At 69.3% G+C, this 56,850-nt stretch carries 52 protein-coding genes (2 of these 52 cut by a window edge); 25 read left to right on the forward strand and 27 right to left on the reverse strand.

Translation table 11 applies throughout. The features are described from left to right. The 5 genes from rsmA to lptF all read right to left on the reverse strand — a co-directional run. Positions 1–64 carry the 5' portion of a 16S rRNA (adenine(1518)-N(6)/adenine(1519)-N(6))-dimethyltransferase RsmA gene (rsmA, locus tag ABE438_RS03775; protein ID WP_346501197.1) on the reverse strand. It extends 806 nt beyond the left edge of the window, so only the first 64 of its 870 coding nucleotides appear in the window; it begins with the start codon at positions 62–64; its stop codon lies off the left edge, out of view. Then, complete coding sequence (gene pdxA / locus ABE438_RS03780; protein WP_346501198.1) at positions 61–1,092, reverse strand: 4-hydroxythreonine-4-phosphate dehydrogenase PdxA; 1,032 nt, start codon at positions 1,090–1,092, stop codon at positions 61–63. Before pdxA ends, rsmA begins: the two co-directional genes overlap by 4 nt. Positions 1,093–1,137: 45 nt before the next feature. Further along, positions 1,138–3,585, reverse strand: a complete 2,448-nt coding sequence (locus tag ABE438_RS03785; RefSeq protein ID WP_346501199.1) for an LPS-assembly protein LptD — start codon at positions 3,583–3,585, stop codon at positions 1,138–1,140. A 117-nt stretch (positions 3,586–3,702) separates the two neighbouring features. Further along, positions 3,703–4,791, reverse strand: coding sequence for an LPS export ABC transporter permease LptG (gene lptG / locus ABE438_RS03790; protein WP_346501200.1), 1,089 nt, complete (start codon positions 4,789–4,791; stop codon positions 3,703–3,705). Further along, positions 4,791–5,981, reverse strand: coding sequence for an LPS export ABC transporter permease LptF (gene lptF / locus ABE438_RS03795; RefSeq protein ID WP_346501201.1), 1,191 nt, complete (start codon positions 5,979–5,981; stop codon positions 4,791–4,793). Before lptF ends, lptG begins: the two co-directional genes overlap by 1 nt. A gap of 174 nt (positions 5,982–6,155) precedes the next feature. On the opposite strand from lptF, the gene ABE438_RS03800 reads away from it, so the two are divergent. From ABE438_RS03800 to ABE438_RS03815, 4 genes are read left to right on the forward strand one after another with little or no spacing between them, the layout of a single operon-like run. Next, entirely contained in the window at positions 6,156–7,649 is a 1,494-nt protein-coding gene (locus ABE438_RS03800) for a leucyl aminopeptidase (protein ID WP_346501202.1), read from the forward strand. 60 nt (positions 7,650–7,709) lie between these two features. Next, entirely contained in the window at positions 7,710–8,162 is a 453-nt protein-coding gene (locus ABE438_RS03805) for a DNA polymerase III subunit chi (RefSeq protein ID WP_346501203.1), read from the forward strand. After that, positions 8,159–8,569, forward strand: a complete 411-nt coding sequence (locus ABE438_RS03810) for a hypothetical protein (protein WP_346501204.1) — start codon at positions 8,159–8,161, stop codon at positions 8,567–8,569. The genes ABE438_RS03805 and ABE438_RS03810 overlap by 4 nt, the downstream gene beginning before the upstream one ends. A gap of 16 nt (positions 8,570–8,585) precedes the next feature. Next, complete coding sequence (locus ABE438_RS03815; RefSeq protein ID WP_346501205.1) at positions 8,586–9,074, forward strand: YegJ family protein; 489 nt, start codon at positions 8,586–8,588, stop codon at positions 9,072–9,074. A gap of 91 nt (positions 9,075–9,165) precedes the next feature. On the opposite strand, the gene ABE438_RS03820 is transcribed toward ABE438_RS03815, so the two are convergent. Further along, positions 9,166–11,025, reverse strand: a complete 1,860-nt coding sequence (locus ABE438_RS03820) for an ABC-F family ATP-binding cassette domain-containing protein (RefSeq protein ID WP_346501206.1) — start codon at positions 11,023–11,025, stop codon at positions 9,166–9,168. A 155-nt stretch (positions 11,026–11,180) separates the two neighbouring features. Between ABE438_RS03820 and ABE438_RS03825 the strand changes: the two genes are divergently transcribed. The 6 genes from ABE438_RS03825 (at position 11,181) to ABE438_RS03850 (ending at position 18,445) form a co-directional block, all read left to right on the forward strand. Beyond that, entirely contained in the window at positions 11,181–11,399 is a 219-nt protein-coding gene (locus ABE438_RS03825) for a hypothetical protein (protein ID WP_346501207.1), read from the forward strand. Then, positions 11,357–11,857, forward strand: a complete 501-nt coding sequence (coaD, locus tag ABE438_RS03830; protein WP_346501208.1) for a pantetheine-phosphate adenylyltransferase — start codon at positions 11,357–11,359, stop codon at positions 11,855–11,857. The genes ABE438_RS03825 and coaD overlap by 43 nt, the downstream gene beginning before the upstream one ends. A 121-nt stretch (positions 11,858–11,978) precedes the next feature. After that, the gene (gene proS, locus ABE438_RS03835) at positions 11,979–13,310 is read left to right on the forward strand and encodes a proline--tRNA ligase (RefSeq protein WP_346501209.1); all 1,332 of its coding nucleotides are present in this window, start codon (positions 11,979–11,981) and stop codon (positions 13,308–13,310) included. A 104-nt stretch (positions 13,311–13,414) separates the two neighbouring features. Next, the gene (locus ABE438_RS03840; RefSeq protein WP_346501210.1) at positions 13,415–14,725 is read left to right on the forward strand and encodes a lipoprotein-releasing ABC transporter permease subunit; all 1,311 of its coding nucleotides are present in this window, start codon (positions 13,415–13,417) and stop codon (positions 14,723–14,725) included. An 11-nt stretch (positions 14,726–14,736) separates the two neighbouring features. After that, positions 14,737–15,426 carry an ABC transporter ATP-binding protein gene (locus tag ABE438_RS03845; protein ID WP_346501211.1) on the forward strand — a complete coding sequence of 230 codons (690 nt, stop codon included), beginning with the start codon at positions 14,737–14,739 and terminating at the stop codon, positions 15,424–15,426. A 130-nt stretch (positions 15,427–15,556) separates the two neighbouring features. Next, positions 15,557–18,445, forward strand: coding sequence for a S8 family serine peptidase (locus tag ABE438_RS03850; RefSeq protein ID WP_346501212.1), 2,889 nt, complete (start codon positions 15,557–15,559; stop codon positions 18,443–18,445). A 36-nt stretch (positions 18,446–18,481) separates the two neighbouring features. Here ABE438_RS03850 and pcaD read toward each other — a convergent pair whose 3' ends face one another. Continuing rightward, positions 18,482–19,258: a 3-oxoadipate enol-lactonase gene (gene pcaD, locus ABE438_RS03855; RefSeq protein WP_346501213.1), complete on the reverse strand. Its 777-nt coding sequence runs from the start codon at positions 19,256–19,258 to the stop codon at positions 18,482–18,484. 138 nt (positions 19,259–19,396) lie between these two features. Between pcaD and ABE438_RS03860 the strand changes: the two genes are divergently transcribed. The 8 genes from ABE438_RS03860 (at position 19,397) to ABE438_RS03895 (ending at position 27,700) form a co-directional block, all read left to right on the forward strand. Continuing rightward, positions 19,397–20,068: a TetR/AcrR family transcriptional regulator gene (locus tag ABE438_RS03860; RefSeq protein WP_346501214.1), complete on the forward strand. Its 672-nt coding sequence runs from the start codon at positions 19,397–19,399 to the stop codon at positions 20,066–20,068. Then, the gene (locus ABE438_RS03865; RefSeq protein WP_346501215.1) at positions 20,065–21,303 is read left to right on the forward strand and encodes a metal-dependent hydrolase family protein; all 1,239 of its coding nucleotides are present in this window, start codon (positions 20,065–20,067) and stop codon (positions 21,301–21,303) included. The genes ABE438_RS03860 and ABE438_RS03865 overlap by 4 nt, the downstream gene beginning before the upstream one ends. 17 nt (positions 21,304–21,320) lie before the next feature. Continuing rightward, entirely contained in the window at positions 21,321–22,541 is a 1,221-nt protein-coding gene (locus ABE438_RS03870) for an ABC transporter substrate-binding protein (protein ID WP_346501216.1), read from the forward strand. A 71-nt stretch (positions 22,542–22,612) separates the two neighbouring features. Next, positions 22,613–23,476, forward strand: coding sequence for a branched-chain amino acid ABC transporter permease (locus tag ABE438_RS03875; RefSeq protein WP_346501217.1), 864 nt, complete (start codon positions 22,613–22,615; stop codon positions 23,474–23,476). Continuing rightward, positions 23,476–24,360, forward strand: a complete 885-nt coding sequence (locus ABE438_RS03880) for a branched-chain amino acid ABC transporter permease (protein ID WP_346501218.1) — start codon at positions 23,476–23,478, stop codon at positions 24,358–24,360. Before ABE438_RS03875 ends, ABE438_RS03880 begins: the two co-directional genes overlap by 1 nt. Then, on the forward strand, positions 24,357–25,115 hold the full coding sequence (locus ABE438_RS03885) for an ABC transporter ATP-binding protein (RefSeq protein ID WP_346501219.1): 759 nt from the start codon (positions 24,357–24,359) through the stop codon (positions 25,113–25,115). Before ABE438_RS03880 ends, ABE438_RS03885 begins: the two co-directional genes overlap by 4 nt. Further along, positions 25,112–25,813 (forward strand): ABC transporter ATP-binding protein, encoded by a 702-nt coding sequence (locus ABE438_RS03890; protein WP_346501220.1) that lies wholly within the window; start codon positions 25,112–25,114, stop codon positions 25,811–25,813. The genes ABE438_RS03885 and ABE438_RS03890 overlap by 4 nt, the downstream gene beginning before the upstream one ends. Positions 25,814–25,993: 180 nt before the next feature. Beyond that, positions 25,994–27,700, forward strand: a complete 1,707-nt coding sequence (locus ABE438_RS03895; protein ID WP_346501465.1) for an alpha/beta hydrolase — start codon at positions 25,994–25,996, stop codon at positions 27,698–27,700. A gap of 9 nt (positions 27,701–27,709) precedes the next feature. Here ABE438_RS03895 and ABE438_RS03900 read toward each other — a convergent pair whose 3' ends face one another. Beyond that, the gene (locus ABE438_RS03900) at positions 27,710–28,645 is read right to left on the reverse strand and encodes a hydroxymethylglutaryl-CoA lyase (RefSeq protein WP_346501221.1); all 936 of its coding nucleotides are present in this window, start codon (positions 28,643–28,645) and stop codon (positions 27,710–27,712) included. A 79-nt stretch (positions 28,646–28,724) separates the two neighbouring features. Then, entirely contained in the window at positions 28,725–29,669 is a 945-nt protein-coding gene (locus tag ABE438_RS03905) for a LysR family transcriptional regulator (RefSeq protein ID WP_346501222.1), read from the reverse strand. 183 nt (positions 29,670–29,852) lie between these two features. On the opposite strand from ABE438_RS03905, the gene ABE438_RS03910 reads away from it, so the two are divergent. From ABE438_RS03910 to ABE438_RS03935, 6 genes are all read left to right on the forward strand, one after another. Then, on the forward strand, positions 29,853–30,812 hold the full coding sequence (locus ABE438_RS03910; protein WP_346501223.1) for an SMP-30/gluconolactonase/LRE family protein: 960 nt from the start codon (positions 29,853–29,855) through the stop codon (positions 30,810–30,812). Between the two features lie 79 nt (positions 30,813–30,891). Continuing rightward, the gene (locus tag ABE438_RS03915) at positions 30,892–31,908 is read left to right on the forward strand and encodes a TRAP transporter substrate-binding protein (RefSeq protein WP_346501224.1); all 1,017 of its coding nucleotides are present in this window, start codon (positions 30,892–30,894) and stop codon (positions 31,906–31,908) included. Beyond that, positions 31,908–32,480: a TRAP transporter small permease gene (locus ABE438_RS03920; RefSeq protein ID WP_346501225.1), complete on the forward strand. Its 573-nt coding sequence runs from the start codon at positions 31,908–31,910 to the stop codon at positions 32,478–32,480. Before ABE438_RS03915 ends, ABE438_RS03920 begins: the two co-directional genes overlap by 1 nt. Then, on the forward strand, positions 32,464–33,741 hold the full coding sequence (locus ABE438_RS03925) for a TRAP transporter large permease (protein ID WP_346501226.1): 1,278 nt from the start codon (positions 32,464–32,466) through the stop codon (positions 33,739–33,741). Before ABE438_RS03920 ends, ABE438_RS03925 begins: the two co-directional genes overlap by 17 nt. Positions 33,742–33,758: 17 nt before the next feature. Further along, positions 33,759–34,910, forward strand: coding sequence for a CaiB/BaiF CoA transferase family protein (locus ABE438_RS03930; protein ID WP_346501227.1), 1,152 nt, complete (start codon positions 33,759–33,761; stop codon positions 34,908–34,910). Between the two features lie 170 nt (positions 34,911–35,080). Then, positions 35,081–36,277, forward strand: coding sequence for a Zn-dependent hydrolase (locus ABE438_RS03935; protein ID WP_346501228.1), 1,197 nt, complete (start codon positions 35,081–35,083; stop codon positions 36,275–36,277). 57 nt (positions 36,278–36,334) lie between these two features. Here ABE438_RS03935 and ABE438_RS03940 read toward each other — a convergent pair whose 3' ends face one another. From ABE438_RS03940 to ABE438_RS04005, 14 genes are all read right to left on the reverse strand, one after another. After that, positions 36,335–36,991: an isochorismatase family protein gene (locus tag ABE438_RS03940; protein ID WP_346501229.1), complete on the reverse strand. Its 657-nt coding sequence runs from the start codon at positions 36,989–36,991 to the stop codon at positions 36,335–36,337. A 35-nt stretch (positions 36,992–37,026) separates the two neighbouring features. Then, the gene (locus tag ABE438_RS03945; protein ID WP_346501230.1) at positions 37,027–38,322 is read right to left on the reverse strand and encodes an amidase; all 1,296 of its coding nucleotides are present in this window, start codon (positions 38,320–38,322) and stop codon (positions 37,027–37,029) included. Between the two features lie 26 nt (positions 38,323–38,348). Further along, on the reverse strand, positions 38,349–39,677 hold the full coding sequence (locus ABE438_RS03950; protein ID WP_346501231.1) for an amidase: 1,329 nt from the start codon (positions 39,675–39,677) through the stop codon (positions 38,349–38,351). A gap of 1 nt (position 39,678) precedes the next feature. Further along, the gene (locus ABE438_RS03955) at positions 39,679–39,885 is read right to left on the reverse strand and encodes a hypothetical protein (RefSeq protein WP_346501232.1); all 207 of its coding nucleotides are present in this window, start codon (positions 39,883–39,885) and stop codon (positions 39,679–39,681) included. A gap of 14 nt (positions 39,886–39,899) precedes the next feature. Continuing rightward, a complete protein-coding gene (locus tag ABE438_RS03960; protein WP_346501233.1) occupies positions 39,900–41,339 on the reverse strand; it encodes an amidase in 1,440 nt (479 codons plus the stop codon). 10 nt (positions 41,340–41,349) lie between these two features. Continuing rightward, on the reverse strand, positions 41,350–42,438 hold the full coding sequence (locus ABE438_RS03965; RefSeq protein ID WP_346501234.1) for an AbrB family transcriptional regulator: 1,089 nt from the start codon (positions 42,436–42,438) through the stop codon (positions 41,350–41,352). Between the two features lie 12 nt (positions 42,439–42,450). Continuing rightward, the gene (locus ABE438_RS03970) at positions 42,451–43,473 is read right to left on the reverse strand and encodes an ABC transporter ATP-binding protein (protein ID WP_346501235.1); all 1,023 of its coding nucleotides are present in this window, start codon (positions 43,471–43,473) and stop codon (positions 42,451–42,453) included. Next, on the reverse strand, positions 43,470–44,534 hold the full coding sequence (locus ABE438_RS03975; protein ID WP_346501466.1) for an ABC transporter ATP-binding protein: 1,065 nt from the start codon (positions 44,532–44,534) through the stop codon (positions 43,470–43,472). Before ABE438_RS03975 ends, ABE438_RS03970 begins: the two co-directional genes overlap by 4 nt. Positions 44,535–44,580: 46 nt before the next feature. Continuing rightward, entirely contained in the window at positions 44,581–45,477 is an 897-nt protein-coding gene (locus tag ABE438_RS03980) for an ABC transporter permease (protein WP_346501236.1), read from the reverse strand. Positions 45,478–45,490: 13 nt separating this feature from the next. Then, positions 45,491–46,444, reverse strand: a complete 954-nt coding sequence (locus ABE438_RS03985) for an ABC transporter permease (RefSeq protein ID WP_346501237.1) — start codon at positions 46,442–46,444, stop codon at positions 45,491–45,493. Positions 46,445–46,496: 52 nt separating this feature from the next. Further along, positions 46,497–48,092, reverse strand: a complete 1,596-nt coding sequence (locus ABE438_RS03990; RefSeq protein ID WP_346501238.1) for an ABC transporter substrate-binding protein — start codon at positions 48,090–48,092, stop codon at positions 46,497–46,499. 103 nt (positions 48,093–48,195) lie between these two features. Next, positions 48,196–49,626, reverse strand: a complete 1,431-nt coding sequence (locus ABE438_RS03995) for an amidase (protein WP_346501239.1) — start codon at positions 49,624–49,626, stop codon at positions 48,196–48,198. A gap of 5 nt (positions 49,627–49,631) precedes the next feature. Beyond that, positions 49,632–49,850 (reverse strand): hypothetical protein, encoded by a 219-nt coding sequence (locus ABE438_RS04000; protein ID WP_346501240.1) that lies wholly within the window; start codon positions 49,848–49,850, stop codon positions 49,632–49,634. Positions 49,851–49,864: 14 nt separating this feature from the next. Continuing rightward, positions 49,865–51,304, reverse strand: a complete 1,440-nt coding sequence (locus ABE438_RS04005) for an amidase (RefSeq protein WP_346501241.1) — start codon at positions 51,302–51,304, stop codon at positions 49,865–49,867. A 414-nt stretch (positions 51,305–51,718) separates the two neighbouring features. Here ABE438_RS04005 and ABE438_RS04010 point away from each other — a divergent pair, with 414 nt between their 5' ends. Then, positions 51,719–52,429, forward strand: coding sequence for a GntR family transcriptional regulator (locus ABE438_RS04010; protein WP_346501242.1), 711 nt, complete (start codon positions 51,719–51,721; stop codon positions 52,427–52,429). Between the two features lie 18 nt (positions 52,430–52,447). On the opposite strand, the gene ABE438_RS04015 is transcribed toward ABE438_RS04010, so the two are convergent. The 4 genes from ABE438_RS04015 to ABE438_RS04030 form a co-directional block, all read right to left on the reverse strand. Then, the gene (locus ABE438_RS04015; protein WP_346501243.1) at positions 52,448–53,656 is read right to left on the reverse strand and encodes an MFS transporter; all 1,209 of its coding nucleotides are present in this window, start codon (positions 53,654–53,656) and stop codon (positions 52,448–52,450) included. Between the two features lie 100 nt (positions 53,657–53,756). Beyond that, positions 53,757–55,472: a Na/Pi cotransporter family protein gene (locus tag ABE438_RS04020; protein WP_346501244.1), complete on the reverse strand. Its 1,716-nt coding sequence runs from the start codon at positions 55,470–55,472 to the stop codon at positions 53,757–53,759. A 164-nt stretch (positions 55,473–55,636) separates the two neighbouring features. After that, entirely contained in the window at positions 55,637–56,707 is a 1,071-nt protein-coding gene (locus ABE438_RS04025) for an ABC transporter ATP-binding protein (protein WP_346501245.1), read from the reverse strand. 16 nt (positions 56,708–56,723) lie between these two features. Beyond that, positions 56,724–56,850, reverse strand: partial view of an ABC transporter permease gene (locus tag ABE438_RS04030; RefSeq protein WP_346501246.1) — the end only. Its footprint extends 2,057 nt past the window's final position; only the last 127 of its 2,184 coding nucleotides appear in the window; its start codon lies off the right edge, out of view; its stop codon occupies positions 56,724–56,726.

The raw sequence follows: 56,850 nt of genomic DNA on the forward strand, positions 1-56,850 counted from the left end.
GGGCCATCAGGCCATGGCGTTCGACCACCTCGCGCAGGGGCGGCAGGTCGTCTGGGGCGCTCACGAGGGGGATGCTCCGCTGCTGCTGCCGGCCGCCGCCATCCGCGACGCCAGCCGCAACGCCGCGCACAGGCTGTCCGGGCGGGCGATGCCGCGTCCGGCGATGTCGAAGGCGGTGCCGTGGTCGGGCGAGGTCCGGATGAAGGGCAGGCCGAGCGTGACGTTGACGCCCTCGTCGAAGGCGATGGTCTTGATCGGGATCAGGGCCTGGTCGTGATACATGGCGAGCGCCGCATCGTAGCCGGTGCGGGCGCGGGCATGGAACATCGTATCAGCAGGGTGAGGCCCGGTGGCGGCGATGCCGAGCCTTTCCAGTGCTGCCACCGCGGGGGCGACGACGGCGTCGTCCTCCAGCCCGAGCGCGCCACCTTCGCCGGCATGGGGGTTGAGCCCCGCCAGCGCCAACCGCGGCTGCGCGATGCCGAAATAGCGCCGGAGGTCGACGGCGACGATCCGGCCGGTCTCGACTATCAGTTCGGTGGTCAGAAGGCCGGGAACGGCCGAGAGCGGCACGTGGATGGTGACGGGCACCACCGCCAGCTCCTCGCACCAGAGCATCATCACCGGACGCGGCGCGGCGCCGCCATCGGCCGGGCGGGCGAGCTCGGCGAGGAATTCGGTATGGCCGGGATGGGTGAAGCCGGCCGCGTAGAGCACGCTCTTGGCGATCGGGTTCGTCACCACCGCCCCGGCCTCGCCGCGGCGGACGGCGGCGACGGCCTGCTCGATCGCGGCGATGACGGCGGGCGCGTTGGCCGGGTCGGGCTTGCCGGGTTCAGGGTCGCAGCCGACGCCGGTGGCGACCACCGGCAGCGCGCTGTCGAAGGTTGCGGCGACCTCAGCCCAGGACACGTCCTTGACGGGGATATCGAGGCCGAGCCGGCGCGCGGTCGCGATCAGGACGGAGGCCGGCCCGACGACGGCGAAGGGCGGCAGGCCGCGCGCACGGCGCTCGGCCCAGGCCGCCAGCGTGATCTCCGGCCCGATGCCCGCCGGATCGCCCAGGCTCAGGGCCAGCGGGGCATGTCGCAAGCGTGATCTCCCGCAAGCGGGCGGAGCAGCCTCCGCCCGTGACCGTCATTTGCTGGCGACGCCGTCGCCCGTGCTGGTCGCGCCGAGATTCTGCGAATAGCTGATCTCGCCGAGGGTGCGCAGCTCGAGACGGAACATCACCGTGCGCGTGTCCTCCTTCGCGCCGGCCTGACGGTCGGCATAGGACTGCGAATAGGCGATGTCGAAGATCGTGCACTCGTCCTGGTAGCGCAGGCCGAGCGAGAGCGAAGCCGTCTGGAACGGGCCGGTCTTCGGGTAGATCGGCGCCGTGATCGAAGCGGGGTTGGCGATATAGGTGGTGTAGGCGTCGCGATAGCGCTCGCGGTCGTACTTGAACTTGTCGAGGTCGAACAGGACGCTGCCGCGCACGCTCCAGAACTGGGCGAACTTGAAGGACTGCGAGAGCAGCAGGCCTTCGCGACGGCGCGGAATGCCGAGCTTGGGCTGCGGCTCGTAGCGGCTGTAGCCAATGCTCGTGCTGAAGACGCTGTGCGAGAACACCGCCGAGCCGTCGATGCGCTGCGCCTCGAAATTCGACTCGTCGAAGCGCGCGCCGCCCTGGAAGAGCAGCCCGGCGAAGGGCGAGTACTGGCCGCGCACGACATAGTCCGAGCGGCGGGTGTCGAGGCCGGAATCGAGGCCTGCATTGACCAGGTCGCCAGTGGCGAACGGATTGCGGCCACCGAGATGGTAGGACTGGCCGACCAGCAGGTTGGCGTAGGATTCCTTGCCGAAGGTGCCGGAGTAGCGCAGGCCGATATTGCCGCGCACGCCGCCCTCGACCCGGTCGTAGCCGGAGAACTTGTTCCACTCGAACAGATTGGTGTCGTCGAACACCGTGCTCTGCGCGTCCTCGTTGGCGACGCGGTAGCTGTTGGTCTCGTTCGGCCGGGCGACGATCTGGGCGACCGGCTCGAGGATATGGGTGCCCCAGGCGTTCGAGGCGACGAAGGGGAAGCGATAGAGCAGGCCGGCGGTCGGCATGACGCGGCCGAACACCTCGTCGGAGGCGTCCGCGATCGTGCGGACATTGGCGTTGGCGTAGTTCGTCGTGTTCGGGTTGACCGAGAAGATGTCGGCCCGCACCGAGGCGTAAGGCGTCCAGATCTGGCCGGCCGGATCGACGAAGTTGCGGCGCCAGGCCACCTCGGCGGTGGCGCGCGCCACGCTGCCGGCCAGGCCGCGGATCAGGCAGGTGTCCTTCTGGTAGACGGCGCAGCCGTCGAACAGCGAATATTGCGGCGTCGTGATCAGATAGGTCTTCTGCTGCGGCAGTTCCTTGAACGCCGCCGCCTCACGCGTCAGATGCGTGATGTTGACGTTGAACGACAGCTCGCCGCCGATCATCGACGGCTTGTGCACCCGCTTGTTGTAGTCGACCGTCGGCAGCACGACGGGCTGCTGCTTCTGCCAATCCACATAGCTGAGCGGCTGGAAGTAGTAGCCGCGCATGTCGAACCAGGCGCTGTCGCTCTGGCCGCTGAGGGCGACGGTCGAGGTCGATTCCTGCAGGTAGGTCGAGGCGGTGATGCTCTCGCTGCGGATGCGGTAGTTCTTGAAGAAGAAGCGATCGGTCGAGCCGGCGATGTCCCAGTTGAAGTTCCAGCGCGGGTTGAGGAACACCTTGCCGGAGGTCTCGATCGAGCCGCGGAACTTGTCGTCGCCCGCGCCGAACGGGCTCGACAGGAACGCCTTCTTGTCCTGCTGGAAGATGCCGGCGACGCGGATGTTGTAGGAGCCGTTCGAGAAACGATGGCGCCATTCCGCCTGGCCGAGCAGGCCCTGGCGGGTCAGATAGGTCGGCGTCAGCGTGACGTCGTAGTTCGGCGCCAGGTTGATGAAATAGGGCAGGCCGATGCCGTAGCCCAGCGCCGAGGTGTTGATGAAGACCGGCGAGAGGAAGCCGGTCTTGCGCTTCACCGTCGCGTCCGGGCCGGACATGAACGGGACATACGCGATCGGGACGCCGGCGAACTCCAGCCGGGCATCCTCGTAGTAGATCATCTGCTCGGACTTCTTGTGGATGATCCGGGCGGCGCGCACCTGCCAGAAGGGTGGCTTTTCCGGATTGTCCACGCAGGGTTCGCAGGCGGTGTAGATGCCCTTGTCGAACACGAAGACCTCACCGTCCGTGCGCTCGGCGCGCGGTGCGGAGAAGCGGGTCTTGTCGGTGTTCACGACGCGCAGGGAATCGATGAAGCCGTCGCGGAAGTCGTCGGTCAGGTTGAAACGGTCGCCGGTGATCACCGTGCCGTTCGACTCGGTGATGCGGGCGTTGCCGGTCGCCACGACGCGCTTGCTCTGGCGGTCATAGACGACGCGGTCGGCCTCGATGGTGCGGCCCTGATAGAGGATCTGGACGTCGCCGACGGCGGAGACGGTGTTCTTGTCGCGGTCGTAGACGAGTTCGCGCGCGTCGACGACCATCCGCTCCTGCGGCTTGGCAGCGTCCTGCGCGCGGACGTCGCTCATGCCAGCCAGAACCGGGGCAAGCGACGTCGCAAGCGCCGTCGCCGCTGCGAGGCGTACGAGGCGCTTCACGCGGGCCGCCATGAACTCAATCCAAAATTAACCATAGGCACCGTATTATCAGCCGTCTTCCTGATGGAGGAGGGCAAGAGCGCCGAGCAGGCTTCCCACGATTGCGGGCAGCCACGCGGCCACCGGGGCATTGACGATCCCCGATGAGCCCAGCTCCTCAGATAACTGCGTCGCCACATAGAGCACGAACCCGGCTGCTACGCCACCCACCACCAAACGGGTCACGCCACCAAATCGGAAAAATCTTAAGGAAACGGATGCGGCCACGAGGATCATCGCGACGAGCAGCATCGGGCGTGCCTTGAGGGACTCGTAGCGCAGCTCGTAGCGGGTGGTGTCGAGCCCGGCCTCGCGGGTCCGCTGGATCACCGCCGGCATCGACCAGAACCCCACGGAATCCGGCGGCGTGAAGCTCTGTCGCACCTGTTCCGGCTCCAGATTCGTGGCGACCAGATAGGTCGAATAGGTCTGCGGCTCTTCCATGACGGAGGTCACGCGCGCATCGGTGAGCTCCCAGTAGCCGCGCAACAGCACCGCCTTGCGAGCCTCGATCCGGTCCTGGAAGCCGCCATCCGCGCCGTAGGTGAAGAAGGTGACGCGGGCGAGCCCGATCTCGTCCTCCAGCGTCGCGGCAGCGCGGATCACCGCCTGGCCGTCGAGGCTGCGCTGACGGATCCAGATCTCCTTGTCGCCGACTACCTGGCCGGTGCGGGCGAAGAGCGAGGCCTCGAGCGTGGTCGCGCGCTGCTTCAGCTCGGCCGCGAGCGGATTGTAGAGGCCGACGGAGACGAGGCCGACCAGGCCCGCCACCAGCACCGCCGGCTGCAGGAACTGCCAGGCGGAGATGCCGACCGAGCGCGCCACCACGAGCTCGAGCTTCCGGCTGAGGCTGAGCAGCGCGAACATGCCGCCGAACAGCACCGCGAAGGGGAAGATCTGCTCGGCGACCGACGGCGCGCGGTAGAGCGCCAGCTGGATGATGCTCGGCGTCGTCGCCATCGGCGAGTCGCCGGCGCGCCGCATCAACTCGACGAAGTCGAGGGTGAGGATCAGGAAGAAGAAGGTGCCGAACACGCTGACGATGGCGCGCAGGAAGCGCTGCGTCAGATAGCGGCCGAAGGTCTTGAACAGGAGCATCAGGCGCGCCGGAATCTGGCCGTGAGGGCGAGCAGGGGGGCGACGAGCGGTTCGGTCAGGCGGTCGATCACCGCCCGCGCACGGGCGCCGTAGGCGATGACCAGCGCCGAGATCACGATCGTGGCGATGGGCAGGATGTAGAGCAGCATCGTCGCGAAGACCGAGCGCACGCTTGCCGTCCAGGCGGCGTAGGCCCCGATCCTGATCGCGCCGACCAGGAAGATCGCCAGCTGGATCGCGACCGCGCGTCCCTGGCGGGTGGTGCGGGCCTCGCCGAGAATGGCGAAGGCGACCAGCATGAAGGCGATCGGATAGAGCGGGGCGGAGAGCCGGTTGTGCAGCTCGGCCCGGAAGCGGCCGGCCTGGATCGTGTAGTATGGCTCGTTCGGATCCTGGTTCAGCAGGGCCCAGGTCGAGCGTTCGCGCGGCTTATAGATCACCTTGTCGCCATCGCCGCCGCCGGCGCCGTCGGCATCGCCCGACAGAGCCGAGAGGTTCAGCGCATAGCGCTCGAAGGAGATGATCGAGCTGGAGTTGCGGTCGCGGCTCTCGCGCTGAATCGTGCCCTTCTCCAGCATCAGGAAGCTGTTGCCGCCGGCCTCGGCGGTCTGCCCGCGCTCGGCGATGTAGACCGCCGGCTGGTTCGGGTCGCGCCGGTCCTGCATGAAGATGCCGAGCAGCGCCTGGCCCTGGCGCTCGCGGTAATGGAAGGTGACGCCGGAATCGAGCGTGACGAACTGGCCTTCCTTGACGACGTTGGCGACGAAATCGGCCCGGATCAGGGTGATCAGGTCGCGCAGCGCCCGGAAGCCGGCCGGCATCACCGAGATCGACATCCAGCCGACCAGCGCCGCCGTCACCAGCGTCAGCACGATGAAGGGGCGCGTGATGCGGTGCGGCGCGATTCCGGTCGCGTTCATCACGATCAGCTCGGAATCGCTGTTGAGCTTGTTCAGCGTGTAGAGCGTTGCCATGAACAGCGCGACGGGCGCGATGCCGGCGATCAGCGCCGGCAGCGAGAGCAGCGTCACGGTGAAGAAGATCACCGCCGTCTGGCCCTTGCCGGTGACGAGATCGACCTCGCGCAGCGCCTGCGTGACCCAGATCACGCTGGTCAGGCCGACGAGGAGGATGATCGCCGCCCCGGTGGCGATCTTCAGGATATAGCGATCCAGCAGTCCAAAACGCACGCGAGCCGACCCTGAACGACGGTGAGTTACCCGGGACGGGCCGCGTTGAAGGCTCGCCATACCGTTCCTATGGTATAGCTTGAAACATGGCGCAAACGGGAATCGTTTGCGGTCCTCCGGTGTCGGCCTCTGCGCCGGACCGATCCCTCGCCACAGACCATAAATGAGCTGCCAATGTCGTCGCGCCTGAAACTCGAGGTCAAAGCCCTGAACGGCGTCGGCGGGTACGACGTCGTGGTGTTCGTCTCCGACACGCTGGCCCCGGCGGCGGCGCTCGACGAGATCCTCGGCGAGGGGGCGCGCGCCCTGGTCGCACGGGCGGCGGCGGCCGAGCGTTTCAAGGGCAAGGCGCTCTCGACCCTGGCGGTGCTGGCGCCCGAAGGCGCGGGCTATGAGCGCCTGATCCTGGTCGGGCTCGGGGCCGAAACCGAGCGCGACCGGCTCGACTTCGCCATGCTGGGCGGGGCGGCGGCGGCCAAGCTCTCGGCCGGCGGCAGCGCCGACGTGCTCTGCGTCGCGCCCGACGCGGCGTTCACCGCCGACGAGGTCGCCGAGATCGGGCTGGGGCTGCGCCTGCGCAGCTATCGCTTCGACCGCTACAAGACCAAGAGCCGCGACAAGGACCAGGCCGAGCCGAAGGCGGTGACGCTGCGCGTCGAGGACCCGTCGGCGCTGCGCAAGGCGCTGAAGGCCCGCGAGGCGATCGCCGCCGGCGTCGAGCTGGCTCGCGACCTCGTGAACGAGCCGCCGAACGTGCTCTACCCCGAAGAGTTCGCCGACCGGGCCGACAAGCTCGGCAAGCTCGGTGTCGAGATCGAGATTCTCGACGAGAAGCAACTCGGCAAGATCGGCATGCGCGCGCTGCTCGGCGTCGGTCAGGGCTCGCGCCGCGAGAGCCGCGTCGTAGTGATGCGCTGGAACGGCGGCGCCAAGGGCGAGAAGCCGGTCGCCTTCGTCGGCAAGGGCGTGACCTTCGACACCGGCGGCATCTCGATCAAGCCGGCCGGCGGCATGGAGGACATGAAGGGCGACATGGCGGGTGCGGCCTGCGTCACCGGCCTGATGCACGCGCTCGCAGCCCGCAAGGCGAAGGTGAACGCGGTCGGCGTGATCGGCCTGGTCGAGAACATGCCGGACGGCAACGCCCAGCGTCCGGGCGACATCGTCACCTCGCTCTCCGGCCAGACCATCGAGATCATCAACACCGACGCCGAGGGCCGCCTCGTGCTGGCCGACGTGCTCTGGTACACGCAGGAGCGCTTCGAGCCGGTGTTCATGGTCAATCTGGCGACGCTGACAGGTGCGATCCTCGTCGCGCTCGGACAGGAGAACGCCGGCCTGTTCTCCAATGACGACACGCTGGCCGAGCGGCTGGCCGCCGCCGGCAAGGCAACCGGCGAGACGGTCTGGCACATGCCGCTCTCGGCGGCCTACGACAAGATGATCGATTCCAAGTTCGCCGACATGAAGAACTCGGCTGGCCGCCATGGCGGCTCGATCACCGCCGCCCAGTTCCTGCAGCGCCATGTCGACGACACGCCCTGGGCGCATCTCGACATCGCCGGCACCGGCATGGGCTCGCCCGCCAGCGAGATCAACCGGTCCTGGGGCTCTGGCTGGGGCGTGCGCCTGCTCGAACGGCTGGTCGCGGACCATTACGAGTCCTGATCCGGCTTGCGAGGTTCTGCCCGCAAGCTCCTGTAATCCGACTCCTTCGGCGTAGCCCCCGTGACGGAAGCCTGGTTCTACCACCTGCAGGGACGCTCGCTCGAGCAGGTCCTGCCGACGCTGCTGGAGCGCTCGCTGGCGCGCGGCTGGAAGGCGGTGGTGGAGCTCTCCAGCGCCGAGCGGCTCGCGGCGGTCGACGAGCGGCTGTGGACCTATGCCGACGAGGCCTTCCTGCCGCATGCGCCGGCTTCCGAGCCGGACGCCGGCGCCAGCCCTGTGGTGCTGGCGCTGGGGCCGGAGAACCCGAACGGGGCGCAGATCCGCTTCTGCGTCGACGGGGTTCGCATTCCGGACGCATTGGACGGTTATGACCGCGTCATCCTGATCTTCGACGGTGACGATCCGGAGGCGCTCGCCTCCGCCCGCGAGGATTGGAAGCGAATGCGCGCGCTCGGCGTCGCCGCCACGTATTGGCAGCAGGACGAGACGGGGCGCTGGGAGAAGAAAGCGTGAAGCCAATCCTCGTCATCGCCCTGGCCGCCGGCCTCGGCGCCTGCTCCGTCGATATGGGCGGATATTCCTTCGTCTCGGACGGCAACAGGACGACGACGTCGACCGCCACAGCCCGCGTCGCCACCAGCGAGGCGCTGCTGACGGCCGAGGGCGAGTGCCAGGCCAATGTCTCGCTCGATCCGTCGAGCCGGCCGCAGCCGGCCGAGATCGCCGTCGGCATGACCGAATGCGAGCTTGTCCGCGCCAAGGCCAAGCGTCCGACCGACGTGCTGATCGGCGAGAGCGGCAAGGGGCAGCGTGAGGTGCAGGTGCTCTACGCCGAGCCGGGCGGCCGCGAGATTTACATGTTCACGGACAACCGCTTGAGCCGGATCGTGAAGCCCGGTCAGGGCGAGCAGCAGAGCTGAGGCCGGGGCGGGTGCCATGACCTCCGTGATGTCGCGGCGCGCTCTCGGCGCGCTGTCTGCCGCCGCCTTCGCCGCCGCCGTGCTGGCGGCCGGCGTGGCCCGTGCGCAGGTGATCGATTACGAGAACTCCGATCGGGCGATGAACGCCGCGATCGCGCAGGCGAGGCAATCGCTGCCGCATTTCGTGAGCCAGTTCCGTGCCGGGCGCGGCGAGCGCCATGCCGTGAAGGTCGCGATCCCGCGGCCCGACAGCGGCAACGAGCACATCTGGATGAGCCTCACCGGCATCGAGGGGGATGTCTTCGTCGGGCGCATCGCAAACGAGCCGGTCTATATCGATTACGAGCAGGGCGACGTCTATAGCGCCCCGAAGGCCCAGATCAGCGACTGGACCTATCGCGAGGGCGGCCTCGACCATGGCAGCTACACCACGCGGGTGATGCTCAAGCGCTTGACGCCGGAGCAACGCCAGCAGCTCGACCTCAAGCTGGCGCCGCTGCCCTGAGCCCTGCCTCCGCGCCGGCCTCGCAGTGAAACCATCCGGGCTGGGCCCGGATGGTTTTTCGTTTGCGCTTCAGGGTGAAGGGGCGGGTGGCTCAGCTGTTTTCGAGCTCGGCGCCGAGCGCCAGCCATTCCTCCTCGGCGGCGGTCAGCGCGCCCGCCAGCTCGGCCCGCTGGCGCGAGAGCAGCAGCGCCTTGTCCGGCTCGCGCGCAAAGGCGCCGTTGGCCAGCGCCGCGTCGACCTTGCCGATCAGCCCTTCGAGCTTGGCGATGCGGGCTTCCGCCAGGTTGAGCTTCTGGCGCAGCGGCCCTTGCGACTGGCGCTTGCTCGCCGCTTCCTTGCGGGCGCCCTGGGCCGGCTCGGCCGCGGCCTTCTCGCGCCTGGCCGGCTTGTCGCGCCCGAGCACGTAGTCGCGATAGTCGTCCATGTCGCCGTCGAAGCGCTTCACCGTACCGTCGCCGACTAGCCAGAGATCGTCGGCGCAGGCCTCGATCAGGAAGCGGTCATGGCTCACCAGGATGACGGCGCCCGGATACTCGTTGATCGCCTTGACCAGCGCGGTGCGGCTGTCGATGTCGAGATGGTTGGTCGGCTCGTCGAGGATGAGCAGATGCGGGCCGCCGAAGGTGGCGATGCCGAGCATGAGCCGCGCCTTTTCGCCGCCGGAGAGGTTCTTCACCGGCGTGTCGGCCTTGTTGGCCGGGAAGCCGACCTGCGCGGTGCGCGCCCGCACCCGCGCTTCCGGCGCATCGGGCATCAGGTCGCGGATATGACCGACCGGCGTATCCTCCATGCGCAGCTCGTCGAGCTGGTGCTGGGCGAAATAGGCCGTCTCCAGCTTGGTCGAGCGGCGCATCTGGCCGCTGAGCGGCGGCAGACGCCCGCCGATCAGCTTGCAGAAGGTCGACTTGCCGTTGCCGTTGGAGCCGAGCAGGGCGATGCGGTCGTCGGGCGCCAGCGTCAGGTTGAGGCGCGACAGCACGGTGCGCTCGCCATAGCCGGCGCTGGCGCCTTCCAGCACGACCATCGGCGGCGAGAGCTGGCGCTCCGGCGCCGGGAAGGAGAAGGCCTGCACGTCGCGGTCCTCGATCACCGCGATGTCCTGCATCTTCTCCAGCCGCTTGACGCGGGACTGCGCCTGCCGCGCCTTGCTGGCCTTGGCCTTGAAGCGGTCGACGAAGGCCTGAAGGTGCTTGCGCTCGGCGTCCTGCTTCTCGCGCTGCTTGGCGAGGTGCATCTGCTTCTCGGCGCGCAGGCGTTCGAAATCGCTGTAGCCGCCGCGATAGATCGTCAGCTTGCCCTGGTCGAGGTGCAGGATGTGGTCGACGCAGGTGTCGAGCAGCTCGCGATCATGGCTGACCACCAGTACGGTGTGCGGATAGCGCTCGAGATAGTCGTAGAGCCAGAGCGTGCCCTCGAGGTCGAGATAGTTGGTCGGCTCGTCGAGCAGCAGCAGGTCGGGCTGGGCGAAGAGCACGGCCGCGAGCGCGACGCGCATGCGCCAGCCGCCTGAGAAGTCGGAGCAGGGGCGCTGCTGTGCCGCCTCGTCGAAGCCGAGGCCGTGCAGCACGGTGGCGGCGCGGGCCGGCGCGGAGTGGGCGTCGATGTCTGCCAGGCGGGTCTCGATCTCGGCGATCCGCATCGGATCGGTCGCGGTCTCCGACTCCTTGATCAGCGCAGCCCGCTCGGTATCGGCGGCGAGCACCACCGAGATCAGCGATTCCGGGCCGCCCGGGGCTTCCTGCGCCACGCCGCCGATGCGCATGCCGCGCGGCAGGGCGACGTTGCCGCCCTCCGGCGAGAGCTCGCCGGTGATGATGCGGAACAGGGTGGTCTTGCCGGTGCCGTTGCGGCCGACGAGGCCGACGCGCGAGCCGGTGGGAAGGAAGGCGCTGGCCTTGTCGAGCAGCAGGCGCTCGCCGAGGCGGTAGGTGATGTCGTTGAGGGTGAGCATCCGCGGGGCTTTAGGCGTGTTCACCCCCGCGATGCAACGGGGAAAGCGCAGCATGCCGCCCCGTCACGGATTCGACACAGTGCGGCCACGGCGACGCCCGCCGAAGCGCTCAGGCAGGAATCAGCGTCAACCTGCTGATTCGCAAAGAGCAATCCATGCAGCTCGGATTCCTGTTGCAGCGTCCGCGTCGCGTATCGGTCCTGGCTATCCTCGTCGTTTTCGCCGCCCTCCTGCTCGGCACCATGGCCGCGCTCGCGGCGCTGGCGCCTTCGTCCTGTCGCGTGCCGGCGCCCGGCTTGTGGCAGGCCGGCGATTTGGCTAACGCTGGCGCATGCAGCGCATCGCCCTCTACACCGGCTCCTTCGACCCCGTGACCAACGGCCATGCCGACGTGATCGCGGCGGCCGCCGGCCTCTGCGACAGGCTCGTGCTGGCGATCGGGGTCCATCCCGGCAAGAAGCCGCTGCTCGGCGTCGACGAGCGGGCCGCGCTGTTGCGCGCCGTCGCGACGCCGCTGGCGCAGGCGCGCGGCGCCGCTGTCGAGGTCGTGACCTTCGACGGGCTGGCCGTCGACGCCGCGCGCAAGGCCGGCGCGACCACCATCGTGCGCGGCCTGCGCGACGGCACCGATTTCGATTACGAGATGCAGATGGTCGGGATGAACGCGGCGATGGCACCGGAGGTCCAAACCGTGTTCCTGCCGGCCGCGCCCGCCAGCCGCCACATCACCGCCACGCTGGTCCGCCAGATCGCCACCATGGGGGGCGACGTCTCCGCCTTCGTGCCGCCGGCCGTGGAGCGCGCGCTGAAGGCTGCGGTCGCCGCCCGCTGAGCCGCGAAAGCGGTGCGAAAACCACAGCGCGGGTTGCATTTTCGCACCCGCAATGGTGTGTCTTGACCTCGTTGAATCGCTGCGCCGCCCGGCGCTCCGTCTCCTCCTGAAGAGCCTCGCGATGCGTCTCTCCCGCTATTTCCTGCCGCTCCTGCGCGATACGCCCAAGGAAGCGGAGATCGTCTCGCATCGCCTGATGCTGCGCGCCGGCATGATCCGCCAGCAGTCCGCCGGCATCTATTCCTGGCTGCCGCTCGGCCTGCGCGTGCTCAACAAGATCTGCGCCGTGGTGCGCGAGGAGCAGAACCGCTCGGGCGCCATCGAGATCCTGATGCCGACGATCCAGTCGGCCGATCTCTGGCGCGAGAGCGGGCGCTACGACGCCTATGGCAAGGAGATGCTGCGCATCCGCGACCGGCACGACCGCGAGATGCTCTACGGGCCGACCAACGAGGAGATGGTCACCGAGATCTTCCGCTCCTACGTCAAGTCCTACAAGGACCTGCCGCTCAACCTCTACCACATCCAGTGGAAGTTCCGGGACGAGGTCCGCCCGCGCTTCGGCGTGATGCGTGGCCGCGAGTTCCTGATGAAGGACGCCTATTCCTTCGACATCGACCAGGCGACGGCCCGCCATGCCTACAACCGCATGTTCACGGCCTATCTGCGCACCTTCGCGCGGCTCGGCCTGAAGGCGATCCCGATGCGGGCCGACACCGGCCCGATCGGCGGCGACCTCAGCCACGAATTCATCGTGCTCGCCTCGACCGGCGAGAGCGAGGTGTTCTGCCACAGCGACTATCTCGACTTCCAGACGCCGGCCGCCGACACGGATTTCGACAGCCATGCCGGGCTGCAGGGCATCGTCGACAAGTGGACGAGCCTCTATGCGGCGACGGAGGAGATGCACGACGCCGGCGCCTTCGAGGCGATCCCGGCCGAGAAGCGCGTCTCGGCGCGCGGCATCGAGGTCGGTCACATCTTCTATTTCGGCACCAAGTATTCCGAGCCGATGGGCGCGACGGTGGCGGGCCCCGACGGCCAGCTGGTGCCGGTCCATATGGGTTCCTACGGCATCGGGCCGAGCCGGCTGGTGGCCGCGCTTATCGAGGCCGGGCACGACGAGGCCGGCATCGCCTGGCCGGAGGAGATCGCACCCTTCGACATCGCGGTGCTCAACCTCAAGACCGGCGACGCGGCGACCGACGCGGCCTGCGAGCAGCTCTATCGCGGCCTCGCCGCCAAGGGCTACGACATGGTCTACGACGACCGCGACGAGCGTCCGGGCGGCAAGTTCGCCACCGCCGACCTGATCGGCATTCCGTGGCAGATCATCGTCGGCCCCAAGGGGCTGGCCGAGGGCAAGGTCGAGCTCAAGCGCCGCGCCGGCGGCGAGCGCGAGCTGGTCTCGCTGGAGGCCGCGCTCGCGCGCTTCCCGGGCAAGGCTGCGTGATCGCGGCGGAGCTTCGGCGACGGCGGTTCGGCTGCGGGGGCGGATCGAACATCCTGCGCGGCGCCTCAGGGCGCCGCCCGGGCTCGCGGACGGGAGTGTAGGACATGGCGACCAGCACCGCTGCAAGCGTTCCCGAGGACGAGGGGACGCGGCAGACCGGCACGAAGCCCTTCGCGGGCTTCGAATGGCTGCTCGCCGGGCGCTATCTGCGCACGCGCCGGCGCGAGGGCTTCGTCTCTGTCATCGCCGGCTTCTCCTTCCTCGGCATCCTGCTCGGCGTCGCCACGCTGATCATCGTGATGTCGGTGATGAACGGCTTCCGCAAGGAGCTGCTCGAGAAGATCGTCGGCGTGAACGGCCACATCTTCGCCACCCCGATCGACCGGCCGCTCGACGATTACGTCTCGGTGGCCGAGCACCTGCGCAAGATCCACGGCGTCAAGCTCGCGATTCCGCTGGTCGAGGGGCAGGCGCTGGCCTCCGCCCCCTCCGGCGGCAGCAGCGGCGTGCTGGTGCGTGGCATCGCCGAATCCGACATCAAGGGCATCCCGTTCATCGCCGGCAACATCAAGCAGGGCACGCTGGACGGGTTCGAGGCCGCGGGCGGCATCGCCATCGGCCGCCGGCTCGCCGGCTCGCTCGGCGTCCAGGTCGGCGACACGGTCTCGATCGTCACGCCCAAGGGGCCGTCTACGCCGTTCGGCACCGCACCGCGGATCAAGGTCTATCCGGTGTCGGCGATCTTCGAGATCGGCATGTCGGAATTCGACGCCTCCTTCGTGTTCATGCCGCTGGGCGAGGCGCAGGCCTATTTCAACCGCGACGGCGACGTGAACGTCATCGAGGTGTTCATCGACGATCCCGACCGCACGCAGACCGTGCGCGACGCGATCGAGAAGGATCCGCCGCGGCCGCTGGTGCTCTCCGACTGGCGCCAGCGCAACCGCACCTTCTTCAACGCGCTCGAAGTCGAGCGGAACGTGATGTTCATCATCCTGACCCTGATCGTGCTGGTGGCGGCGCTCAACATCGTCTCGGGCCTGATCATGCTGGTGAAGGACAAGACCGCCGACATCGCGATCATGCGCACCATGGGGGCGACGCGCGGCTCGGTGCTGCGCATCTTCCTGATCGCCGGCGCCTCGATCGGCGTGGTCGGGACCTTCGCCGGGCTGGTGCTCGGCATCGTCTTCGCCCGCAACATCCAGACGATCAATCAGGGGCTCAGCTCGCTGCTCGGCATCAACCCCTGGGATCCGACCGTGCGCTTCCTCAGCGACATCCCCTCGGTGATCGACGCGCGCGAGGTCGCCACCGTAGTGATCATGGCGCTGGTGCTCTCGCTGCTGGCGACCCTCTATCCGGCCTGGAAGGCGGCGCGGCTCGACCCCGTCCAGGCCCTGCGGCTCGGTTGAGGAGAGAGGCGATGGCGACCGAGGTTCCCGCGCTCTTTCTCTCGCAGATCGAGCGCTACTATCCGCAGGCCGACGGCCCTCTGGAGATCCTGCGCCGGGCGGATTTCGCGATCTGGCCGGGCGAGATGGTCGCGCTGGTGGCGCCGAGCGGCACCGGCAAGTCGACGCTGCTGCACGTCGCCGGCCTGCTCGAAAGCCCCGATGCCGGCGAGGTCTTCGTCGGCGGCACCGCGACCTCGCAGCTCGACGATGCCGAGTTGACGCGGATGCGGCGTACCGAGATCGGCTTCGTCTACCAGTTCCATCATCTCCTGCCCGAACTCACGGCGCTGGAGAACGTGGTGCTGCCGCAGCGCATTCGCGGGCTGGGCAAGCGCGAGGCGGAATCGCGTTCGCGCGAGCTCCTGACCTTCCTCGGTCTCGGCGAGCGGCTCGACCATTTCCCGAGCGAGCTCTCGGGCGGCGAGCAACAGCGCGTCGCGATCGGCCGTGCCGTCGCCAATGCGCCGCGCGTGCTGCTGGCCGACGAGCCGACCGGCAATCTCGACCCCCAGACCTCGCTGCACGTCTTCTCGACGCTGATGGCGCTGGCGCGCGCCTCGGGGCTGGCGGCGCTGATCGCGACGCATAATCTCGACCTGGCCCGGCGCATGGACCGCCAGGTCACCATCCGCGACGGGCTGGTGGTGCCGCTCGACTGAGCGCGCTCTCCAAAGGGCAGGTTCCGCTGGACGCCGGTGGGGCGATTACTCGATGATCCGCGGGCGAATCGTGCCGGCGGCCGGGCTCCCTCCGGCCTCACGGCGCTGTCTCCCGCTGGATCGACCGACCGTGCGCAGCCTTTCCGCCTCCCTTCGCCCCGCCGCCGCTCCTGCGATCTCGCTCGCGGCGCTGATGCTGGCCGCGGGCTCCGCCCTGGCGCAGGGAGCGGCGAGTTTCGAGACGCCGGAGTATTTCGCCTCGCGTGCGCTGGCGCAGGTCAATGCGTCGGAGGCCTATGCACTCGGCCTCACCGGCAAGGGCGTGCTGATCGGCATCGCCGATAGCGGCCTCGATTCCCGTCACAGCGAATTCCTCGGGCGGGTGCTGCCGGGCTATGACTTCCTGCGGGATCGGCCGCTGCTGCCGGGCACGAACTCCGATTTCACGCCGCACGGCACGCATGTCACCGGCATCGCCGCCGCGGCTCGCGACGGACAGGGCATGCACGGCGTCGCCTTCGCCGCGCAGGTCGTGCCGGCCAAGCTCGGTGCGCTCGGCGGGCTCGATCTCTATTTCTCGACGCCGTGGCCGTTCCTCGCCGCGCAGGGCGTCTCGGTGATCAATGCGAGCTACGGCATCGGTGGCGGCGCCTCGCCCCTGGCGCCGGACGTCACCAGCGTCACCCGCAACGACATCCAGACGCAGTTTCCCAAGGTGCTGGACGGCGCGCGCGGGCTCGCCGATGCCGGTATCCTGATGGTGGTGGCGAACGGCAACGCCTCGCTGCCCAATCCCGACGCCCTGCCGGCCCTGCCGCATCTTTTTCCGGAGCTGAAGAACAGCTGGCTCGCGGTCGGCGCGGTCGATGCCAACAACGTCATCGCGGGCTTCAGCAATCGCTGCGGCGTGGCGCGGGACTGGTGCCTCGTCGCGCCGGGCGTCGACATCTACTCGACCCTGCCGATCCTGCCCGGCCCGCCGGCGCAGATGCGCTACGGCCTCGATAGCGGCACCTCGATGGCGGCGCCGGTGGTGACCGGGGCGGCGGCGCTGGTCAAGGAGGCCTTCCCCTGGTTCGCCGCGCCCGAGCTGCAGCAGACGCTCCTGACAACCGCGACCGATCTCGGCGCGCCGGGCGTCGACGACGTCTATGGCTGGGGCCTGCTCAATGTCGGCAAGGCGGTGCGCGGCCCGGCGCAGTTCGTCGGCGTCTTCGACACCGACACCAAGGGCTGGTCCGGCACCTTCTCGAATGACATCGCAGGCGCTGGCGGGCTGGTGAAGCGCGGCGAGGGCAGCCTGACGCTGAGCGGGCGCAACAGCTATGCCGGCGGCACCGCCGTGCTCGGCGGCACGCTGGTCGTCAACGGCCTGCTGTCCTCCGACGTCACGGTGGGGCAGGGCGGCACGCTGCGCGGCACAGGGCTGATCGTGGCGAACCTCGCCTCCGAGGGCATGGTGCGACCGGGCAATTCGCCGGGCACGCTGCTGGTGGCCGGGGCAAACTTCGGCCCGTCGAGCCGGCTGGTCCTCGACATCGACGGCAGGGCCACGGCAAGCGGCGCCGGCAGCTATTCGCGCCTCGCCGTCCTCGGCCCGACGGCGGTGACGGCGGGCGGCCGGCTGGTGCCGGTGCTGCGCGGGATCGCGGGCGATGCCGGCAACGCCTTCACCCCGACGCTGGGGGAGAGCTTCGAGGTGCTGGTCGCCTCGGGCGGAATCGCGGGCAGCTTCGTTGGGCTCGACCAGCCGGGCGAGGGGCTCGCCGCCGGCACGCGCTTCGACGCGCTCTATCGCGAGGCCGGCCTGTCGCTCGTGGTGACGCCCTCGGCCTATGCCGGCCTCGCAGGCCTCTCCGCCAATGGGATGTCGGTGGCGCAGGCGCTCGACGCGGCCCGGCCCGCCGCCGGCGTGCGGCCCGACGCGGCGCACGGGCAGGTCTTCGATGCGCTCTATCAGGCCGCGCCGGCGACGCTCGGCCAGGAGATCGCCGGCCTGTCCGGGCGCAGCCATGCCGCGGCCGGAGCGATGGCACTCTCCGGGCAGCAGGTGATCGGTGCTGCGATCGACCGCCGGCTCACCACCGATCTCGGCGTCTTCGACAGGCTTGCGGGCGGCGGCAATGGTTATGCTGCGCTGGCCGGCAAGGGGCCGGTGGCCATGGCGCCGCAGGGCTTGGCGCAGGCCGCCGTCACCGGACGGTTCTGGGGGCAGGGGCTTTACGGCTTCGGCCGCCGCAGCGGCGATGCCGACGGTCCGGGCGGCGGCATCGACATGGCCGGCGCGCTGGTCGGGCTCGACGTCTCGCCGGGCGAGGGCAGCCTGTTCGGCGGCGCGCTCGGCTTCCTGCGCTCACGCAGCGACGCCACGCGGGCCCAGGCCGAGCGCATCGCGGTCGACGGCTACAGCGCCTCGCTCTATGGCGGCACGACGTTCGGCCGGTTCACGCTGCGCGGCTCGTTCGGCGCGAGCTACAGCCGCACGGAGGTCGACCGCACCATCACCCTCGGCCCGGTGCGCCAGCGGGCCCATGGCGAGGCGGACGGCTACGGCATCTTCGGCACGGCGATGGCGGGCTACCGGCTGGCGACCCTCGCCGGGCTGGCGCTGTCGCCGGAAGCCGGGCTCTCGGTCAACCATATCCGCCGCGACGGGCTGACGGAGCAGGGCGCCGGCGCTTTCGGGCTTTCGCTGAGATCGCTCGACGCTACCTCGGTGCGGACGCTGGCCGGTATCAGGCTGGCGACGCCGCTCGGCCCCGGCGACGGGCTGCGGCTCGACCTCAAGGCGTATTGGGCGCATGAGCTCGGCGACGCCCGCGTGGTGCAGCAGGCCAGCCTGCTCGGCGCCGGCTTCGTCACGCGCGGCGCCAAGGCGGGACGCGACGGTGCGGTGGTCGGCGCCAGCCTGGCGGCACGGCTGGCGCCCTCGGTCGAGCTGATCGGCTCCTATGACGGCGACCTGCGCCGCGGCGCCATGACCCATCGCTTCTCGCTGGCGGCCACGACGCGCTGGTAGGCGCGCCGCGACGCGCGATCGTCGCGGTCTGGCTACTCAGCCGCGCAGGAAATCGAGCACCGCAGTGCCGAACGCCTCGGGCTGCTCGACATTGGAAATGTGGGCGGCGTCGAGCACCTGCGTGCGCGCACCGGGGATCGTCGCGGCGATCAGCTCGCCATCGGCCGGCGTGGTCGCGGGATCCTTGGCGCCGATGATCACCAGAACCGGATTGTGCGCCATCGCGATGCTCTCGCGCTGGTCCATGTCGCGGATCGCCATGCAGGAGCCGCGATAGCCGTCGACCGGCGTGCGCAGGATCATGGCGCGCATCCGCGCCATCGTCTCCGGAGCGGCCTCGCGGAAGGATTGCGGGAACCAGCGCGTGATCGTCGGTTCTGCGAGGCTTTCCATGCCGCCGTTTTCGGCAGCAGCGATGCGCCCGTCCCAGAGGCTGGTCGGGCCCATATAGGGCGCCGTATTGGCCAGAACGGCCCGGTCGAGACGGTCCGGCGCATGGGTGAGCAGCCACATGCCGACCATGCCGCCCATGGAGAGGCCGCAGAAATGGGCACGCTGGATGCCGAGTGCATCCAGAACCGCCAGCGCGTCGCGGCCCAGCCGCTCCATCGTATAGGGCGGCGCCGTCACCGCGCTGAGGCCGTGGCCGCGCTGGTCGTAGCGGATCACGCGGAAATGGCGGGTCCAGAGCGGCAGCTGGTCCTCCCACATCGTCATGTCGGAACTGAGGGAGTTGGAGAGGAGGAGGGCGGGTGCCGTCTCCGGCCCGTCGCTCCTGACCTCGAAGGCGGCCCCGTCGATCTCGATGCGCATGCTGGCGATTCCCTGGTTTGGTCGGCCCATGGTGCCCGTGCCGGCGCGGTCGGCGCAAGCTTTGCACATGCTGTTCGAGCCAGTGTGGCAAGAAACATGCATACTTGTCTGTCTGTAACTTTCTGCTAGAGGGAGCGCATGGTTCACCTGGTCGAGAAGCAGCGTCGGACACAGGAGGAGCGTTCCGCCGAAACGCGCGGACGCCTCGTCGACGCGACTCTCGATCTGCTCGTCGAACGCGGCTACGCACTGGCGACGACCGCCGACATCGCCCGCCGGGCCGGCGTGACGCGTGGCGCGCTCAACCATCATTTCTCGGGCAAGGACGACCTGATCGCCCAGTCGGTCTGCCATCAGCTGCGCGGCTGGATCGAGGAGATCCGCGAGGTCGCCCGCCAGGTGCAGGGCGGCAGCCTGTCGCTCTCGGCCTTCGTCGACCGGATGTGGGAGCTGTTCTCCGGCCGGCTCTTCCTGGTGACGCTCGAGCACATCACGGCCGCCCGCCACAATCCCTATCTGCGCGAGCAGCTCGTGCCGGTGACGCGCCAGTTCCACAGCGCGCTCGACGAGACCTGGCGCGACTTCTTCGACGGCACGGGCCTGCGCGAGCCCGAGGTCGAGGCGGCCTTCAACGCCACGCTGTGCCTGATGCGCGGCATGAGCCTCCAGACCATTCTGCGCGAGGATCCCGCCTATTACGCGCGCCTGCTCGGCTTCTGGAAAAGCGTGCTGGCGAACCATTCCGCGCAGGGAACCGGGGCGAGCCTCCCGATGACGAGCGAACGGCCAGACAAGGACGACAGCAAGTGACTGACGCGATCATCTTCGAGAACGCACGACTGCTCGACGGCACCAGCGCGGAGGGCGAGCACGACCGCTTCGTGCGGATCGAGGGCGGGCTGATCCGCGAGGTGTCGGATCGCCCGATCGCCGACACCGGCGCGCGCCGCATCGACCTCAAGGGCAAGACCCTGATGCCCGGCCTGATCGACTGCCATGTGCACGTCATCGCCGGCACCGCCAATTTCGGCCAGAACGCCATGCTGCCCGACGCGCTGGTGGCGTTGCGCGCCGTCAAGCTGATGGGCGAGATGCTCTCGCGCGGCTTCACCACCGTCCGCGACGTCGGCGGCGCGACCTATGCGCTGGTCGATGCCCAGGAGCAGGGGCTCTATGTCGGGCCGCGGCTGGTGATCTGCGGCAAGGCGCTGTCGCAGACCTGCGGCCATTCCGACTTCCGCGGCCGCTACGACAATCGCGTGCCGGACTACCAGACCTATCAGCTCGGCTCGCTCGGCCGGATCTGCGACGGCGTCGACGCCTGCCGTGCCGCCGCCCGCGACGAAATCCGTCAGGGCGCGCAGTTCATCAAGATCATGGCGAATGGCGGCGTCGCCTCGCCGACCGACCCGATCGCCTTCCTCGGCTTCAGCGATTCCGAGATCGCGGCGATCGTCGAGGAGGCGCGCAACGCCCAGACCTATGTCTCGGCCCATCTCTACACCGATGACGGCATCGCCCGGGCGGTGAAGCTCGGCGTGCGCTCGGTCGAGCATGCCAACCTGATCGAGCCCGCCACCGCCCGGCTGATGCGAGAGCGCAAGGCGATCGCCTGCCCGACGCTGGTCACCTACGAGGCGCTCAACAACGAGGGCGCGACCTACGGGCTCCCGGCCGATTCCGTCGCCAAGATCGACGATGTCCGCCTGCGCGGGCTGAAATCGCTGGAGATCATGCAGGAGGCCGGCGTCACCATGGCCTACGGCACCGACCTGCTCGGCGCCATGCATCGCCACCAGTCCGAGGAGTTCGTGATCCGCGGGCGCGTGCTGCCCGCCATCGAGGTCATCCGCTCCGCCACCGTCAACGCGGCCGAGTTGATCGGGATGACGGGCAAGATCGGCGTGATCAGGCCCGATGCCTATGCCGACTTCATCGTCGTCGACGGCGACCCGCTCGCCGACCTCGCGCTGCTGACCGAGCAGGGTCGCCACATGCCGCTCATCATGAAGGGCGGCGACTTCATCAAGAACGAACTGAACTAATCAGAAAGGGAACAGCCATGACGACCAATCGCCGCCAGTTCATCGGTACCCTCGGCGCCGCCTCGGCGCTGATCACCGCCCCCTCCGTCCTGCGCGCCCAGACGCAGAGCACCTTCCGCATCGGCGCGCTCTGCCCGGTCACCGGCGCCGGTGCGCCCTATGGCTCCGGCATGCAGAAGATGATCACGGCCGCCGCCGAGATGGTCAACGCCGCCGGCGGGGCCGCCGGCCGCAAGCTCGAAGTCGTCGCCGAGGATACCCAGACCAGCCCGCAGGCCGGCGTGCTCGCCGCCAAGAAGCTGATCGACGTCAACAAGGTGCAGGCGATCCTCGGCACCTGGTCGTCGGGCGTCTCGCTCGCGGTCGCGCCGCTGACCAACGACGCCAACATGATCCTGATGAACACCTCGGGCGCCCCGGCGCTGTCGGTGCCGCCGGCCAACGCCAAGGGCCTGTCCTACCGCTTCCAGGCGACCAATGACCGCTTCGGCAAGGCCTTCGCCGAGATCTGCGTCAAGGAAGGCTTCAAGCGCCCCGCCACCATGGCCTTCAACAACGCCTCGGGCATCGGCAACACCGAGGGCTTCCGCAAGGCGTGGGAGGCCAAGGGCAACAAGGTGCTGGAGAACATCGTCTACGAGCCGGCCCAGCCCTCCTACCGTTCCGAGCTGCAGCGCGTTCTCGCTACCAACCCGGACGTGATCGTCACCGGCTCCTATCTGTCGGACACCACGATCATCCTGCGCGAGTGGTTCCAGAGCGGCCAGCCGGTCAAGTGGATCATCCCCGGCTGGGCGGCGAACCAGGAGCTGGTCAAGGCGCTCGGCCCGGAGGTCTGCGAAGGCATCATCTCGGTCGACACGATCTCGAACGAGACCGCCCCCTCGTTCAAGCTCTATGACGAGGCCTACCAGAAGGCGATGAACCAGTCGGGCCAGTCGAACATCTTCAGCGCCATGACCTGGGACATGGTCGTGACGCTGGCCCTGGCGATCGAGGCCGCGAACGCGACCGACACCGCCTCGATCAACGCCAAGATCCGCGACGTCGCCAATCCCGACGGCACCAAGGTCTACAGCTTCGCCGAGGGCAAGGAGGCGCTGAAGAAGGGCCCGATCAACTACGAGGGCGCTTCCTCGGTGCTCGACTTCGACCAGTATGGCGACGTCTCGCCGGCCTTCGGCGTGTTCTTCATCGAGGGCGGCAAGCTGAACCGCCGCTACGTCGTCAACATCTGAAACGTCGGGTTCCGTCGCCTACGAGGCGGCGGAACCCGCTCCCTGTCCCGGTGCCCCCCAATGGCTTGCTCATGTTCTACGCCCAGCTCTTCGTGAACGGCCTGTTCCAGGGCCTCGTCATAGGCCTGGCCGCGCTGTCGATCACGCTCGTCTTCGGTATCGCCCGCTTCCCGAATGCGGCGACCGGCGATTCCATGACATTGGGGGCCTATGCCGCCCTGTCGGCGCACAAGGCCAGCGGCTCCTTCTTGCTCGCGGGCGTCAGCGCCGCCGGCGCCACCGGCATCGCCATGCTGCTGGCCTACTGGCTGGTGTTCCGCAAGCTCGCCAACCGCTCGGTCGTGGCGCTGCTCGTCGCCTCGATCGGCATCGCCTTCTTCCTGCGTGCCGTGCTCGGCGTGGCCTTCGGCCACGGCCAGCAGGTCTTCCAGATGCCGCTGTCGCGTCCGCACGTGTTCGGCGGGCTGCGCATCCTGCCGCTCGACCTGCAGATGGCGACCGTCGCCCTGGTCACGCTGATCGCCGTCTTCGGCCTGCTCTACCTGACGCCGATCGGGCGCCAGATGCGTGCCGTCGCCGACAACCGCGATCTCGCGCGGGTCTCGGGCATCCGCCCGGGCCGGGTCATGGTGGCGCTCTGGCTGCTCGCCGGCGCGGTCGCCGGCATCGCCGGGATGATGCTCGGCATGAAGACGATCGTCACGCCGGAGTTCGGCTGGGAGATGCTGCTGCCGGCCTTCACCGCCGCGATCCTCGGCGGCATCGGCTCGCCGGTCGGCGCGGTCGTCGCCGGTCTGATCCTTGGCGCGATGCAGGAGGTCGCCACGCCTTTCGTCGGCTTCACCTACAAGATCGCCATCGCCTTCGTGGTGATGCTGCTCGTCCTGCTGCTGCGTCCGCGCGGCCTGTTCGGCCGACTCGAGGGAGTGCGCTGATGGAAGCCTATCTCCTCGCGATCGGCATCATCGCGCTGATCTACGTGCTGCTCAGCCTCGGGCTGACGCTGCAATACGGCCTGACCGGGCTGATCAATTTCGGCCATGTCGGCTTCTTCGCGATCGGCGCCTACACCAGCACGCTGCTGGTGATGAACGGCGCGCCGTTCATCGTCGGCTTCGCCGCCGCCGCGCTGCTGGCGGGGATCGCGGCCTGGCCGATCGGGCTCGTCGCGCTGCGGCTGCGCGACGACTACTTCGCCATCGTCACGCTCGGCTTCTCCGAGGTGGTCCGCATCGTCCTGACCAGCGAGCGCTGGCTCACCCAGGGCGTCCAGGGCATCCCGGGCATCCCGCGCCTGTTCGACAGCCTCAAGGGAACGACCGGGCAGCTCGCCACCTTCGCCACCGTGCTGGTGGTGACGATCGCCGCCGCCTGGATGATCCGCCGCATCGCGGGATCGCCCTTCGGCCGCATCATCGAGGCGATCCGCGACAACGAGGAAGCGGTGCAGGCGCTCGGCAAGGATCCGCCGCGCTTCAAGATCCAGGTGCTGGTGGTCGGCGCTGCGCTCGCCGGCATCGCCGGTGCGTTCTACGCCCACTACATCACCTACATCGTGCCCGAGCAGTACATCCCGCTCGTCACCTTCTACGTCTGGATGGCGGTCATCATGGGCGGCGTCGGCCGGGTCTCGGGCGCCGTGGTCGGCTCCGTGATCCTCGTCGCCTTCCTCGAGGGCTCGCGCTTCATCCGCGACGTGATTCCCGGCATCTCGGCGGTCGACATGGCCTCGATCCGCATCGGGCTCGTCGGTCTGCTGCTGATCCTGTTCGTGCTGTACCGGCCGCAGGGCCTGATGGGGGACTACACAAAGCGATGACCCTCGAGATCCGCGATATCAGCAAGTCCTTCGGGGGCTTCAAGGCCCTCGACGGCATGACCCTGACGATCGACAGCAAGGGGCTGTTCGGCATCATCGGGCCGAACGGCGCCGGCAAGTCGACCCTGTTCTCGGTGGTCTCCGGCTTCCAGCATGCCGATTCCGGCGAGATCCGGATGGACGGCAAGGTCATCGACAAGCTGTCGCCGCCCGAGCGGGCGCGCGCCGGCATGGTCCGCACCTTCCAGGTGCCGCGCGAGTTCTCGCACCTGACGGTGCGGGAGAACCTGATGGCGGCGGCGCCGGGGCAGGCGGGCGAGAGCCTGGTCGGCCTGTTCTTCCGGCCGGGCCAGGTCCGCAAGGAAGAGGCGGCGATCGCCGAGAAGGTGGCGACCACGATCGAGTTCCTGCGGCTCGGCAAGGTCGCCGACGTGCCCTCCGGCAAGCTCTCCGGCGGCCAGAAGAAGCTGCTCGAACTCGGCCGCGCCCTGATGGTCGACCCCACGCTGATCCTGCTCGACGAGCCCTTCGCCGGCGTGAACCCGGTGCTGATCGGCGAGATCATGGAGCGCATCGCCGAGCTGAACACGCGCGGCATCGGCTTCGTCATCATCGAGCACGACCTGCAGGCCCTGACCCGGCTCGTGCCCCGTCTGGCGGTGATGGATCGCGGCCGCTTGCTGGCCGAGGGCGCGCCGGCCGCCGTGCTGGAAGACCCGGTCGTGCGTGAAGCCTATCTCGGAGGTGCGTCGTGACGCTGCTCGACATCAAGGACGTCCGCGGCGGCTATGGCGAGGTCGACATCCTCAACGGGATCTCGCTCTCGCTGGCGCAGGGCGAGATCCTGACGGTCGCCGGCACCAACGGTGCCGGCAAGTCGACCCTGGCCAAGGCGATCGTCGGCCTGCTGCCGCGCGTCTCCGGCACGATCCGCTTCGAGGGCCGCGACCTGCTGCCGCTCTCGACCGAGGATCGCGTCGCCGCCGGCATCGGCTATGTGCCGCAGGTCGCCAACGTGTTCGGCTCGATGACCATCCTGGAGAACCTGCAGGTGGTGGTCGGCGTGCGCGACCAGGCGGCCCGCATCCGCGAGCTGTTCGAGGCCTTCCCGCTGCTCGGTGAGCGCAAGCGTACCCGCGCCGGCTCGCTCTCCGGCGGCGAGCGCCAGCAGCTTGCCTTCGCGCGGGCGCTGATGACCCGGCCGCGGATGATGATCCTCGACGAGCCGACCGCGGCGCTGGCGCCGGCGAAGGTCGCCGAGGCCTTCGAGCTGATCAAGCGCCTGCCGACGCTCGGCGTCTCGGTGCTGGTGGTCGAGCAGCGCGCCCGGCAGTCGCTGGCGATCTCGGATACTGGCTGCATCCTCGATGGCGGCAAGGTCGCGCTCGAGGGGCAGGCCAAGAGCCTGCTCGACGATCCCAAGGCGGCCGAGCTCTATCTCGGCCAGCACTGACCCGGAACGGGCCGGTCCCCTGGACCGGCCCGTTTTTCATCCAGATCCGTCATCACGCCCGCGCGGATCGCCACGCGAGCCGCTATGCTGGCTCTCGCGGTGTCGCTCACAGGGGCAGGCCGCGCTGGCGAGACGGAGTGCGGCATGGCGGGAACGGTGACGGCGGGGCGCGGCCCGGCGATGTGGGGCATGCGGCTCGCCATGCGGGCGCTGCGCTCGCTTTCCGGCGTCGGGCTGATGCTCGGCACGCTGTTCTTCGCCGCCTCCCTGACGCCGAGCCTGGTGCCGCGCACCTATCTGACCCAAGGCGTGCTCGCCGGGGCGAGCTTCGCCGCCGGCTATGGCCTCGGCGTCGGCTGGCGCTGGCTCTGGCATTATCTCGAACTGCCGGCGCCGCAGGAGTTCTGGCGCCGGCGGGTCAACGCCGTGATGGCGGTGATCTGCCTCGGCGTGGCGCTGGTCTTCCTGCTGCGCGCAGCCGACGGCCAGAACTCGATCCGCGCCGTGATGGGCATGGCGCCGGTCGAGAGCGCCCATCCGGTGAAGCTCTGCCTGACCGCGCTGGCGACCTTCGCGGTGCTGCTGGCGCTGGGGCGGCTGTTCGCGCTGGCCGCACGGGCGATCGCGGCGCGGGCGCACCGGCTGGTGCCGCGGCGCGTCGCCAATGTCGTCGGCCTCGGCCTGGCGACGCTGTTGTTCTGGTCGCTCGCCAACGGCGTCCTGATCCGGGCGGCCTTCCCGCTGCTCGATTCCTCCTTCCAGCGCTATGACGCGCTGCTGGAACCGGAGCGGCCGCGGCCCGACGATCCGCTGCAATCGGGTGGGCCGGACTCGCTGGTCTCCTGGCGGGAACTCGGGCGGGCGGGGCGCGAATTCGTGGCCTCGCGCGCGACGGCGGCCGAGATATCCGCGCTGAGCGCGCGCCCGGCCAAGCAGCCGATTCGGCTCTATGTCGGCCTGCGCGCGGCGGAGGATACCGAGGGACGGGCCAGGATCGCGCTCGAGGAGATGAAGCGGGCGGGCGCCTTCGACCGCAAGGCGCTTGTGGTCATCACCCCGACCGGCACCGGCTGGGTCGATCCCTCGGCGATGAACGCGGCCGAGTTCCTGCTCGACGGCGACGTCGCCAGCATCGGGCTGCAATATTCCTATCTGTCGAGCCCGCTCTCGCTGCTGGCGCATCCCGAATACGGGGCCGATGCGGCGCGCGCGCTGTTCAACGCCGTCTATGCCCACTGGACGACCCTGCCGCGCGAGCAGAGGCCGAAGCTCTACCTGCACGGGCTCAGCCTCGGGGCGCTCAACTCGCAGAGCTCGGTCGAGATGCTGGAGATGATCGGCGACCCGATCGACGGTGCGCTGTGGAGCGGACCGCCCTTCGGCAGCCGGCTGTGGCGCTCGCTGACCAATGGCCGCAATCCCGGCTCGCCGGCCTGGCGTCCGGAATACCGCGACGGACGCTTCGTGCGCTTCATGAACCAGCACGGCACGAGCGTGCCGGCCGATGCGCCCTGGGGCGCGCTGCGGCTGGTCTATCTGCAATATGCCAGCGATGCGGTGACCTTCTTCGACTATCGCGACTTCTATCGCCGCCCGGCCTGGCTCGACGCGCCGCGCGGGCCGGACGTCTCGCCGCGGCTGCGCTGGTATCCGGTGGTGACGGCTCTGCAGATCGCGCTCGACATGGCGGTCGCGACCACGCCGCCCATGGGCTACGGGCACGTCTACGCGCCCGAGCACTATGTCGATGCCTGGCTGGCGGTGACCGGGGTCGAGGGCTGGAGCGCGGAGGCGGTCCAGCGGCTGAAGCACCAGCTCGCCGAGCAGGCCCGCCGCGCCGGGGAGGGCGCGGGGGACGAGGCGAGCTACAGTAACCGCGGCGGCTGAGCTGCCGGGTCAGGCGGCGCAGGCAGCGGCCGGGCCGCCGCCGGCCAGCGCCCGCTCCCGCGGCATGGCGAGCACATGGCTGCCGGTGGTGTCGGGCGCGAAGGTCACGGCGAAGGCGGCCGCGTCGAGCAGCTTGGCGAGGTCGATCCCGGTCGAGACGCCCATGCGCTCGAACATGTAGACGAGGTCCTCGCTGGCGATGTTGCCGGTAGCGCCCGGCGCGAAGGGGCAGCCGCCGAGGCCGCCCGCCGCGCCGTCGAAGGAGCGGATGCCGGCCTGATAGGCCGCGAGCACGTTGGCGATGCCGAAGCCGGCGGTGTCGTGGCCGTGGAAAGACCAGCGCGTCTGCGGGAAGGCCGAGAGGCAGCGCTGGGCCAGCCGACCGACATGGTCGGGCAGCGCCATGCCGGTGGTGTCGGCCAGCGTCAGTTCGATGTCGTCGCGGATCGCGGCGATGCGCGCGATTGTCGCCATCACCGCCTCCTCGTCCATCGTGCCGACGAAGGGGCAGTGGAAGCTGGTGGCGAGCCCGATGCGCACGGTGAGGCGCCGCTCGGGATCGACTTCCGCCAGCGTCGCGGCAAGATCGTCGATCGAGGCTGCGGTCGGCCGGCGCACATTGCTCATATTGTGCGCGTCCGACATCGAGATCACGAAGATCAGCTCGTCGATACCCGCTTCGATGGCGCGGCGCGCGCCCTTGCCGTTGGGCACCAGCGCGACCTTGTGCAGCCCGGGCAGCTGCCCCATGCCGGCCACGACCTCGTCCATGTCCGCCATTTGCGGGATCGCCTTGGGGCTGACGAAGGAGCCGATCTCCATCCGGGTGACGCCGGCATCGACCAGCTTGTGAATCAGCTGGATCTTGGCGGCGGTGGGGACGAAGGACGCGATGTTCTGCAACCCGTCGCGCGGGGCGACCTCGACGATCTCGACCTTGCTCATGGCATCATCCTCCCTTGGCGACGCGATTTGGCGGCGTCGCGTTGCGGGAAGGCTTAAGGCCCGCGGGCGGCCGGGACCATTATCGATTGGGAAGCGCTCCCTTCGCGGGTCGAAAAGGTAGGGCGACGGGAGAGGGCCCGCGCAGGTGGTTGAGCAGCAGCCTGGCCGAGGCGGTGAGCTTGGGCTCGTCGCGCGTGCAGATCATCAGCCGCCGCAGCGCCCAGGGCTCGGAGAAGGGCACGCTGGTGACGTGCGGATTGGAGCAGTAGATGCGGGCGATGCCGGCGGGGACGATCGTCAGCCCGAAGCCGCATTCCACCATCTGCACCGCGGCGGTGAAGGTGACGACCTCGATCCGGTTGGAGAGGGCGATCCCGGCCCCGGCCGCCGAATCGGCGACGAGCACCTGCAGGGACGAGCCCGTCTCCAGGCTGATGAAGTCGTAGCCTTCGATGTCCTGCAGGGTGAGGCTGTCGCGCCCGGCGAGGGCGTGCGTGACCGGCAGCAGCGCGACGAGGGCGTCGCTCTTGTATTCGAAGATCTGCAGCCCTTCCGGCATATGGGTCGGCTCCGCGAAGATGCCGATATCGCCCAGGCCGTCATACATGGACTGGATGACGTTCGGCGTCGTCTCCTCGCGCAGCACCACGCGGATGCGCGGGTAGAGATCCCGGAAGGCGGCGAGCTCGCGCGGCAGGTGCTGGACGACGGCGGACTGGTGGGCGTGCAGCCGGGCCTGGCCCTCCTCGCCGCTGTTGAAGCCGCTGAGTTCCGCCGCCATGCGGTTCACGTCGTCGAAGAGCCCGGCCGTGTGCCGGGCCAGCACCTCGCCGGCGGGCGTCGCGGTCATGCCGCGGGCGTGGCGGTAGAACAGCGGCGTGCCGATCTCGAATTCGAGATCCTGGATGCGCTTGCTGATCGCCGAGGGCGCGATGTGCTCGCGCTCGGCCGCCTTGGTCATGTTCCCCTGCCGATACACCGCCAGGAACATGCGCAGCGTCGTCAGATCCGGCCGGAAATTCATGCTCTTCGCCACTGGTTGGCCGTGTGTTCACCGAACGCGAACGCACGCATTCCGATTCACGACTATTCGCACGCCCGACTTTGCATAGTGTCACCGGCCAACGTCGGACGAAGCACGACGATCGATCACAATGCGGCGGCCGGAGCAAGCCGCCTGGGCAGGTTACGTCTACCGGGAGGTTTCATGTTCTCCGTCGCAAGCAGCGCGCTCACCTTCGTGGGCGAGGGGCTTTCGCGCCCCGAATGCATCATGGCCACCCGGTCCGGCGACCTGTTCATGCCGGACAAGCGTGGCGGCATCGCGGTGGTGCGCGCCGACGGCCGCACCGAGCTGATCAAGGCCAAGAACGCGCCGAACGGCTTCATGCCGAACGGGTTCGCGCTGATGCCGGATCGCAGCTTCCTGATCGCCGATCTCGGCCCCGAGGGCGGCGTCTGGCACATGGCGCCCGACGGCACGATGACGCCGAAGCTGATGGAGATCGACGGCAAGCATCTCGAGCCGACCAATTTCGTCGGCATCGATGCCAAGGGGCGGGTCTGGGTCAGCGTCTCGACCCGGATGGTCCCCCGTGAGCTCTCGATGCAGAAGGGCCACGCCGACGGCTACATCATCCTGATCGACGAGAAGGGCGCGCGCATCGTCGCCGACGGCCTCGGCTTCACCAACGAGGCCATCGTCGATCCCAGCGGCCAGTGGCTCTACGTCAACGAGACCATCGCGCGCCGCACCAGCCGCTTCGCCATCGCCGAGGACGGCTCGCTCGGCAAGCGCGAGACCTTCGCGGAATACGGCGCGGCGAGCTTCCCGGACGGCTTCGCCTTCGACGAGGAGGGCGCGATCTGGACGGTGACCGTGGTCTCGAACCGCGTCATTCGCACCACGCAGGACGGCAAGCAGGAGCTGATCTTCGAGGACGCCGACGCCGATGCGGTCGCCGCAGCCGAGGCCGCCTTCCAGAACGGTACCTACAACCGCGCCCATCTCGACGCCGGCGGCAAGCGGCCTTCCGGCAACCTCTCCGGCCTTGCCTTCGCCGGGCCCGATCTCAAGACAGTCTATCTCGGCTCGCTGTTCGCGCCGCACCTGGCGTCGTTCCGCTCGCCGATCGCCGGCGCGCCGCCGGTTCACTGGACCTTCTGATCACAGGCGAACGCAGCCGCACGACCATCAACGACGAGCGGGCCGCACAGGCGCCCGCCACCCCAGGGAGAGAAACGACATGGACTACCGGATCGACCGGCGCAGCCTGATGGGCGGTGCGCTGCTGGGCGGGGCAGCAATCGGCATGCCGAGCATCGCGCGGGCCCAGACCAAGACGCTGAAGATCGCCACGATCGCGCTGGTCAACAGCCCCTGGCACAAGGCGCTGATGCGCTTCAAAGAGGTCGTCGATACCGAGAGCAACGGCCGCTACACTGTCAACGTGTATACGGACGGGCAGCTCGGCGACATCTCGCAGCTGCTCTCGGCGATGCAGCTCGGCACGGTCGAGTTCTCCTATTTCGGCCTGTCCTCGATCTCGTTCGTGCGCGGCGGCGAGGCCTTCAACGTCCTCTACGTGCCGTATCTCTTCAAGAACGGCGAATGGGGCGAGAAAATCCTCAACACCGACCCCGAGATCCAGGAGATGTTCGGCAAGGTCGCCTCGTCGGCCGGCGTGCGCGTCTTCGGCGCCTGGGGGCAGCGCTCCTCGCGCGCCATCCAGAGCACCAAGGGCCCGATTATGAAGCCCGAGGACGTGAAGGGCATGCGCCTGCGCATTCCGTCCATCCCGATGCTGCGCGCCATGTTCGACCGCCTCGGCGTGCAGTCGACGCCGCTCGGCATGCTGGAAATCTACAGCGCCCTGTCGCGCGGCACGGTCGACGGCCAGGACAACGGCTTCGATCTGGCGATCCCGCCGCGCTTCCACGAGGCGGCGAAGTTCTGGTCGGCCACCGACCACGTCAACGAGCTGGTCGGCTTCTTCGTCTCCGAGCGCTTCTGGAAGGGCCTGAACGAGACCGACCGCGAGCTGTTCCGCAAGGCCTCCAAGGCCGCCGGCGCGGTGACCACCGACCTGACCAAGAAGCTCGACAACGAGGCGCTCGAGATCCTCAAGGCCGCCAACTGCACCTATGTCGTTCCCGACCGCGACGCCTTCCGCAAGGCGGTCGCCGGTGTCGAGGATGAGTTCGAGGGCAAGATGTGGCCGAAGGGCCTCGTCGCCCGCCTGCGCAAGCTGCAGGAGGCCTGATGCCCGCGCGCGAGGTCGATGAGCGGCGGGAGGATCCGTCCTCCCGCCCGGGCGGGGTGCGCCTTCTGAGCGTGCCCGTGCACTATCTGGAGGCGCTGACCCGGCTGCTGGTGATCCTGGCCCTGGCGGTCGTGCTGCTCTTCACCGTGGGCCAGGTCGCTGACCGCTACGTGTTCAAGAGCCAGTTCGACGCGCACGACCAGATCGCGCGCATCGGCATGGTCTGGATGGCCTTCCTCGGCTTCGCGCTCGGCGTCCGCAGTCGCACGAACATCCGCATCGAGGTGATCCAGCACTTCCTGCCCGATGGCGTGAAGCGCGTCGCCGGCGTGGTGCTCGACATGATCATGCTCGCGGTCACCGGCTTCCTGGTCTTCAACGGCTGGCAGTTGCTCGAGGTCGGCTCCTTCCAGGCGATCATGGGCACGCCCTTCTACTACGACGTGATGTACGGCGCGCTTCTCTGCGGCCTTGTCCTTCTCATGATCTTTCTCGTGCTCCGCATCGCGGACACGCTCTTCGGCGGACGCCTCGGCGTCGATGCGGTGACCGGCCATGATGATCATCGCTAGTACGCTCATTTTCTTCGGCCTGTTGGTCGCGGGGCTCGATGTCGGCTTCGCGATGATCCTGGCCGCGACGATCGGCATGCTGCTGCATGGCGGCATCGATCCGGTGATGGCGCCGCTGACGGTCGTCTCCGGCGTGGACAGCGCCGCGCTGATCACCGTGCCGCTCTTCGTGCTGGCCGGCGAGATCATGAACCGCGGCGGCGTCACCCGCCGCCTCATCGAATGGTCCACCGCCATGGTCGGCCATCTGCGCGGCAGCCTCTCGCAGGTCGCGCTGATGACCAACCTGATCATGGCCGGCATTTCGGGCTCCGCCGTCGCCGATGCGACCGCGACCGGCTCGATCATGATCCCGGCCATGAAGAAGGAGGGTTACAAGCCCGGCTACGCCGCCGCCGTGATCGCGGCCGGCGCGATGCTCGGGCCGATCCTGCCGCCGTCGATCCCGCTGATCATCTACGCGATCATGGCCAATCTCTCGATCGGCAAGCTGTTCCTCGCCGGCGTCGTGCCGGGGCTGATGCTCTTCGTCGGATACATGGTCATCTGCTCGTGGGTCGCGCGGCGCGAAGGCTATGCCGCCAAGCCGCCCGCGACCTGGCGGGAGCGGGCGAGCGCGACGCGCGGCTCGATCTGGGCGCTGCTCGTTCCGGTGCTGATCATCGTCGGCATCCGCTCGGGCGTGATCACCGAGACCGAGGCCGCGGGCGTGATCTGCGTCTATGCGCTGATCGTCGGCATCGTGATCTATCGCGACCTGCAGCTGCGCAGCCTTGGTGAGGTGTTCTTCTCGGCGGGCCGGACCTCGGCAGTGATCCTGTTCCTGCTGGCGGCGGCGGGGCCGTTCTCCTGGCTGCTCAACGAGTCGCACATCGCCACCCAGATCTCGCAGGCGATCCTCTCGCTGTCGGACAATCCGCTGGTGATCCTGCTGATCGTGAACCTGATGCTGTTTATCGTCGGCATGATCCTGGAGCCCCTGCCGGCGCTGGTGATGTTCGTTCCGACGTTGCTGCCGATCCAGGCCCAGCTCGGGATCGACCCGATCCAGTTCGCGATGATCGTGGTGCTCAACCTGATGATCGGGATGCTGCATCCGCCGATCGGGCTGCTGATCTTCGTGACCGGTGCGGTGGGACGCGTCCCGCTCTGGCCGATCGCGGTGCAGCTGCTGCCCTTCCTCGGCTGGTCCGTGACGGTGCTTGTGCTGATCTCGCTGTTCCCGGGCATCGCGACCTGGTTGCCGAACGCTTCCTTCTGATTTCTGACGAGACTGAAATGCCCTTAACCGGACTCCGCATCGTCGATCTCACCCGGGTGATCTCCGGGCCCTTCTGCACGATGCTGCTCGCGGACCTCGGAGCCGACGTCATCAAGGTCGAGCCTCCGGGCGAGGGCGATCCCCTGCGCGGCCAGGGCAGCGGCAGGGACGGGCTGAGCTGGTATTACGCCTCGTTCAACCGCAACAAGCGCTCAGTCGTCCTCGACCTGAAGACGCCGGAGGGCAAGCAGGGGCTCGAGGCGCTGCTGGCGACGGCCGATGCGGTGGTCGACAATTTCCGGCCGGGCGTGATGGCCCGGCTGGGCTTCGGCGACGAGCGCCTGCAGGATCTCCGGCCCGGCATCGTCAGCTGCTCGATCTCGGGCTTCGGCGCGGACGGTCCCTATCGCGACCGCCCGGCCTTCGACTTCATCGCCCAGGCGATGAGCGGCTTCATGAGCGTCAATGGCGGCCGGGACGACCCGCCGCTGCGCAGCGGCCTGCCGATCAGCGACCTGGTCTGCGGCATGTACGGGGCGCTCGGCCTGTGCGCGGCGCTGCTGGGGCGCGAGCGCAACGGCAATGCCGAGCGCGTCGACGTCAACCTGACCAGCTCGATGGTGAGCCTGCTCGCCTATGTCGCCTCGCATTACTTCGCGACCGGCACCGTGCTGCCGAAGACCGGCAACGACCATCCGATCGCGGCGCCCTATGGGCTCTTCCGCACCCGTGACGGGCAGATTGCGATCGCGCCGAGTGACAACACCTTCTTCGGGCGGCTGATGGATGCGCTCGAACTGCCGGAGGTGAAGGCGGATCCCGATTTCGCCGATAATTTCGGCCGGGTAAAACACCGCGACCGTCTGCAGGTGCTCGTCGAGGGCAAGCTGGCCCTGGCGGATTCCGCCGAGTGGATCGAGCGGCTCAACGCGGCCGGCGTGCCCTGCGGGCCGGTCTACGACCTGCACGGCGTCTTCTCGGATCCGCAGATCCAGTCGCAGAACATGGCGATCGACGTGCCGACGCCGGCGAACGGCACGGTGCGCATGCTCGGCTTCCCGATCAAGCTGACGCAGCGGCCCTGCCATGTCCGCCGCCCGCCGCCGGCGCTGGGCGAGCATACCGAGGAACTGCTCGCCGAGGCTGCGGCCGCCAAGCGCCGCGCCTGATCGCAGGCCGGCCGCCGCCGATGTGAGCTGTCCGCAAGGGACGGTTGCGTCGGCGGGCTGCGTTCCGGCGCGGCTTTCGCATCGGGCGGGCCGGCGGCGATGGTTGCCCTGCCGGCCTTGGGCGGGGCAGGCTGGTCGCGCGCCGGTCCCTGCTCAGACGAAGGCTCGCCATGCCCTGCGATATCGACCGTTTCCTCGAAGACCTCGACACGCTGCGGCGCATCGGCGCCTACAAGACCGGTGTCCACCGGCCGACCTATTCGCCGCAGGACATGGAATCGCGGCACTGGCTGGCGGCGCGCCTCGCCGAGGCCGGGCTGGAGCCGACGATCGACGGCATCGGCAACGTCTTCGGTCGCCACAAGGGCGAGGGCCCGCATGTGCTCGCCGGCAGCCATCTCGAGACGCAGAACCATGCCGGCTGGCTCGACGGCGCGCTCGGCGTCGTCTCGGCGCTGGCGCTGGCCCGCGCCGGACTGCCGGTCGATGTCTGCGCCTATGCCGACGAGGAATCGCATTTCGGTGGTGGCTTCCTCGGCAGCCGCTCGCTGGTCGGCGCCCTGTCGGACGCCAATATCGACGCCGCGACGAACCGCTATGACGGCACGCCGCTGCGCACCGCCCTGGCGCAGGCCGGGCTCGCCGGCAGGCCGCGCCTCGCTCTGGAGCAGGATCGTTATCTCGGCGCTTTCGAGATGCATATCGAGCAGGGCACGCAGCTCGAGCGGGCGGGGAAGCGCATCGGCGTGGTCTCCGGTATCGTCGGCGTCCGGCAATGGCTGATCAGCTTCGAGGGCAAGCAGGACCATACCGGCGGCACCACGATGGAGGAGCGGCGCGATGCCGGCCTCGCCGCCGTGCGCTTCCTGGCCGCGCTCGACGAGGCCTTCCCGCGCATCCGCGGCGAGCGCAGCACCTGGACGACCGGGCGCATCGCGCTCGATCCCAACGCGCCGCACGTCATTCCCGGCCGCGCCGAGGTGACCTTCCAGTTCCGCGACATCTCGGATGCGGTGCTCGACCGCATGGAGGACTGCCTGCGCGCGCTGGTGCTGGAGGCGAACCGGCGCGACCGCTGCCCGGCGACGCTATCGCCGATCGCGCGCATCGAGCCGGCGCTGTGCGAGGAGCGCTTCCAGCAGGCCTTCGCCTCGGCGGCCGAGGAGATCGCGCCCGGCTGCGCCCAGGCGATGCCGAGCGGGGCGATCCACGACAGCCAGCTCATCGCCCGCAAGCTGCCGATGGCGATGCTGTTCGTGCCGTCCAAGGACGGCGTCAGCCATCACTGGACCGAAGATACCGACCGGGACGACCTGGCGCTCGGCATGAAGGTGCTGTTCGAGGGCGTGCGGCGCATCCTCGCCTGAGCGGCGTGAGCTAAAACCGGCAGCGGCGCGACCTGCGCGCCGTTGCCCGCATTCGGCTCAGTTGCGCCGCAGATAGGCGAGGACGCTGTCCAGGGGCTCGACGTCGCCGAACTTGGCGTCGATGTCGAACAGGTTCCAGGCGAGGGCGCCGTCGATCCGGTCGCCGACCGCCTCGCGCACCACGATCGGGCGGAAGCCCTCGGCGATGGCGTCCTCGCAGGAATGGCGCACGCAGGCCGAGGCGGTGACGCCGGTCAGCACCACGGTGTCGACCGCCATGCCCTTCAGCATGCTCGACAGGTTGGTGCCGTGGAAGGCGCTGGCCCGCTTCTTGACGATGACGAACTCGCCCTCACGCGGCGCGAGCTCGGCGTCGATCTCGACCTCCCAGCTGCCGGCCTTCATCGCCTCGATCGGCACCTTGCGCGACCATAGCCCCATATCGCTGTTGGGCCCTTCGGTGACGTCGTAGGCGGTGGTGGTGAATACCACCGGGAGGTTGCGCGCGCGGAAGGCGTCGAGCAGGCGGCGATTGGCCGGGACGACGCTGTCCATGCCGGTGCAGGAGAACGGGCTGCCCGGCCGCGTCCAGCCATTGGCCATGTCGATGACCACCAGAGCCGCCTTGCTGCCGTAGCCGACGCGCCGCTCGAAGCCGCGCGCGTCGTAGAAGGCCGCGTTGCGGGCGAACAGCGCCTGCAGGGTTTCGCTCATGACATCCGGCATCGGTCAGTCCTCGCTGGCTGGGTTCAGGCGATGTGCGCGTAGCGCGGCGTCTCGTGGTCGATGACGGGCGCCATCGCCTGCGCCATGGCGAGCAGCCGCGCATCGGCCTGGCGCGGCGCCACGACCTGCACGCCGACCGGCAGGCCCTTCGGCCCGGTGGTGCAGGGAATGGCGAGGCAGGGCACGTGCAGCAGCGTCCACATCGCGTTGAAGACGTGGTCGCCGGTGCTGTAATGGCTCTCCGGCGCCTCGCCGCAGGAGGCGGGGGTCAGTACCACGTCGAAATCGGCATAGAGCGCCTCGAAGGCCTTGCGAGCGGTCGCGGCGAGGTCGTAGGCGGCGAGCAGCCGTTCGGGGGTGATGCCGAGCGCGTTGTCGACCCGCTCGTGAAAATCGCCATGCAGGCGGTCGCCGAATTCCAGCGCCACGTCGAGGAAAGAAGCGCGGCCCTCCGCCATCATGATGGTGTTCTGGGCCTCGAACATGCCGTCGAACAGCGGGGGCAGCACGAGTTCGGTGACGCTGGCGCCGGCCTGTGCCAGCCGCGCGCAGGCGGCTTCGAGCGCCGCCTCGCCGGCGGGCTCGATCTTCGACCAGAACGGCGTGCGACACCAGGCGACGCGCAGCGAGGCGATGTCGGGCGACGCGATCTCGCCGGCCTCGTGCAGGCGGAAGGCTTTCGCGACCAGCGTCAGGTCGTCGACCGAGCGGCCGTACCAGCCGATCGTGTCGAGCGAGTTGGCGTATTGCTTGGCCCCCTCGCGGCTGACCGAGCTCCATGTCGGCTTCAGCCCATAGATGCCGTTGAAGGAGGCCGGGCGGATATGCGAGCCGCCGGTCTGCGTGCCGAAGGCGAGCTGCACCTGCCGGTCGCCCACCGCGGCGCCGGAGCCGGAGGAGGAGCCGCCCGGCGTGTGCGCGGCATTCTGCGGATGGCGCGTCGCGGCGCGCCGGCCGGCGGCGGCGAATTCCAGCGTGTCGGTCTTGCCGAGGATGACGGCGCCGGAAGAACGGGCGACGGCGACGCAGGCCGCGTCCCGCGCCGGGCGGTAGTCCTGGAACACCGGCGAGTTGTGGGTGGTGGGCATGTCGCAGGTGTCGATCATGTCCTTCACGCCGAGCGGCAGGCCGTGCAGCGGGCCCATCGGCGCGCGCTTGTCGAGCTCGCGGGCGATGGCGATGGCGCGCGGCTTGTCGAGATAGAGCCAGGCCTTCACCGTGGCGTCGCGCGCTTCGATGCGCTCCAGGCAGGAACGGGTCAGCGCCTCGCAGGTCAGGGCGCCGTCGCGGATCTTCGCGGCGGCCTCGGCCGCGGTCATGAAGCAGGGTTCCATGGCGATGCCTTTCAAGCGGCGCGGAGGATGGCGGCGCGTTCCTCGGCGCCGGTGTCGATGACCGTCTGCAGGGTGCGGGCGACCGAGAGCAGCCTCGCGTCCGACAGGCGCGGCCCGACCAGCTGGATGCCGACCGGCAGGCGCTGTTCGCCCAGCACGGCAGGAATGGCGACGCAGGGCGTATGCAGCAGCGTCCACAGGCCGTTGAAGATCCAGTCTCCCACCGTGTGCAGGCCCTTCGGCGCCTCGCCGGTCGAGGCCGGGGCCAGAACGGCGTCGTAGCCGGAAGCGATCGCGTCGAACTCCTTGCGGCAGGCGTCGGCGAGGTCGTAGGCGGCGACGAGCTTCTCGGGCGTCACGCCGCGCCCGCCTTCGACGGTCAGGCGAAGTTCGGGGTGCAAGGTACTGCGATGGCGCAGGTATTCATCATAGAGAGCGACACCGCCATCGCCAAACATGATCATGGTGTGGGCTTCGGAGAGGTCGGCGAAATGCGCCGGCAGCACGATCTCCTCGATGATCGCGCCCGCCCGTCGCAGCCGCTCGACGGAAGCCGCCATGGCGGCCTTGGCGCCGGCTTCGGCCTTGGCCCAGAACGGCGTCTCGCAATAGCCGATCCTCAGCCCGGCGGCGGCCGGGGCGGTGAGGGTCTCGATGGCGGGGAGGCGGAAGGCCTGCGCGCCGAGGATCAGGTCGTCGACCGAGCGGCCATACCAGCCGACCGTGTCGAGGATCGCCGAGATCATGTGCACGCCCTCGCGGCTGACCGTGCCCCAGGACGGCTTGATCGCGTAGATGCCGTTGAAGGAGGCCGGCCGGATATGCGAGCCGGCAGTCTGCGTGCCGAAGGCGCACTGGACCTGGAAGTCGCCCACCGCCGCGCCGGAGCCGGAGGAGGAGCCGCCCGGGGTGTGGGCGAGGTTGTAGGGATTGCGGCTCGCCGCCTTGCGGGAGTTGTAGGCGAATTCGACGGTATCGGTCTTGCCGAGGATGATCGCGCCGCTATGGCGCACGATCGAGACGCAGGCGGCGTCCCGGGTCGGGCGGTGGCCTTGCCAGTCCGGCGAGTTGTAGGTCGTCGGCATGTCGGCGGTGTCCATGATGTCCTTGACGCCGAAGGGGATGCCGTGGAGCGGGCCGGTGGGCGGGCGCTTGTCGCGTTCCCGCGCCTGCCGGATGGCGAGTTCCGGGTCGACATGCAGCCAGGCGCGCACCGCCGGGTCGCGCGCCGCGATCCGCTCCAGGCAGGAGCGGATCAGCGTCTCGCTGGTCAGCGTGCCGGCGCGGATCGCCGCCGCGGCCTCGGCCGCGGTGAGAAAGCAGGGTTCGGTCTTGCTCATGTCAGCCTCGCAGCGGCGTCGCGGTGAAGAGATGGGCCGGCTCGTCCTCTTCCGAGGGCATGCGCGGGATGGCGAGGCCGGTCTCGCGCACCATGGTCGCGATCTCGGCCAGCCGGGCGAACTGGTCTTCGGGGAAGCCGGCGAGCCCGTGCCGGGCGGCGTAGAGGCGGACTTCGTCGGTGGTGCTGGTCAGGTCGGTCGCGGGCATGGCGGTGTTCCGGATCAGATCGCGGGACGGCGGTCGCGCCAGGGCGTGGCGCTTTCATAGGCTTGCGCCACGCGCAGCACGGTCGCTTCGTCGAAGAAGCGCCCGGCGATCTGCGCGTTGAGCGGCAGGCCGCCGGCGTCGAAGCCGGTGCAGACCGAGAGCGCCGGGTGGCCGGTGACGTTGAACACCGTGGTCGCCGTGTCGGCGGTGAAGGGCGTGATCGTCTCGGGCTCGTCGAAGCGCGGCGCGACGTGGAAGGCGCCCGCCATCAGCAGCGCGTCGCAGGAGCGCACCAGCGCGTCGGTGGCAGCGACCAGGGACCGCCGCAGCCGCGTCGCCGCGAGATAGTCGGCGGCGCGGACTGTGAACCCCGCCATCATCTTCTCGCGCAGCGCCTGGCCCATCAGGGCGGAGCGGTCGCGGAAATCGGCCTCGTGGATCGAGAGCGACTCGGCCCAGTTGATGACCTTCGTCACGGTGCGATACTGCGCCAGCGGCGCCGGCAGCCTGACCTCGCGGATGATCGCGCCTTGCGCCTCCAGGATGAGCGCCGCCTCCTCGAGCGCCGCGGCATTGGCCGCGTCGAGCGCCTCGCCCTCCGGGCCGAGATCGCGGACGACGCCGATGACAAGCCCCTTCACGCCGGCATGCAGGTTCTTGCGATAGTCGGGGACCGGCTCGTCGGGGCAGGATGGATCGTCTGGATCGAAGCCCGCGATCGCCTGCATCACGATGGCGTTGTCCTCGACCGTCCAGGTCAATGGCCCGGTATGGTCGAGCGACCAGCAATTGGGCAGGCAATGCGCCCGGCTGACCCGGCCGAAGCTCGCCTTGAAGCCCTGCAGGCCGCAGGCGGCGGCCGGCAGGCGGATCGAGCCGCCGGTGTCCGAGCCGAGCGCGAACATCGCCGTGCCGGCCGCGACCGCCGCGCCGGCGCCGGTGGAGGAGCCGCCGGTGAAGCGCGCGAGATCCCAGGGATTGCGCGCGACCGCGAAGGGCAGGTCGTGATAGACCCCGCCATTGCCGGTGCCGTACTCCCAGGTGTTGAGCTTGCCGAGCAGGATCGCGCCCGCGGCCTCGAGCCGGGCGACCGCGGTCGCCGTGGTGGACGAGACATGGTCGAGCATCAGGCGCGAGCCCGCGGTCGTGCGGATGCCGGCGACGTAATAATTGTCCTTCACCGCGAAGGGGATGCCGTGCAGCGGGCCTTTCCAGCGCCCGGCGCGGATCTCGGCCTCGGCGGCGACGGCGGCGGCGCGCGCCCGCTCGGCCGTGACGGTGATGTAGCTGTGCAGCGTGCCGTCCACCGCCGCGATGCGCCCGAGGAAGGCCTCGACCAGCGTGACCGGCGAAAGCGCGCCGGCCCCGATCAGCCGCGAGGCTTCCGCGACGCCGAGATGATGGAGCGGCCGGCCGGTCCCTGCGAACGAGGCCGAGGCGGTGGGCTTGTTCATGATGGTTCCTTCATTCGGCCGGCACCCGCGAGGGCGCGTGATCGGGAAAGGCGGGCATGATCCCGGCGGCGCGCAGCAGCCGGAAGGCGAAGGGCGAGGACAGGATCACCAGGAAGATCCGCACCAGGTGGAAGGCGACGATGATCGGCACGTCGAGGCCGAGCACCTTGGCCGTGATGCACATCTCGGTGACGCCGCCCGGCGAGGTGGCGAGGATCATGTTGGCCGGCGCGATCCCGGTCAGGCGCGAGACCAGCAGGCCGACCGCGGCGCAGCCGGCCATCAGCACCGCGAGGTTCAGCATCGCGGCGGGAATGAAGCGGCGCATGCGCGACATCAGCGAACGCTCGAACTGCGAGCCGATCTGGGTGCCGATCAGCACCTGACCGGCGGCCGAGAGCCAGGTCGGGACGGCGGAGAGCCCCGCTTCCGAAATCCCGAGAACGCAGCCGGCCGCCATCGGCCCGAGCAGCCAGGCATTGCGGAAGCGCAGCCGGTGCAGCAGCGCCGAGACGGCGAAGGAGAAGGCGAGGGTCGCGACCAGCCCGGGCGCCGAGACAGGCAGCGTGGCCGGGCCGGCGACGATGGCATGGCCGCCCGCCCCGCCGAGCGTCAGTAGGCTCGGGATCAGGATGGTGACCGTGACGACGCGCAGCAGCTGCATCACGGCGATCGGCAGCGGCTTCCCGCCGAAGCGCTCGCCGATCATGCTCATCTCGGCAATGCCGCCGGGAACGCTGCAGAAAAAGGCGGTGACGCGGTCGACGCCGGCGGTGCGCGCCAGCAGGAAGGAGGCGGCGACGCCGATGACGAGGGTGGTCGCCCCGGCGGCGACGATCACAGGCAGGTAGGACAGCACCGTCTGCGCCGCCTGGGGCGTGAAGTAGAGGCCGAGCGCCGTGCCGAGCACCAGCATGCCGGCGACGCGGCCGGTCCGCCAGCCGGAGACCGGCAGCCCGGCGAAGGTGGCGATGCCGCTGAAGACGATCGGGCCGATCATCCAGGGCAACGGCGCGCCGAGGCGGGCGAAGAGGGTGCCGCCGGTCGCGCCGATGGCGAGGCCGAGTGCAAGACGCCAGAACGATCCGTGAGGTGGCATGGCGATGTCGGCTCAGCTCGCCTTCAGCAGCGGCGCGCGGGCGAAGGCCGGGCCGGACTCGTATTGCAGGCAGCGCGCCTGCTGGCCGGCCTCCAGCGCGACCAGCTCTGGCTGACGGCCCAGGCAGGGCTCGCGCGCCGCCGCGCAGCGCGGCGCGAAGGCGCAGCCGGCCGGCAGGTCGGTGAGGTCGGGTGGCGCGCCGGGGATCGGGTCGAGCGTCACGCCGCGCATGTCGGCATGGATCGTCGAGTTCATCAGCCCTTGCGTGTAGGGATGACGCGGCCGCGACATGATCTGCTCGACCGAGCCGGTCTCGACGAAGCGGCCGGCGTACATCACAGCCATCTTGTCGGCGACCTCGCAGGCGACGCCGAGGTCGTGGGTGACGAAGATGATGCCCATGCCGAGCTCGCGCTGCAGCTGGCGCAGCAGCAGCAGGATCTGGATCTGCACCGTGGCGTCGAGCGCCGTGGTCGGCTCGTCGGCGAGCAGGAGCTTGGGGTTGCAGGCGAGGGCGAGCGCGATCATGGCGCGCTGGCGCAGGCCGCCCGAAAGCTCGTGCGGATAGGCCTCCAGCCTCCGCTTCGCCGAGGGCACCTGCACAAGCTCCAGCAGTTCGAGCGCCCTTCCATGGGCGGCGCGATAGGAGATGCCCTCATGGCAGACCAGCGTCTCGGCGATCTGCTGGCCGACGGTGAAGACCGGGTCCAGCGCGGTCATCGGCTCCTGGAAGATCATCGAGATCAGCCCGCCGCGGATACTGCGCAACTGGCCGGCGCCGAGGCCGAGCACGTCGATGCCGTCGACGGTCACGCGTCCGTCGAGCCTGGCTGTGGCCGGGAAGAGGCGCATCAGGGCGCGCAGCGTCACGCTCTTGCCGGAGCCGGATTCCCCGAGCACGCACATGGCCTCGCCGCGCGCCAGACTGAAGGACACGCCGTTGACCACGCTGATGTCGAGGTCGCGCCCGGTGAAGCGGACCGTGAGGCCGTCGACGTCGACGAGCGGGGCGGCCGCGTTCATCGTCTCGCTCATGACCGGGCTCCTTCGGCGGGGGCGGCGCTGTGGCCGGAGCCCGGCCGGTGGACATGGCAGGCGACAGGGTGCGCGGCCCCGCCGAGCACGCTGCCGAGCGCCGGCTCGCGCTCGGCGCAGACCGGCTCGGCCAGCGGGCAGCGCGTGCGGAAGCGGCAGCCGCTCGGCGGGTTGATCGGATTGGGCGGGTCGCCGGAGAGCGGCGGCGTCTGCATGCGCCGGGCCGGGTCCATGGACGGGCGCGAGGCGAGCAGGGCGCGGGTATAGGGGTGCTTCGGCGCGCGGTAGATCTCGTCGACCGGGCCGATCTCGACCGGCTTGCCGAGATACATCACCAGCACCCGGTCGCTGATGTACTGGATGACGTTGAGATCGTGCGAGATGAAGATGTAGGTCAGCTCGAGCTTGCGCTTCAGCTCCTGCAGCAGGTTGAGCACCTGTGCTTCCACCGATTTGTCGAGCGCCGAGACCGCCTCGTCGAGGATCAGGAGCCGCGGGCTCATGGTCAGCGCGCGGGCGATGTTGACGCGCTGGCGCTGGCCGCCGGAGAGCTCGTGCGGATAGCGCTGGGCGAACATGTCGGGCGTCAGGCCGACCATGCGCAGCATCGTGGCGGCGCGCGTCTTCGCCTCCTTCGGCGCCGTGCCCTGGGCGACCAGGCCGAAGGCGATCGAGTCCTCGATCGTCATCCGCGGATTGAGCGACGAATAGGAATCCTGGAAGACCATCTGCATCTGGCGGCGCAGCTCGCGCACCGAGAGGCCGCGCACCGCGCCGACGGCGTCGCCGTCGAAGACGATCTCGCCGGAATCGGGCGCGATCAGGTGCATCAGCAGGCGCGCGGTGGTCGACTTGCCGCAACCGGACTCGCCGACGATGCCGAGCGTCTCGCCCTTGTTGACCACGAGGTCGACGCCGTCGACGGCCTGGACCCAGGCCTGCGGCCGGCCGAGCAGGCCGCCGCGGATGGGGAAGTGCTTCTTCAGACCCTCGACGATCAGGAGCGGCTGGGCCGGGCCGCCGCGGTCGCGCGGATCGGGAGAGGCGGGGACGCCGGTCATGACGGGCGCGCGGCGGGCTGTTGCGACGGAGCTCATGCGGACGCCCTCACTGCTTGACGTCCATGGCCGTGCGCAGGCCATCGCTCATCAGGTTGAAGCACATGGAGGTGACGAAGATCATCACGCCGGGGATGACGGCGTTGACGGGGGCGACGTAGATCGCCTGCCGCAGCGTGTTGAGCATCAGCCCCCATTCCGGCTCCGGCGGCGTGATGCCGAGGCCGAGGAAGGAGAGGCCCGAGGCCAGCACGATCGAGACGCTGATCAGGCTGGAGGCGTAGCTCAGGATCGGGCCCGTGACGTTCGGCACGACATGGGCGCTGACGATGCGCCAGCCGGAGGCGCCCGTGGCGCGTGCGGCCTCGACGAAGTCCTGCGCGCGCATCTGCGTCGCGACGCTCTCGGCGACACGCGCCATCGGCGGGATGAAGACCAGCGTCAGCGAGAAGATGGTGTTGCCGATGCCGGCGCCGAGCACGCCCGAGATCGCGACCGCCAGGAGCACGGAGGGGAAGGCGTAGAAGATGTCGATCACCCGCATGATCGCCATGTTGACCGCCCCGCCGACATAGCCGGCGACGATGCCGAGAAAGCCGCCGATCACTGTCGCCAGCAGCACGGGGGTGAAGCCGGTGAACAGCGCGAGCCGGCCGCCATAGATCAGGCGCGAGAGCAGGTCGCGGCCGAGCTCGTCGGTGCCGAGCCAGTAGCGCGCGTCGCCCGGCGCGATCAGGCGGCGCGCCATGCTGGTGCGGTAGGGGTCGTGCGGTGCGATCAGCGGCGCGAAGATCGCCGCCAGCACGATCAGCGCCAGGATGGCGAGGCAGGTCATGGTGACCGGATCGCGCATCAGGCGGCGCAGCACGTTGCGCCAGAAGCTGCGGGTGGCGGGGCGCCGGCCTTTCGGCGGGGCGGCGGAACCGGCGAGGGCGATGTGGGACATGCCGTGGCTCCCGTCAGGCGCGCTTGATGCGCGGGTCGACAGCCGTCTGCAGGATGTCGACGAGGAGGTTGATCAGGACGAAGAACATCGCCAGCACGAGGATCGTGCCCTGCAGCATCGGCAGGTCGCGCGTGAAGATGGCGTTGTTCAGCAGGAAGCCGGTGCCCGGCCAGGAGAACACGGTCTCGACCAGGATCGAGCCGCCGAGCAGCTGCGCCAGCTGCAGGCCCATCACCGCCAGCACCGCGGGCAGGGCGTTCTTGACGACGTGGAGAAAGACGCGCCGGGCCGGCAGCCCCTTGGCGTAGAGCGTCTGCATGAACTCCTGCTTGCGGACCTCGGCGATCGTGCCGCGGACCGAGCGGGCGATGATGCCGGCGGGAATGACCGAGAGCGTCAGGGCCGGCAGCACGAGATATTGCAGGCTGTCCCAGCCCAAGCCGAAGGAGCCGGAGCCGCCTTCGCCCATGCCGGTGGCCGGCAACAGGTTGAGATTGACCGCGAAGATCACGATCAGGACCATGCCGAGCCAGTAATGCGGGATCGATACGCCGGTGATCGACACGGCGGTGACGACCCGGTCGGCCGGCTTGCCGGCGAGATAGCCGGCGGCGACGCCGAGCAGGCAGCCGAGCACGAAGCCGAAGAGGATCGCCGCGGTGGCGAGCGTCAGCGTGTTGACGATGGCCGGCGCGACCTCCGACAGCACCGGGCGGCGCGTCATGATCGAGGTGCCGAAATCGCCGGTCAGCACATGGCCGAGCCATTTCACGTACTGCACCGGCAGCGGCTGGTCGAAGCCGTAGGCCGCCCGGATCTGCGCGATCGCCTCCGGCGAGGCGCCTTCGGGAATGACGGCGCTCAGCGGGTCGCCGGGCGCGAGATGGATCAGCGCGAAGCAGACGATCGAGACACCCAGCGCGATCGGCACCGTGTAGACGATCCGGCGCAGCACATAGACGAACATGGCACGGCCTTTCCGGCTGTGCGGGGGCCTCGCGGCCGCCGCCGCGAGGGAGCTACTCGACCACCACGGGGGTGAGGTCCTGGAACCAGCTCTGGGCCTGGACGAAGCCCTTGACGTTGGGCCGCAGGGCGCGCGGGTTCAGGTCGTGGACCATCCAGATCCACATCGCCTCGTCGACGATGCGGGCATGCAGCTCGCCCAGCACCTTGGCCTGCTCGGTCGGGTCGAAGGTCTCCTTGGCCCGGGTCGCGAGCTCGTCGGCCTTGGCGTCGTTGAAGCCGCCCCAGTTGTAGCCGGCCGGCACCTTGGCGAAGGAGGCGGCGGTGGCGATCAGGCCGATATCCGGGTCCCAGTAGGCCCAGGAGTTGTTGACGCCGTGGCGGCCCTGGTTCTCCGGCGCCCAGGCGCCCATGCGCCGGCGGGTGCGCAGCGCCTCCCAGTCCAGCACCTCGAACTCCATGTCGATGCCGACGTCGCGGAAGTTCTCCTTGATGAACTCGTTCATCGGCAGCGGCTGCATCTGGCCGGAGCCGGCGGGCGAGATGATCACCTTGACCTTCGCCGGCTTGTCCACGCTGTAGCCGGCTTCCTTCAGCAGCTTCTTGGCCTGCTCGGGATCGTATTTGATCTCGAAGGTCGGCTTGCCGAACCAGGGGTGCTTGTCGTCGATCATGCCCTTGGCCGGGGCGGCGAGGCCGCCCAGCATCGAGACCAGCCCGGCGCGATCGATGGCGAGGTTCGCCGCCTTGCGCACCCGCACGTCCTTGAACGGCGAATCGTCGAGATAGGAGATCTGGTAGGGCCAGATATGCGGATAGACGTTGGTGACGATCTGCATCTTCTGCGACTTCAACCGCGGCACGGCGTCAGGCGGCGGCGCCTCGACCCAGTCGACCTGGCCGGACAGCAGGGCGGCGACGCGGGTGTTGGCGTCCGGCATCGGCAGCAGGATCAGCCGTTCCGACTTGGTGATGCGGCTCTTGTCCCAGTGCGCGGGGTTGCGGACCATCTCGGCGCGCTCGCGCGGCTTGAAGGATTCCAGCATCCACGGCCCGGTGCCCGAGGGCTTCTCGGCGAACTTGCCCCAGTCCTTGCCGAGTTCGGCCCAGCGAGCCGGGCTCGACATGAACAGGCTGGCGAGGTTGTAGGGCAGCACGGCATCGATGCGCTTGGTGGTGATCTCGACGGTGTAGTCGTCGATCTTCTTCCAGCCGGCGATCGAGGCGTAATAGGAGGCGCCCTGGTTGGACTGCGCCTGGTCGAACTGCGGCGCGTCCTTCTTCATCAGCTTCTCGAAGTTGAACACCACCGCGTCGGCGTTGAACTCCGAGCCGTCGTGGAACTTGACGCCTTTGCGCAGCTTGAAGGTCCAGACCTTCCGGTCCGCCTCGTCGACCGTCCAGCTCTCGGCCAGCGCCGGGACGATCTTCGCGGCCTGGTCGGATTTCGACAGGTCCCAGCGGGTCAACCCGTCATAGAGCGTGATGCCCAGAAAGCGGATGCCCTCGGCCCCCTGGCTGGGCTGGCCGGTGGTCAGCGGGATGTCCGCGGCGGTCATCGCCACGCGCAGCGTGCCGGGTTTGCTCTGGGCCCGGACCGGGTCCGGGGCCGTGACCGCGGTGACGGCGACGGCCGAGACCGCCGACATGAGCTTCAGAAATGAACGCCTTAGCATCAACGGAACCCTTCCCCTGTTGTCTCGTCGGTCTCCTTCCGGCGTTTCCCCGTCGCGGCGCTTCTGCGCCGTCATGTCATTGAGCGGCAGTGCATTGGGCCAGCGGCGCGAGGACGGGCCGGCGGGCGCGGAAGGCGGTGGCGCGCTCGAAGGCGTGGCCGAGGCGCAGCACCAGCGCGTCCTCGCCCGGACGGCCGGCGAGTTGCAGGCCGAGCGGCAGCCCGGCGGCGTCGAAGCCGTTGCAGAGCGCCAGCGCCGGCTGGCCGGTGAGATTGAACTGCGAAGTCAGCGAGGGCGCCGCGACGCCGAAATAGCTCGGCGGCTCGTCGGGCAGCAGGTCGGGTGCCGGCCCGGCGCTGCCGGCGGTCAGCAGCACGTCGACCTCGCTCATCGCGGCGAAGACCTGCGCGGTCAGCTCGGTGCGGGCCCGCATCGCCTGGACGTAGTCCTCCGCGCGCAGCAGACCGCCGACCATCACGCGATAACGGGCGCTGCGCCCGAAATCGCGCGGGCGGGTGCGCAGGTCGTGCTCGTGCAGGGTGAAGATCTCGCCGGCCGTCAGCGGCATCTTGGAGTCGGTGAAGGCGCGCAGGCTCGGAAGTCGCACTTCGCTCACCGCGCAGCCGAGCGAGCGCAGCACGGCGATGCTCTCGTCCATGGCGGCGATCACGCCGGGCGCCGCATCGAGCTCGTCCTCGTACCAGTGGCGGACGACGCCGACGCGCAGGCCCTTCACCGGCGCGGCCAGCGCAGCCGCATAGTCGATCGCGGGCAGCGGCAGTGAGCCGGGATCGCGCGGGTCGTGCCCGGCCATGACGCCGAGCATCAGGGCGCAATCCTCGACGGTCCAGGCCATCGGCCCGCAATGGTCGAAGGAGTAGGAGTTCGGCTGCACGCCGCGGCGGCTGACCAGCCCATAGGTCGGCTTCAGCCCGGCGATGCCGCAGGCGGCGGCCGGCATGCGGATCGAGCCGCCGGTGTCGCTGCCGGTCGCTGCGGCGCAGAACCCGGCAGCGATCGCGGCGCCGGCGCCGCTCGACGAGCCGAGCGGCGACTTCGTCCGGTCCCAGGGATTGCGGGCCGGCGGCCAGGGCAGATCGAAGGAGGGGCCGCCGATGGCGAATTCCCAGGTCGCCTGCTTGCCGAGCAGCACGCCGCCGCCGGCCCGCAGTTTCGCCTGCACCGTGCTGTCCTCGCTGGGGATATGCTCGGCGAGCAGCCTGGAATGGGCCGTGGTGAGCAGCCCGGCCGTATCGTAGATGTCCTTGAGGCCATAGGGGATGCCCTGCATCGGGCCCTTGTCGACGCCCTTCGCGAACAGCGCCTCGGCCTCGCGCGCCTCGGCCAGCGCGCGCTCCGGCGTCAGGGTGATGAAGCTGTCCAGCGCGTGGTCGAGTGCGTCGATCCGCGCCAGATAGGCCTGCGTCAGCTCGACCGGCGAGAGGCTGCCCGCCCGGAAGCGGCGCCCGGCCTCGGCGACCGTGATCTCGTGCAGCGCGCCGGCCATCGGGCTCAGTCCTCCACCGGCATGAACTTGCGCGGGTCGAAGACATGGGCCGGCTCATCGGCCCGGTCGCGGCCGCGGCGCAGGCGCATCAGCATCGGCTCGATGCCGGCATAGGCCGCGACCAGCTCGTCGAACAGGTCGGCCGGCAGGTCGAGCCCGGCATTGCGGGCGAGGACGGCGATTTCCTCGCGGGTGGCCGGGCGGGCGGGTACGGTTGCGGTCATGTCCGGTTCCCCTCTCAGGCCAGAACGGGTGTCGCGAGATGCCAGTCGGTGGCGCGCTGATAGGCGTCTCCGGCACGCAGCACCGTCGCCTCGTCGAAGGGGCGGCCGGCGAGCTGGAGCGAGAGCGGCAGGCCGCCGGCGGAGAAGCCGCAGGGCAGGTTGAGCGCCGGCAGGCCGGTGAGGCTGAACGGCATGGTCACCAGCTGGCGCTTCTGGAAGAAGTCGACGCCGTCGGGATCGGCAGGGTCGGCGGGCGCGAGCCAGCCGGCGGTGGCGAAGAGGTCGAAGCGCCGGAAGGCGGCGAACATCCGCGAGGTCAGCTCGGTGCGCCAGCGAATCGCCTGGACGTAGTCCTCGCCGCGGATCAGCGCGCCGGGCAGGACGCGCCCGCGCAGGCGCTTGCTGAAGTCCCGCGGGCGGGTGCGCAGGTCCCGCTCATGGACCGTGAACAGCTCGACGCTGGAGATCGTGGTCTTGGCATCGACATAGTCGCGCAGCGGATCGAGGGTTACGATCTCGACATGCGCCCCGAGGCCGCGCAGGACGTCCGCCGCTTCGTCGACGGCGGCGACGACCTCCGCGGTCGCGTCCTCCTCGTACCAGTGGCGCACCAGGCCGATGCGCAGCCCGGCGACCGAGCCGCTGAGCGCGGCGGCATAATCGGGAACCGCTTCGTCGATCGAGCCGGGATCGCGCGGATCGTGACCGGCGCAGGCGGAGAGCATGACCGCGCAGTCGGCGGCGCTGCGGGTCATCGGCCCGCAATGGTCGAGCGAATAGGTGTTGGGATGCACGCCGCGGCGGCTGACACGGCCATAGGTCGGCTTCAGCCCGGTGATGCCGCACATCGCGGCCGGCCAGCGGATCGAGCCGCCGGTGTCGGTGCCGATCGCGGCCGGCACGAAGCGGGCGCCGACCGCTGCGCCCGAGCCCGAGGACGAGCCGCCGGGCAGGTAGTCGCGGTTCCATGGATTGCGGGCCGGCGGCCAGGGCAGGTCCCAGGACGGGCCGCCGATCGCGAACTCGAAAGTCGCGGTCTTGCCGATCAGGACACCGCCGGCCTGTTCGAGCCGCTGGGCGACGGCGGCGCTTTCAGGCGGGATCCGGTCCGCGAATATCTTCGAGTGCGAGGAGGACAGGATGCCGGCGGTGTCGACATTGTCCTTCAGCGCATAGGGAATGCCGTGGAACGGGCCGCGGTCCAGGCCAGCCGCCAGTTCGGCATCGGCCCGGCGCGCCTGGGCCAGCGCGGTATCCACGGTGACGGTGATGAAGCTTGCGAGCGTGCCGTCATGGGCCGCGATGCGATCGAGGCAGGCGCGGGTGATCGCCAGGCTGCTGGTCGCGCCGGCGCGGAGCATGCGGCCGAGCTCGACGATTCCGAGATCGGTCAGCGCAGCGTCGCCGCTGCCGGCGGGAGTGCTGGTCGCGTATGCCGTGGCCGGCGCATGCATGAGCGGTCTCCGTATTGTGTACAATTACGGCGGGCAAGCTTCGCCCCGATCATGCGCCAATCTCAGCAAGCGCTGTGCCAAGCCGGCTCCCTATTGTAAGAAATTTCACGAAATCATGTGTAAGTATTTGTAATTAAATAATTTAATTGGATGTTCCTGGCGGGGGTAGCCCGCGGCCTTGCCTGCTCGGGCGAATGGCGTCCCGTGGCGGGGATTCGAGCGGGAGTCGTATGCCGATCGCGGTGAGTGTCGACAGTAGCGGCGATCTGTAGAGGTATTTCGTAGAAATCTGGCCATATGATCGCGTATCCAGTGGATTTTGCGCTTCTGCTTAAATTGTGTACGAAAGACGCGATAACGGGCGTCATCATGATGTGGCCGCCTGCGGCCGGCCGGCGGAACGGGAACTCGGACATGGTCACGCGCACGGAAGCCGTCACCCGCTCGCTGAGACAGCGCGTCCTGGAGGGCACCTACGCGCCCGGCGCCCGGCTCAACGAGATGGCGCTGGCCGAGAGCCTGTCGGTGTCGCGCACGCCGATCCGCGCCGCGCTCGGCGTGCTCTTCGCCGAGGGGCTGCTCGATTACGAGCCGAATTGCGGCTATGTCGTGCGCAGCCTGTCGCTGTCCGAGGCGGTGCACATCTATACGGTGCGCGCGACGCTGGAAGGGCTGGCGGCGCGGCTCGCCGCCGAGGCCGGGCTCGATGCGCCGCAGAGACAGGCGATGCGCGACAATCTCGACGAGATGCGCGGCCTCGTGCTCGGCGAGCGCTGGGAGGAGGCGCAGCAGCGGCGCTGGGGCGAGCTCAACCGCGCCTTCCACGCCCTGATCTGCGCTTTGGCCGGCAACGGCTACCTCACCGCCTCGATCCAGCGCACCCTGGTGCTGCCGCTGCTGACCGAGCGGGGCGTCAAGACCTTCGAGGCGCAGCGCGCCGTGATCTGGTGGGACCGCAGCGATTATCGCCGCGCCTATGAGGACCATCGCGACATCGGCGAGGCGATTTTCGCTCGACAGGGCAGCCGGGCCGAGGCGGTGATGCGCGAGCATATCGACCGGGCGGGGCGCCTGATCGGGCGCAAGCTCGCGATCCGCTCGGAGGAGGAACTCGCCCTGCCGTGAGGGGCAGGGCGATGGGCGTCAATGGCGCTGCGGCGCCTTCGGCAGCAGGAAGGTCAGCAGGCCGAGTGCCGGCAGCCAGGCGGAGAGCTTGAACACCGCGATGATGCCGATGCGGTCGGCCAGCACGCCGAGCGCCGCCGCCGCCAGCCCGCCCAGGCCGAAGGCGAGCCCGTAGAACAGCCCGCCGACCAGGCCGACGCGATGCGGCACGAGGTCGATCGCGTAGATCAGGATCGAGGAGAAGGCGCTCGCCATGATCAGGCTGATGACCAGGCTGAGCACGCCGGTCCAGAACAGGTCGACATGCGGCAGCAGCAGCGCGAAGGGCAGGCAGCCGAGGATCGAGACCCAGATCACCCGCCCGCGCCCGACCCGGTCGCCGATCATGCCGCCGATGATCACGCCGACGGCGCTGACCAGCAGGTAGAGGAACAGCATGATCTGCGAGAGCTGCACGCTGACGCCGAAGCGCTCGATCAGGTAGAAGGTGTAATAGGAGGTGAAGGCGGCCGTGTAGGCGTTCTTGGAGAACAGCAGCACGATCAGCACGGCCATCGCCAGCAGGACATGGCCGGAGGACAAGCCGTGGCCGGGCGTCTCCTGCGCCGGCGCGGCGGCCGCGCGCGCCACCTGCTCGCGCCGCATCGCTGCATAGCGCGTGCCGGTCCAGCTCATCAGCACGATCGCGGCCAGCGCGACGACCGAGAACCAGGCGAGGCTGTGCTGGCCGCGCGGGACGACGATGGCGGCTGCGAGCAGCGGGCCGATGGCGTAGCCGGCATGGCCGCCGATCTGGAACACCCCCTGGGCGAGGCCCTGGCGGCCGGCGGCCGCGTGGCGGGCCATGCGCGTCGCCTCGGGATGGAACACCGCCGAGCCCAGACCGACCAGCGAGGCGCCGAGCAGGACCATGCCGTAGCTGCCGGCATAGGCGAGGCACAGCAGGCCCATCAGGCTGCAGCCCATGCCGGCGACCATCGCATGGGGCCAGGGGCGCTTGTCGGTGACGTAGCCGAGCAGCGGCTGGAGCAGCGAGGAGGTGACCTGGAAGGCCAGGGTGATCAGGCCGATCTGGGTGAAGTCGAGCTGGTAGCTCTCCTTGATCAGCGGATAGATCGCGGGGATCATCGACTGGATCAGGTCGTTGAGCAGATGGGCGAGACTGAGCGCCGCCAGGATCGGCATCAGGGGGCGGCTCGTGGCGGTGTTCAGCGGGATCGTGCTCATGGTGAAGCAGGCATGATCCCGCCGCCGTCCGCGGTCAATCGCCGCCCGCTGCGTGGCGGGCATGGCCGTCATGGCGACAGGGAAGGGCTGCCGCCCCGGTTCAGTGCCCGTTCTGCGGGGCAGCGCGCAGCGCGAGGTCGCGGGCGGCGTCGCTGTCGGCCTTCAGCCGGCTGTCGCGCAGCAGATTAGCACCCTCGAGGATCGGATAGCCGATCGCCACCGCATGGCCGTGGATGCGCTTGAGATCGCGGATGATGTCGAGGTGGATCGCGCTGGTCTCGATCGATTCCGGCCGTCCGCTGCGCAGCCTGTCGAAATGGCTCTCGGCCGCGCGCCGCTCGGCCTCGCGCATCGGCGCCTTCTCGGCGAAGAGCTGGCGCGCCAGCGCGACGTCGCGGGTGGCGAAGACGTTGAGGGCGAGGCGCAGGCCAGCCGCGACGCGCTGGTGGAAGTCGCGGATCTCGGCCAGCCCCTCCGGCGAGAAGGCGTAGCGCTTACGGATCTTCTTCTCGGCCAATTCGCGCAGGTTCTTGTCGATGATGTCGCCGATATGCTCGAGATTGGTGATCAGCGTCACGATCTCGAACAGGCGGCGGCTCTCGTCCTCGCTGAGCTCGGCCCGCGAGACCTTCACCAGGTAGAGCTTGATCGACTCGTGGATGGCGTCGACGCCGTCATCGGCCTGCGAGATGGTGCGCGACAGGCGCAGCTCGTCCTTGGCGATCAGGTCCATGGTGTCGCGCAGCATGGCCTCGACGCGGTCGCCAAGGCGCAGCGACTCGCGCATCGCGCCCGCCAAAGCCTCCGACGGGTTGTCGAGCACGGTCGGATCGAGATGGCGCGGGCGGTTGTCGGCGCTCGGGCTCTTGTCCTCGGGCATCAGCCGCATGACCATCGCCATGATCGGCTTGACGAAGGGCAGGAAGACGATCGCGCCGACGAGGTTGAGCGCGACGTGGAATTCGATCGCCAGCCGGTCGCTGGCGAAGGGCAGGCTTTGCAGCCAGGCGGCGAGCGGCCCGGCGAAGGGAAGGATCAGGACGGTGAGCAGCAGGCGCGTCGCCAGGTTGGCGACGGCGGCCCGGCGCTGCTGGGCCGGCGCGCCGATCTGGTCCAGCACCGGGATCAGCGCATTGCCGAGATTGGCGCCGAGCACGAGGGCGATCGCCGTCGCTGCCGGGAACAGGCCCGAAGCGGCGAAGGTCGCGATCAGCAGCACGACCGCGATGCTGGAATGCGTCAGCCAGGTCGCGGCGACCGTCACCAGGATCGCCAGCAGCGGCTCGCTCGCCAGCGCGGTCAAAACGATGCGGAAGGTCGGCGACTGGGCCAGCGGCTCGGCCGCGGCGTTGAGCTCGACCAGCGCGAGCAGGATCAGGCCGATGCCGACGAGGATGCGCCCGATATTACGGGCGCGCTCCATCGGCTCGTGGCCGAGATAGAGCACGACGCCGAGCGCGACGCAGACGCCCCAGACCCAGCCGAGATCGAGCGAGATCACGAAGGCGGCGAGCGAGGTGCCGAGATTGGCGCCGAGCAGGATGGCGAGCGCCATGGCCGGCGCGATGAGGTCTCGCGAGGCGAAGGAGGAGACCAGCAGCGTCGTGGCGGTGGAGCTCTGCAGCACCATGGTCACGCCGATGCCGCTGGCGAAGGCGGCGAAGCGGTTACGCGTGAAGCTCTGCAGGGTCTGGCGCAGCGAGGAGCCGAAGGCGCGCATCGCGCCCGTGCGCACCAGCCTGACCGCCCAGATCAGCAGCGCGACACCACCGGCGAGGTGGATCAGGATGGTGGTGGCGCTTTCGCTTCCGGACATGACGGCGTGACACTCTCCCCCGGCTCCGGCGGCCGGAGCGGCGCGCGACGGGATTCGGTCGCGCCTCTATTAGCCAGCTTATCATATGCGCATGCAAACGTGCTGATATTGCGGCGAAAATTTCGGAAGCGACGGTCGCGGAAACGCGCCCGCGAAGCCGGGGATCAGCCCGGCGGGATCAGCGTCACGCCGGAGCCGGCGAAGGAGAGCGCGACCGGGCGCCCTTCCGGCAGCACGGTCTGCTCGCTGCCATAGCGCACGACGAAGAGCTCGCCGAGTTCGGTCGAGACGTGGATGTCGAGATGATTGCCGAGATAGGTGCATTTGCGCACCGTGCCCGGCAGGGTCGGCCCCGGCCGCCCGGCGTCCAGCAGCACGCTTTCCGGCCGGATGGCGATCCGCGCAGGCCCCGGCTTCAGGCCCCGTGCCGGCAGGTCGAGCGTCGCGGGGCCGAGCGCCACCCGGGCGCGCTCGCCCTCGACGGCCTCGATCCTGACATCAAGCAGGTTGGCGTCGCCGATGAAGTCCGCGACGAAGGCGTTGGCCGGCTCCTCGTAGAGCTGGCGTGGCGTGCCCTCCTGGGCGATGCGGGCGTTCGACATCACGATGATGCGGTCGGAGACGGCCAGCGCTTCCTCCTGATCGTGGGTGACGTAGGCGACCGTCAGGTTGAGCGACTGCTGCAGCTCGCGAATTTCCTCGCGGACCCGCCGGCGCAGCTTGGCGTCAAGGTTGGAGAGCGGCTCGTCGAAGAGCAGGACCTGGGGCTCCAGCACCAGCGCGCGCGCCACCGCGACGCGCTGCTGCTGGCCGCCGGAGAGCTCGGACGGATAGCGCGCCTCGAAGCCCTTGAGGCCGACCAGCGCCAGCTTCTCCATCGCCATCTCGCGCGCCTTCTGCCGGCCGAGGCCCTTCACCAGCGGGCCATAGGCGGCGTTGTCGAGCACGTTCATGTGCGGGAACAGCGCATAGGACTGGAAGACCATGCTGACGTCGCGATCGGCGGCGGAGAGCAGGGTGACATCCTTGCCGCCGATCAGGATCTGGCCCTGGCTGGCGATCTCGAGGCCGGCAATCATGCGCAGCGTCGTCGTCTTGCCGCAGCCGGAGGGGCCCAGCAGCGTGACGAGCTGGCCGGCCTCGATGGCGAAGGAGACGTTGTCGACCGCGGTCACCGCGCCGTAGCGCATGGTGACGTCGCGGAATTCGACGGAGGCGGGTCCCTGTCGTGTCATAGGCTTGCGCAAGTCCCTAGCTGGCGGCGCCGGCCGCGGCCGCAGGCTGGGCCGGCGCACCGCGCCGCCCCAGCCTGCGTTCGCCGACGCCGAGCTGGATCAGGCTGATGCCGAGCGCCATCACGACGATCAGCACCGAGGAA

It is taken from the genome of Allobosea sp. TWI1241 (assembly GCF_039673065.1).
In the GTDB taxonomy this organism is placed as follows: Bacteria; Pseudomonadota; Alphaproteobacteria; order Rhizobiales; family Beijerinckiaceae; genus Allobosea.

Coding starts and splice junctions, on each gene's coding strand:
- ABE438_RS03945 (WP_346501230.1), bottom strand. CDS start 38,322: ATGACCGCGGCCGAGGCCGCCGCGAAGATCCGCGACGGCGCCCTGACC.
- ABE438_RS03930 (WP_346501227.1), top strand. CDS start 33,759: ATGCCCTTAACCGGACTCCGCATCGTCGATCTCACCCGGGTGATCTCC.
- ABE438_RS03915 (WP_346501224.1), top strand. CDS start 30,892: ATGGACTACCGGATCGACCGGCGCAGCCTGATGGGCGGTGCGCTGCTG.
- ABE438_RS03925 (WP_346501226.1), top strand. CDS start 32,464: ATGATGATCATCGCTAGTACGCTCATTTTCTTCGGCCTGTTGGTCGCG.
- ABE438_RS03870 (WP_346501216.1), top strand. CDS start 21,321: ATGACGACCAATCGCCGCCAGTTCATCGGTACCCTCGGCGCCGCCTCG.
- ABE438_RS04025 (WP_346501245.1), bottom strand. CDS start 56,707: ATGACACGACAGGGACCCGCCTCCGTCGAATTCCGCGACGTCACCATG.
- ABE438_RS04005 (WP_346501241.1), bottom strand. CDS start 51,304: ATGCATGCGCCGGCCACGGCATACGCGACCAGCACTCCCGCCGGCAGC.
- ABE438_RS03985 (WP_346501237.1), bottom strand. CDS start 46,444: ATGTTCGTCTATGTGCTGCGCCGGATCGTCTACACGGTGCCGATCGCG.
- ABE438_RS03995 (WP_346501239.1), bottom strand. CDS start 49,626: ATGGCCGGCGCGCTGCACGAGATCACGGTCGCCGAGGCCGGGCGCCGC.
- pcaD (WP_346501213.1), bottom strand. CDS start 19,258: ATGCGCATCGAGATCGACGGGGCCGCCTTCGAGGTCAGGAGCGACGGG.
- ABE438_RS03965 (WP_346501234.1), bottom strand. CDS start 42,438: ATGCCACCTCACGGATCGTTCTGGCGTCTTGCACTCGGCCTCGCCATC.
- proS (WP_346501209.1), top strand. CDS start 11,979: ATGCGTCTCTCCCGCTATTTCCTGCCGCTCCTGCGCGATACGCCCAAG.
- ABE438_RS03860 (WP_346501214.1), top strand. CDS start 19,397: ATGGTTCACCTGGTCGAGAAGCAGCGTCGGACACAGGAGGAGCGTTCC.
- ABE438_RS03785 (WP_346501199.1), bottom strand. CDS start 3,585: ATGAGCGACGTCCGCGCGCAGGACGCTGCCAAGCCGCAGGAGCGGATG.
- ABE438_RS04020 (WP_346501244.1), bottom strand. CDS start 55,472: ATGTCCGGAAGCGAAAGCGCCACCACCATCCTGATCCACCTCGCCGGT.
- ABE438_RS03975 (WP_346501466.1), bottom strand. CDS start 44,534: ATGACCGGCGTCCCCGCCTCTCCCGATCCGCGCGACCGCGGCGGCCCG.
- ABE438_RS03820 (WP_346501206.1), bottom strand. CDS start 11,025: ATGCTCACCCTCAACGACATCACCTACCGCCTCGGCGAGCGCCTGCTG.
- ABE438_RS03910 (WP_346501223.1), top strand. CDS start 29,853: ATGTTCTCCGTCGCAAGCAGCGCGCTCACCTTCGTGGGCGAGGGGCTT.
- lptG (WP_346501200.1), bottom strand. CDS start 4,791: ATGCTCCTGTTCAAGACCTTCGGCCGCTATCTGACGCAGCGCTTCCTG.
- ABE438_RS03920 (WP_346501225.1), top strand. CDS start 31,908: ATGCCCGCGCGCGAGGTCGATGAGCGGCGGGAGGATCCGTCCTCCCGC.
- ABE438_RS03935 (WP_346501228.1), top strand. CDS start 35,081: ATGCCCTGCGATATCGACCGTTTCCTCGAAGACCTCGACACGCTGCGG.
- ABE438_RS03895 (WP_346501465.1), top strand. CDS start 25,994: ATGTGGGGCATGCGGCTCGCCATGCGGGCGCTGCGCTCGCTTTCCGGC.
- ABE438_RS03955 (WP_346501232.1), bottom strand. CDS start 39,885: ATGCCCGCGACCGACCTGACCAGCACCACCGACGAAGTCCGCCTCTAC.
- ABE438_RS03905 (WP_346501222.1), bottom strand. CDS start 29,669: ATGAATTTCCGGCCGGATCTGACGACGCTGCGCATGTTCCTGGCGGTG.
- ABE438_RS03970 (WP_346501235.1), bottom strand. CDS start 43,473: ATGAGCGAGACGATGAACGCGGCCGCCCCGCTCGTCGACGTCGACGGC.
- ABE438_RS03880 (WP_346501218.1), top strand. CDS start 23,476: ATGGAAGCCTATCTCCTCGCGATCGGCATCATCGCGCTGATCTACGTG.
- ABE438_RS04000 (WP_346501240.1), bottom strand. CDS start 49,850: ATGACCGCAACCGTACCCGCCCGCCCGGCCACCCGCGAGGAAATCGCC.
- ABE438_RS03900 (WP_346501221.1), bottom strand. CDS start 28,645: ATGAGCAAGGTCGAGATCGTCGAGGTCGCCCCGCGCGACGGGTTGCAG.
- ABE438_RS04010 (WP_346501242.1), top strand. CDS start 51,719: ATGGTCACGCGCACGGAAGCCGTCACCCGCTCGCTGAGACAGCGCGTC.
- ABE438_RS03960 (WP_346501233.1), bottom strand. CDS start 41,339: ATGAACAAGCCCACCGCCTCGGCCTCGTTCGCAGGGACCGGCCGGCCG.
- coaD (WP_346501208.1), top strand. CDS start 11,357: ATGCAGCGCATCGCCCTCTACACCGGCTCCTTCGACCCCGTGACCAAC.
- ABE438_RS03875 (WP_346501217.1), top strand. CDS start 22,613: ATGTTCTACGCCCAGCTCTTCGTGAACGGCCTGTTCCAGGGCCTCGTC.
- ABE438_RS03950 (WP_346501231.1), bottom strand. CDS start 39,677: ATGAGCAAGACCGAACCCTGCTTTCTCACCGCGGCCGAGGCCGCGGCG.
- ABE438_RS03990 (WP_346501238.1), bottom strand. CDS start 48,092: ATGTCGGCGGTCTCGGCCGTCGCCGTCACCGCGGTCACGGCCCCGGAC.
- ABE438_RS03885 (WP_346501219.1), top strand. CDS start 24,357: ATGACCCTCGAGATCCGCGATATCAGCAAGTCCTTCGGGGGCTTCAAG.
- ABE438_RS03815 (WP_346501205.1), top strand. CDS start 8,586: ATGACCTCCGTGATGTCGCGGCGCGCTCTCGGCGCGCTGTCTGCCGCC.
- ABE438_RS03980 (WP_346501236.1), bottom strand. CDS start 45,477: ATGTCCCACATCGCCCTCGCCGGTTCCGCCGCCCCGCCGAAAGGCCGG.
- ABE438_RS03825 (WP_346501207.1), top strand. CDS start 11,181: ATGCAGCTCGGATTCCTGTTGCAGCGTCCGCGTCGCGTATCGGTCCTG.
- ABE438_RS03800 (WP_346501202.1), top strand. CDS start 6,156: ATGTCGTCGCGCCTGAAACTCGAGGTCAAAGCCCTGAACGGCGTCGGC.
- ABE438_RS03940 (WP_346501229.1), bottom strand. CDS start 36,991: ATGAGCGAAACCCTGCAGGCGCTGTTCGCCCGCAACGCGGCCTTCTAC.
- ABE438_RS03840 (WP_346501210.1), top strand. CDS start 13,415: ATGGCGACCAGCACCGCTGCAAGCGTTCCCGAGGACGAGGGGACGCGG.
- ABE438_RS03845 (WP_346501211.1), top strand. CDS start 14,737: ATGGCGACCGAGGTTCCCGCGCTCTTTCTCTCGCAGATCGAGCGCTAC.
- ABE438_RS04015 (WP_346501243.1), bottom strand. CDS start 53,656: ATGAGCACGATCCCGCTGAACACCGCCACGAGCCGCCCCCTGATGCCG.